Raw genomic sequence first — 56000 nt, 5'->3', positions numbered from 1 at the left:
AGGAATCTGGACCGGAAAGACGTGGATCCGGTAGAAAAGGTCTGCCCGGAAGCGGCCCGCTTGAACATCCTGCTCGAGGCAGCGATTGGTCGCGGCAACGAGGCGGACATCGGCCCGCAGTGTCCGGCTGCCGCCGACCCGCTCAAATTCCCCGCCTTGGAGCACGCGCAGCAGCTTGGCCTGAGTCGAGAGCGGAAGCTCTCCGATCTCGTCCAGGAAGAGCGTCCCTTGGTCCGCGAGTTCGAACCTTCCCTTGCGCTCTTGGACCGCTCCCGTGAAGGCTCCTTTCTCGTGACCGAAGAGCTCGCTCTCGATCAGTGCCGACGGGAGTGCCGCGCAGTTGACGCTCACGAGGATCGACTCGCTCCGGCGACTCCTCTGGTGGATTGCGCGCGCCATGAGCTCCTTTCCGGTTCCGGTCTCCCCTTGGAGGAGGACCGTTGTATCTGTGGGAGCGACCTGTTCGACTTCCCGGAGGAGCTCCCGGACATTGGGGGAGTCGGTGAGGAATTCGCCGAAATCCTCTTCCTGGCGGAGCCGCTCGTGGAGGTAGTCCTTCTCCAGGCGCAGCCGGAGGATCGCGTGCTGGGCCTGGCGAAGGGCGCCGACGTCCCGGATGCTCAAGGTGAAGAGGGGATTCTCGCCGACACGGCTTGCCGTGAGGGTGGCTTCGAGGGGAAACTCCTCCCCCGATTCCCGGAGGCCGTGCAACCCCTCCGGGATCCAGACCGCATCCGCGCCGGGTTCCGGCTGACAGAGCGCGAGGAATCGAGCGAAGAGCCGGCGGCTTTGCGGGGAGAGAAAGGAATCGGCCCGCCGTCCGAGCGCATTGGCTCGATCCACCCCGAAGAGGCGCTCGGCCGCTCGGTTGAAAAGCTCGAGTCGAAGATCTCTTCGGAAGGAGAGGAGGGCATCCATCGAGGAGCCGAGAATGGCGGCTAGGCGTGCCTCGCTCTCCGCCAGCTTTTCCTCGGAGAAGCGAGGGGCGGTCCGGTCGCGGTGGGTCTGAACGGCGGCCAGAATCGTTCCCGAGGGATCGCACAGGAGGGTGGCCTGAGTCGCCAGATAGCGGCGCTCGCCGGAGCGGAACGAGCACCAATGGTCGATCCGAACGTTGTCCGCGGAAAAGCGAGTCGAGACGGCATGGGGATAGAGATCCGGGAGGCGCTCGATCTGGCGGTCGAGAAGGAGGTCGGCCAGCGTGGGAAGCCGCTCGGAAGAGAAGGCTTCTCGGTGGCGATCCGTCTGCGTCACCTCCTCGGCGCTGAGCCCGGTAAGCCGGGCGCACGCCCGGTTCCAGAAAAGGACCTGGTGCTGGGGGTTGAGGACAAAGAGCGCTTCGGGGAGCTGATCCAGAAGGAGACCGGCCCAGGAGAGGGCGGGAAGTCCGGGAGGGAACGGCGGATCGGAGGTGGGCATGCTCATGAAGCCGGCTAGAAGCAGGATAGGATAGTGAGAGATCGGTTGGTTGGTCAAATCTGGCAGCAACCTCTGCCTCGGGAACGGAAGTGGTTTTTGCTTGCCACATCCGACGGGAGAAAGCTTGAAAAAGAAGCGGAGAAGAGGGATGAGAACCGGCTGCGCTGCTTCGGCTGCTGGTGAGAGGAACTGAGAAAGAGGGGATGGAAACGGAACTGACGCCTGAGCTGACCGGGCCGCTCCCGCCGGCTGCCTATCTACGCCGCTGCATTCGGGAACCTTACCGGATTCTCTTCCCGTTGGGCACGGTCTTTGGGTTTTTGGGGGTCGCGGTCTGGCCTCTCGCCGCGTTGGGATGGGCTCCTTGTCCGCCGGCTCAGAGCCATGCGCGACTCATGATCGAGGGTTTTGTCGGGTCGTTTTTGATTGGCTTCCTAGGGACCTCCCTTCCGCGCCTTCTCAAGGTCGAGCCGCTGAGTGGAAACCTGTTGTTCCTCTTGTGTGTGACTCTCTTGACGGGAAGCATCTTCCAGCTGCTGGGGGGAGAGTGGGCGGGCGACCTGCTCTTCTCGTTTTCCGTTCTCCTGCCGCTGGCGCACTTCCTCGGGCTTCTGCGCCGGCGCAAGGGGAATCCGCCTCCAAGCTTTGTCCTGGTGTTGCTGGGAGCCGTGGGAGCGGTGGCAGGAGCCTTCCTGCAAGGGGAGAAGGGTGCCGGCATGCGGATGAGCCCCCTGGTTCAGCAGTTCAGCTCGCTTCTGCTCCTTCAAGGGTTTCCCCTCCTTCCGCTCCTTGGGTTGAGCGCCTTCTTCCTCCCGCGGCTCTATGCCGAAAAGACCGACGAGGCGCATCCAGCGGCAGCCCAACCTTCCCGTGGATGGATCGGGCCTACCCTGCTCGCGACGGGAGCAGGGCTCTTGATCGTTGGCAGCTTCCTTCTCGAAGCAAGCGGCAAGCGGCTCGTGGGAGGGCTTTTGTGCACGGCTACCGCCGCCGGCTATCTTGCCATTACCGTGCCCGCTTCCCCGGAGATTCTGAATCGGGGAACCGTCACGGTCGCTTCCGGGCTGGCTCTTGCGTTATCGGTCCTGGGGCTGCTGCTCGCCTCCTTTCTCGATCCGGTCGGCTCTCTCCACGTCTTCTTCTTGGGCGGAATCGGGTTGATGATCCTTGCGGTGGGGGCTCGCGTCGTCTACGGGCTGAGCGGGAGGGGCTTCCTGCTTCGGTTCCGCTTTATTCCGTTCGAGTTCGCCATCGGCGGAGTGGTGGTGGCACTGCTCGCCAGAATCGCGGCCGATCGGATCCCGGCCTGGCGGTCTCCGCTCCTTTCCACTTCGGCATTGCTCTGGATGGGAGCCCTGGCCCTTTGGGCGGTTGCGGTGCTCCCCTTCGTCCTTTGCCCGGATGCCGAGAAGGTGGGCGATGGAGCGGGAAATCCGGAAGCATAGGCGGGAGTCGGAATGGAGTGCGTTGGCCGGCGGATCGCACAGTCGGTGATCCTCTCTTGGGTTTTGGTCGGCTTCCTTTTCCAGGCTCAGGCGGGGAGCGTGCGCTGGGAAACCGAGAAGGAGCCCTTCTCGGGGCCGGCCTTCACATTGAGCCCTCCGGCCCGGTCCTTCGAAAAGCATGAGGGGGTCTCCTTCTACGGCGCCGCACCTCCCTTCCAGTGGAAGGTTCTCGGGAAGGTCTACTACCGGGGAGCGACCGAGGTCTGGGCATCTCCCCTGGGACGCGGACGGCTCTGTGCGGTCGTCAAGGAGCATGGGTGCGATACCCTGGTGCTCATCAACCGGAACCTCACCTACCTGGGAAATCCCGGCAATCCCAGGGACATCCCTCTCTCCTCCGGGATGCGCGGCTGGCGCCCGATGGAGGAGTTTGGTCCCGCGAAGCCGCACTACCGGGTGGACGCCTTCTTCCTTGCCGGTCGGCGGGAACGCTAACCGCCATTTCTCGTGCGCCGTGAAAAGGGTGCATCGCCCAGTGGGGAGGGAGTGATCTCCACCCGGCAACTATTGCTCCAGCCGGAAGCACCCGGAGCGGCTACTGGTGGTAACGCCAGCGGTCGAAGCCTCTTGGGGGAAAAGGCCCGGGAAGCGGGTCAGCGAGCAAGCAGGCCCTAAGGAAAGTGAACGCTGAACAAAGGCTCGAAACCGGCAATGCGGACGCCGAGCTCGTGAGAAAGAAGCGAAGGCCGTTGTCTCCCTGGGAAGGAGAGCAATACGTGCACTGGGGAGAGCCGCCGGGGTATTGGGCGAGGGCATGCGGGCAAAGGACGATGCATCAACACGGGAGGCCCATCTGGCCGGGAGCTCGGGTTGGCCCCGAGCGGACCGACCGCTGCCCTGCGAGGGGCCGAAGCGGGACCAGGTGGGAGTCGGATAGGTCCATACTGTGCGCTGGGCAGCGCATGAATCAGGAGGGTTTAAGTCCCTCAGGCGCTCGAATGAGGGGCGCCGTATCCAAAAGCGGGGGTATTGCCTCGCTGGCCACCGGCGTAAGTCGGTGGAGGACAGGGTGTCCGGAGCGATCCGGAATCCGAAGGGTTTGAGGAGAAGTATCGGGCTGTAATCAATGAGGGCAACCTCGAGGATGAACAGGTCGGCCCAAGATGGGGCAAGGTCGAGCCCGTAGTATGGGGGCGAAGGCGTTACTCATTCACCCATCGTACCAAGGTGTTTGCTGGCGGCACGATACGGAAGATTCATGTGTGACCCCAGGAGACCTGACTGTGTCCCGGCCAACAAGCGGGTAAGCGACCCTATAAGCGCAAGCGAAGTGGGAAGCGAGGCACAGCCAGGAGTCGGAGAACGTAATAGTACCGGAAGCGCGAGACGAACAACTCGCGTGACCAGCAATGGCGGACTGCGAGTGGTCCGGGGAAGGACGTTCGTGAAAGGATCGAGGCAGGATACATCGAGATAGGTGAGCAAGAAGCGTGAAGATGGAAAGTTCCCTATGTGAAAAACCCGGTAGTGTCCGCTTTTTTGTGTGCGGGTCGATTTTCCGCTTTGTTGTCTAACAGTAAAGAGAGTTGTTCTCGCGCCGTCAACTCGGACCGGCGAGACCGCTTCTCCAAAGCGGTCGGCTCTAGCCGGGCCAGTTGTGAATAACCCGCTTGGGGGTTATTCAAGGCGTGGGAAGCAACTCTCCACTTTTTCATGGCTTTTAGGCCGCTCCCGCCAGGAAGAATCGCTCCCCGAACTGGATCGCAAATTGCCTGGCCGCCTGGTTCCAGATCGGCGATGGATGTTTCCATTTCTTGCTGACGTTCCGTAAGACCAGGAAAATCAATTTGGTCGCCGCTTCATCATTGGGAAAATGTCCTCTGGTCTTGAGGACCTTGCGCAACTGCATGTGCAGGCTCTCGATGGCATTGGTCGTGTAGATCATCTTTCGGATCTCTTGCGGGAAGGCGAAGAACGGAATGACTTCTTCCCAGACTCTTCGCCACATCTGGACGATGGTCGGGAGTTTCTTCCCCCACTCGCCGGCGGCGAACTCTTCGAGTCGCTTGGCGGCGACTTCAGCAGTTTCCGCACTGTAGATGCGCTTGAGTTCCCCTGCCACCGACCGGCGCTCCTTCCAATTGCACAAGGAGAGCGAATTGCGGATCAGATGCACGATACAGGTCTGAATCTGCGCCTGGGGGAAAACGGCTGTGATCGCATCCGGAAACCCCTTGAGCCCGTCGACGACCGCAATCAAGATGTCCTCCATCCCGCGATGCTTGAGTTCGTTCATCACCGCTAACCAGAACTTGGCTCCTTCGGTTTGCTGGATCCAAAGACCCAGCACATCCTTGGTGCCGTCGTGCCGGATTCCCAAGGCCAGATAGACCGCCTTATTTCTGACCGCTCCCTCATCCCGGATCTTGACCCGCAAGGCATCGAAGAAGACGACCGGATACATCCTCTCCAGCGGCCGGCTCTGCCACTCGAGCACATCGTCCATCACCGAATCGGTCACCGTGCTGATCAGATCGGCAGAAACCTCCACCTTGTACTGCTCTTCCAAAAACGCCTGGATCTCCCGCACCGTCATCCCTTGGGCATACATGGCGATGATCTTGGAATCAAAGCCCCCAAACCGCCGTTGCCTCTTGCGGATAAACTGGGGCTCGAAGTCCCCGGCTCGATCACGCGGCACCTCGATTTCCAGGCGCCCGTCCTCGCTCACCAAGGTCTTTCGGCTGGTCCCGTTGCGATGGTTCTCCCGCCTCTGGCCCGCTTCGCCCTTGGGCGCCTGGCCCTTCTCGTAACCCAGATAGTGCGTCATCTCCGCCCCAAGCACCCGCTCATAGAGCCGCTTGGTCAGCTGCTCCATGATTCCTCCCGGACCGACCAGATCTTCCGGCCTCCGGTAGTCCTTCATCAGCTCTTCAATGATCGCCGCACTGATCCCAGGCTTCTTGGCCTCTCGGCCCTGCGCTTCCTGCTCGTTGTTCGTGGTCACTTCCCTTTCCCTTTCCATTTTCATCTCCTTCTACTTCGGTTGTGACCCACACACAAATTGTCGGACAGGCTCAAAAACCCGAACGTCACGCTTCGAGGAGACTATCCGATCATCTGGTTCTCGAAGGTCGGGAGCAGAAGGTCCACTCTCGCTCATACCCTCTCTCCAGATCGCGAAAGCCCTTTCATGAAAGCTGGATGCGGGAAAACCGCACGTCCAGTTTGTGCGGCGGACGGAGGCAACCTCTTCAATGGGCGCCTCCTCCGACCCGACACCTGTGAGCTCGGAGAAAGTCCGAGGGAGGGAAGGGGCCTTAGTTCAAGGGAAACGTCGGAAGGAGCGAGAACGGAGGGTGGCGGTACGCCTATAACCTCCCTTGCGCGTTCGGAAGCTCCAGATGACGTTGCAGGAGAAAGCGAAGGCAAGTTCGACCTCCTCTCCCTCGAGAGCTGTATGAGGAGCTTACCGTGGGCATAATCCTGCGCCAACCTTGTCCGGAAGCCGAATGCGGGAAATCCGCCTGTTCGGTTTGATGAGCGGGGAGTGGAAACGGCCGATAGGGAGAGATACTCAGGCACTGTCATACCGAAAGGGGCAGCTCCCGCTATGGCTCTCCTACGTCGCACCGCGCCACTCCTCGACTCCACACAAGCTTTCTCCTGCGGCTTGCGAAATGGACCTGTCTGCTTCGCTGGGACTTGGGTTTGTGGCCCTCCTCGCCGCATGCGGCCCTACGGCTCCGGGGGAAAACCGGCGCCCCACCTTGCATTCAGGCCCGTTCGCCGCACTTCGGGTACGAACTTTGTGAGACAAGCAGGCCAGGCGCGAGAGATCCCTCAGCGCGGGGACGGGGTCGATCCCGTCTCGGGTGCCAGGAAGAGATAGGTCGCCTGATAGCGGATGCGGACGGTCTCTCCGAGGCTCGAGGGCGGCTTTGCCGGCGCGGCCCCGCCCGCGGTGCCGACCCGAAGGACATGAGTAACTCCGGAGAGCACTCCGGCCGTTCCGGTGCTATGGGCCTCGATCAGCAGCCAGGGGATGTCGGACGGGCTGCGACCAGGGGTTTGGGCCAAAGGAGGGAGCGAGCCCAGGATCCGGCTACCGTCCTCCGCCTCCCAGCAGGGCCCTCGGAAATGGCGGCCAATCGCGGCTCCCGTAGAATCCTGGAGGGTCGCGTCCGGCTCTTGGAAGACCCAACGGAGGGGAGATTGGGCCCCGGCAGGCGCCTGAGCCGTGTAAACCTGGAACCCCGTCGCATGGGCCAACCAGACGAGTCGGGAGTGGGAAGGGAGGGCCAGGCTCGGCCCCCGCGGAAGAGTCTCGGCCAAGAGCGGCAGAGCGAACAGGAAGGAGCAGAGCCAACCGGCGAGAAGCTTGCCCCTCTTCCTTCGTGTCGAAACCTCCTCTTTCGCCCCTCTTCTCACCAAGGAAAGAGAATGCGAAGGGGCGCCGACATGTCAAGCCGTTCGAGAGCGAGTCTCTCCCGTGGGGCGACGTCGGCCATTTTTTCCCTTGAACCCGGCCATGGCGATCCTAGGCTGGAGAGATGAACGAGACTCTTCCTAATCCGCGGTGGCAGGAGCGCGTGGCCTCCGTGGCTCCCGAAACGGTGGAAAGCAAGGCGGAGGAGTTTTTCGCAAAAGGAGGCTTCCACTGCGCCGAGTCGATGCTGCTGGCCTTCAGCGAGGCGCTCGGCGTTCCCGTGGATCTTCGCTACGTGAGGGGTTTCGGCGGAGGGCTCGGGCAAAGCCGGTGCCTTTGTGGCGCCGTCAACGGGGCATCGGTCTTCCTCGGCCTCGTTCTCGCTGAGGAGCGGGGAGGACACCAGGCCCGCGGGGGTGGACGCGATGCGGGGAATCACTCGGAAGTCGACCGAGCCATCCAAAAGCTGGAAGCCCTTTTCAAGGAACGTTACCGGGCCAACTGCTGCAGATGGTTGACCAGGAAGATCGAGTGGGGCACTCCTTCTCACCTGGAACACTGCGTCTCCCTCACCGGGGAAACGGCGAAGATGCTGCTCCAAGTCCTCCAGGAGGAGATGAAAGCGGATCGAGCGCCGACCGCGCAGTCTGTTCCACAAGGTCCGTAGCGTCGTTGGCGCCTCGCGGAGGCGGCTCGTCGGAAAAGCACGGACTCCCCATCCATCCTGCTCTTCGTGTTTCCTCGGCCTCGTTCTGGAGGAGATCCTTCGGAGGCGCCGCGATGGTTGCAACTTTTTCTTCATAAGCTAGAAGTTTATGCTAAGGTTCAAATTAAGTTCTTCCTTTCCAAGCGGAAGGAAGTGACGAAACCATAACAACGGAAGGAGAACAGCGATGAAGAAGATGACTCTTCTCTTGGTGTCGATTGCACTGTTGGGGATCGGAACCGCCGTCCAGCCTCTACATGCCCAAGAGCATCAGGGCTCGATGCAGCTCCACCACATGCATCTGGTGATCAATCATGCGGTGCAGATGGCGGCTGAAGGTTCTAACCTCGTCATGCTCGGCGAGATGAACATGGCTCCTGGCGTCGATGAGCAGGCGGTCGAGCACGGAAAAGGCATGATTCGAGAAGGTAAGGCACTCGTAAAAAGCGTGTTACAGAGCAAGACGATGACCGAGCTCCACCAAAAGGGAGCCGGGGAAAGCTCGGAAATGACCTATACCCACAAGCTGGCGGAGGCGGCCACGGCCTATATCGACCAGCTTGCCGAAATGCACGCGGTGAAGTAACGCCGATTGGCAAGAGAAACCGAACAAGGGGCTTGAGCGCTTCTGGTGGCTAGTGCCGGGCGCTCGAGCCCCTTGCAGTTAACCTGCAGGTCTCCCACGCGTTCTCCTGCGGCTTGCCAAATGGCCTCGTCTGCTTCGCTCTCCCTTGGTTTTCCATCCTTGCCGTATCTCCCCTCATATTGCTCCAGGGGAAAACCGGCGCCGCGCCTCGGCTACGAAATTTGTGAGAAATGGCGGCTAGCTGCCGCCTTCAGGGCCCGGGCGATTTCGCCGTCAAAGTCGAGAGTTGTTGCTCGGCTGCCTGTAAGTTGTCCTGGTCGAGCGCGTCCATCTGATGTCGACAGTAGAGCATACAACGGAGCACGACCACTTGGCGCATCAGGCTCCGTGTCAAGGCGAGCTTCTTCTGCCATGTTCGAAATTCGGGAGCGGATGAGGCTTTTGGGGAGAGCGCCGAGCCATCCATCGGGAAGTGCGCCTGGCCGGGCAGGACTTGGTAGAGGATGATCGACGGAGGATGAAAAAGGGGGTGAAAGTGCTTTCCGTCATCGACGATGTGGGCCTCCCAGTGTGCCGCGACCCTGAATTGCTCCGGCTCCGGGGCGACCGTCAGCCCTTCGATCTTCTCCCCCGCATAGAGATCTTTGGCGATCAGAGCCCGTATCCCGGCTTCCGTGGAAACAGCGCTCGACACGGGAGCGGAAGAGGCGGATGCCGGCGAGGACGGCTGAGGCACGGCGTGGATCCCCGGAGCAAACAGGGCTAACTCCACGAGGAGCAGGAGCCCAATCGCCGCTCCCGGAAACCCTTTCGACCTGTGAACCGCGGACATGCCAGTCATTTTGGTCTCCCTTCTGCGGCCTCATCAACGTTTCCTCCGGGAAAAAGATACTCCCCTTTCGACGCGAAGCAACGCCGGCAGAAGCCTTGCCTGTCCGCACGGGCAGAGCAGCCCAGACCGCTAATGACCGTGGATGTTCACCGTATCGTGGTTGAGGACCGAATAGATGAGATAGAGGAAATAGAGGCCGGCCAGGGTGATAACCCAGTAGAAATTCTTCTCGAATGGCTTCCTCTGCTTCTCGGAAGAGTCACTCTCCTGTTCCTTCGGGGCCTTGCTGGGATCATGAGGGTTCATGGAGCCAATATGGAGCCTCGACCATCCGGTGGCAAATGCTTCCAGTCCGAAAAGCTGGGCAATGGCAACGGTGCGCTATCGCGCCGCCCGAACGAAAAAGATGGGGACGATCGCCCGGGCGCCCTCGGAGCTCTCGGCCTGGCAAACCTCGCCTAGGGATCCCTCTTCCACCGAGGGAAAGCCGGCGGCCCGGAACATCGCCGCCACCTCTGCCGGATGAAAGCCTGGCCAACGGTCGTAATACTCGGTCAGGAAGAAGTCGAAGCCATGCTGTTCAAAGTCGGTGAGCACCGCTCGGCCGCCGGGCTTTAGCACTCGGAAGAATTCCCCGACCAGCTTTGGCGGGTTCTCGACATGGTGGAGGACCATATTGGCAAAGCAGCAGTCGATCGTGCCGGTCTCGATCGGGAGAGCCTCCGTGTCTCCGCCCAGGCCCCGGAAGCCGGGCCGCCGGCCAAACTTCCGCTCCAGCTCGGCGAGCATGGCCGAGGAGCGATCGACGGCCACGACCTCCAGGCCGCGTCCCAGGAGCGCTTCGGTCAGGAAGCCTGTCCCCGCCCCGATGTCGGCCGCCCGTTCCCCCGGCCGAACTCGTGCGAGGTCGAGTGCTTTTTCCCGGACCTCGTCGCGGAAATAGCCCTTTCGAAGCGTATCCCACTCCCCGGCTACCTCGTCAAAGTAGCGCGCCGACGACTCCGTTCCCTTCATGAGCGCCATTGCAGCAAAGGGTGGGGATCGCGTCAATCCATGGTTCCCCCTACTCGCCATTTCTCACCAATTTCGTACCCGAGGCGCGGTGGTCCAGCCGCCGGAGAACTCTGGGGAGAGAGGTAGGCCAGCCATCGGAAAGTCGGAGGACCGGGTCATCCGGACTCAGGCACGACCACTCGGGCATCTAGGGCGGAACGGGGTCGGGGAAGGTCCCGCAGCGGGCGCCCTGGATTGTAGGGCGGATCGGCATGTGAAGATCCGTCGGGGGAAAAGACGAAAGGAGCAAGAATCGGGTAGGGTTCGAGCGCATCGACGGCACGGATGCCAGAGTAAAGGAGCGAGGGAAAGGCCTATCGGAAAGAACAGGAAGGGGATAGGGGAAACGCCTAAAAAAACTTTGCAAATCCTCTTGCCATCGCCATCCGATGCGTTACGGTTGCTCATGGAAGACCGGTTAGCGAAAGGCTGACCGGCTTTCCGCCGGCATCCCGGTAGGGTGACGGTCGCGCTTCGGGTGGTGCATCCGGGGCGCAGAGAAGCAAAGTGGAAGAAACGGAGTAATAAACAATATGGCAGAAACACAAACGGCGACGGCTCTCGCGCGACCGCCGGTCACCGCATTTTCCTGGAGGAGTGCGGGGATCGCCATCGGCGCGCTGGTCGTCTTCGACGTGCTAATCAACGTGTACGAGAGGCTTTTCGCCTTTTCGAAGGGTCTCGACTACGCGTCAGCGGATTACAACAACTACTGGTTGGGCATGCTCTTCGCGGAACTCGTGCTCGAAGCGGTCACGGCGGGTGCGCTGTGGGGCTGGCTTTGGGTCACTCGGGATCAGGCGCTCGAACGCCTGTCTCCGGCGGAGGAGCTCAAGCGTTATTGGGCGTTGGCACTCTTTGTGGTGACATACACCTATGCGGCTTATGCCGGCGCGAGCTACTTCACGGAGCAGGACGGCACCTGGCACCAGACGGTGATCCGGGACACCGACTTCACGCCGAGCCACGTGATCGAGTTCTACCAGAGCTATCCCATCTACATCATCTTCGGAGTGGGCTCGCTGGTCTACGCGATGACCCGACTGCCCCAGTTCGCGAAGGCATTTTCCTTGCCCTTCGTGATCCTGGTGGGCAGCCCGGCGATGATTTTCCCGAACGTCGGACTCAATGAGTTCGGACACACCCGGTGGTTCATGGAGGAGCTCTTCGTGGCTCCGCTTCACTGGGGTTTCGTGACGTTCGGGTGGGGTGCGCTGGCCATCCTCGGAACCTGGTCGCAAATCTGCCCGCGGGTGGTGTCGCTGATCAACCATGTCTACCTCGGCAAGCCGCTTCAGAGCACGGCTGAGGTGATGAAGGATCCGCAGAGCTCGGTCGATCCCGCGGCTTGCGCGGCTTTGGCGGCGTAAAGCGCGGCTTTGATCCGAGAATCGGAAAAAGAAGCAATAACAGAAAAGCGAAGAGAGGGGCGGGAGCCACCCGCCCCTCCTCTTCGAGAGGGGGAAAGTAACTAATGCAATATTCGCAAGTAGACGCGGAAGCCAAGGCGATCTCGCGGAAGTTCGACGTGGTCGTCCTTCTGTCGACCTTCCTGGCGCTGACGGCCGGTTTCCATGTGCATCAGATGCTGGTGGCCGGAGACTGGTCGTTCTGGATTGACTGGAAAGACCGGAACTGGTGGCCGATCGTGGCTCCCATTATGGAGATCACCTTCCCGGCGGCGACGCAGGCGGTCTTATGGACGAAGTTCCGCATGCCGATCGGCGCGACGATCTGCTGCCTGGGGTTGCTCTGGGGTGAGTGGATGAACCGGTACATCAACTTCAATGGATGGACCCATTATCCGCTCAACATGGTCTTCCCGGAGACCTTTCTTCCGGCGGCCGTGGTGCTCGACATCGTGTTGATGCTCACCGGCAACTGGGTTGTGACGGCTCTGGTGGGGGGCGAGCTCTGGGGCTGGCTCTTCTATCCGACCAATTGGGTGATGATCGCGCCCTTCCATGTTCCGGTCGAGTATCAGGGTGCCCTGATGAGCGTCGCGGACGTGATCAACTACATGTATGTCCGTACCTCGACGCCGGAGTATCTCCGGATCGTGGAGACGGGAACGATGCGGAGTTTCGCGGGTGGGGTGACCGGTGTGGCCGCCTTCTTCTCGGCCTTCGTCTCGGTCTGCATGTACGTGCCCTGGTGGCTGATGGGGGCTCACTTCTTCGGCAGCACCAAGTTCTTCAAGACTTACGAGCATGCTGCGGAAGCGAGGAAATACTAAAGAGGAGGAAAGCAGACGATGAAGAAAAGAGGAATGCGGATGATCGGGAGAGTAGGGGCACTGGCTCTGCTGGGGATGATCCTGGCTGGGCCGGCGACTTCCCGGCTCTGGGCCTTGGGCGAGAAGTCGCAGGAGGCCTTCCTCCGGATGCGGACGGTGATCTTTTACGACACCCAGTTTTCCGGGAGGAAGTTCAAGGTCGGGGATGACTTGACGGTGACGGGGAAGTTCATGCTTATGCCGATCTGGCCGAAGGAGATCGCCTTCACGGGGATTAGCTGGCTGAACTTCTTTGTTCCCGGACCCCAGTTCCTGCGGGTGGGCTCATGGATCAATGATCGGTTCATGTCCTGTTCGGAGTTGCTGGAGCTGGGCGGCACCTACGAGTACAAGACAGTGACCAGGGCACGCTATCCGGGTCACTGGCCTGTCGGGGTGATGCTCAGCATGAAGGATGCGGGTCCGCTGATCGGGCCGTCGATCTACGTCGACGTGGACGGAAGCCACGAGGGTTTCACCAATCCGATCAAGACCCTGTTGGGGAATACGATCAACCTGGAGGACTACGGGCAGGCCCGGATGTTGATCTGGACTCTGGTGACGACCCTGATTGGGGTGGCGTGGCTGGGGCTCTGGGTGAGCAGGCCGATGGTGAGCCGGATGGGACTGGTCGCGGCCGGACGAAGCAAGGAATTGATCAGCGACTCGGATAAAAAGGTCGCGGTGATCTTTGCTCTCGGTTCGATCGCTCTGGTCGCACTGGCGAACGCGATGACCTCCTCGCAGTATCCGCATACGATTCCGATCCAGGAGACGATCATCAAGAATCAGGCGCTTCCTCCGGAGCCCTCGCCGGTCAAGGCGAAGGTGCTGGACGCGACCTACGAAGTGCCAACCCGCACGCTTGCCTTCCGGCTCGAGGTGCACAACACCGGTGATCGCCCGATGGTGCTCAAGGAGTTCGCGACGGCCAACGTTCGATTCCTCAATGAGCAGATTCCGGGAAATACCTGGAATCCTGACTTCCCCGAGGTTTACGGCGGGGCGATGAAGATCACTCCGTCCGAGCCGATTGCGCCCGGAGAGACCAAGGTGATCGAGGTGGTGATGGCGAGTGCCGAGTGGGAGAACCAGCGGCTGACGATGTATCATGAGACGACAAACCGCTTTGGCGGATTGCTCTTCTTCAGCGACCCGAGTGGGGCGCGGACCATCATCGCGATCGCCGATCAGTTGGTGATTCCGAAGTTCGGCGTGACGCAGATGTAGGTTTCCTCGGCTTTCGTAAAGAGAGCTGAACCCGGTGCGCCCTTCTTCTCCCCACGGGGAGGGAAGGGCGTAGCTCTTTTTACCCTCGCAAGGGCGGAAGCCAAAGCTGTGCCGCGCACGGCGAGGCAGGCCCCGAAAAGAAGAGCCTCCTTGCATGTAGTGATTGCCACATTGTGTGCAAATGGATTAGGAAGAAGGCGGGGCTAGATAAAGAAGTCCGCCCCTTTTCGATAGCGTCGTCTGACGATGAACGGGTCTGCTACAAAGATGAAAGGAGGAGCAATGGAAAGAGAGAGTCTGAAGGGGGGGAAGAGCAGGAGGAGCCGAAGCAGGGGAGTGACGCCGAGGCCCACCTGGACGGTGTGTTCCCTGCGTTTCTGGTTCGGAATTCTCGCTCTGGCTGTCGGCCCCTCGGCCCTCTTCGCGGCCCAGGTGGAATCGATCGAAGGGATCGGGATCGTGACTTCGAACTACGCGGTTCAGCTCTCCGTAGGGGACAGCCTGGAGGCGGGAAGGAGCATTCGCACCAACAATTTTGCTACCTGCACGCTAGGCTGGCCTGGGAATGCCGCCAAGGTAGTGATCGAGCCGAAAAGCTATGCAGAGCTCGTGGCGGAAAACCCGACCCGTCTTCGGCTCGAGTTCGGCAAGATCCACTTCTCCGGCATGGACGTCGAGGTGGCAACCGCGCAAGCGACCATGATGGCCAAGCAGGATGGAAGCTACTCGGTTTCCCTCAAGGATCGCAAGGAGATCGTGGACGTCCTCGCAGGGGAGGCGGTCGTCGTTGTGGGGGAGAAAAAAGAGGAACATGCACTCCACGGCGGGGAGGAGATCCAGATTGGAGCCGACGGGTCAGTCAAGATGGGAACGACTGGAACCAAGGGGGAAGGCAAGTAATCCTGTGCCTTCCCACGCTTCGGATGGGGCTGGCGGCGGCCTCTTTTTCTCCTTACGGCGGAAGGAGTGTCGATGAGCAGCGAGAGGCTTTGGCGCGTCCTCCTTAGCGGAGCGGCAGGGATTTTGCTCTTTTTTTTGGCCGCATACGGGCTTGAGGCCCTCTACTGCTGGAAACGGGAGCCGGAACGTCTTCGCGCCAATTTGGCGATGATCTTCGGCCTCTGCTTTCTGCTCCTCTTCCTCGCGTTGCTGGCGCGAAGTCATCGCCCCTGAGGAGTTCTTGTCGCATGCTCCAGACGAGTCAAGGAGAAAGGAAATGAAGCCATCGGCCCCCGCCACAAGGCGGAAAAGCTGAGGCACCCGGCCTCCGTCCTCCGTCCATTCTCCTCCACCGAACGCAAGCGATGGAGAAATGGTCTCCGTAACCAATGTCTCCCGCTACCACTGGGGAGGGGAAAAGAATCCCAGCCCGTTGGATAGTTCAAAGGCGAGACGGATCACCGACAAGGCAATGACCAGAAAGAGAATGATCAATAGGTAGCGAAAGTTTGTTTCGCTACCATCCCCTCCCCCGGGAGGCGGCCATTTCGGGTTCGCGACCATATGAACTAACCTAACAAAGTTTCTTGGTTTGCAAATCGAAGAATTGCGGCAGGGGAGAAGAAAGGTTGCTTTGGCGAAGCTTTCGCTGCCTCGGAGATCTTGAGCGCAAGGAAGCTTGGCTTGCGAGGTCTACGGGCTAGGGCTTTCGATTTGCTCCATTCCCTTCGTCGCCGTTCAAGAGAACAAATTGCTTGCGCACCAACTTTCCCTTCGGCAGAGTAGGGTGCGTCAAGCGGGCAGACAAACCGCCCACACGAGTGGGTATGGGTAAAAACTCGCTGAAGATTAAGGGAATAAGGGAAAGGAGAAGGGAACCATGGGTGCAATTTGGCTCATTGTTTGCTGGACGTTGATTTTCGTGGCGGCTTACGCGATTAAGGGTAGCTAACCCTGTCGCAAGTCGCAACGGCTTAACAGGCGGCCTGTCCTCTACATCCTGAGAAGAAGGGTGAGAGGGGACAGGTCGCTTTGTTTGCTTTTGTTGACCTGCTCAGGCCAAAGATCTCGTCCAGAATATTGGGAGTGACACTTCCTACGGTACGCGTCCGTCCGGCCAGATCGTCGCGCAAAGAAGCCTGACGAACTGCCTGCCGCCGCCGCCTAGAAGGTTTCGGTCACATCGCCGCACAGTAGCATCGCCGAGCCGTAAAAGGGATTCTTGATCTCTTTGTCGGTCTGAATCCAACTCGCCTGGGCCATTGGGCAGGTGCAGACGAAGTAGTGGCCGGTCTGGACATGATGGTCCCGGAAGAGGGCAATCAGGCGATCGCTGACGTCCTTATAAGCGAGCCTCGCGGTATCGAGGTCCGTTGCCTTCGCCAGCCGATCCAGGTCGGCGGGAAGCTCCTTGGGAAAGAAGCCGCTTTTCTCGCGCTCGACCAAGCTTTTCATGGTCGCTGCCAGCGAGGCTACTCCCTTGAGCGAATCGTCCGCGAGGGCTTTTCCCATCGCAAGGTAGGGGGGCATCACGGAATCGAGAGCAGGAGGAAGGGATTCTGCCCTGGTCAGACCTGTCCAGGCCGCGACGATCCAAAATACGGCCAACAGCTGGTATCTTCTTTTCATTCGTCCCTCCTCCTGCATGCTTTCTGCCGATCGACCGACGAACGAAAGCGTATTTAGTCGTCCCGTCCCCGTAAAGACGAAAAGAGTGGGTTTGCTCTGCGTCGAGACTAGGGCTTGACGGAGAAGCTGAACATCATCCCGCTGTGCAGATGTTCGAGAATATGGCAGTGGGCCATCCAGATTCCGGGGTTGCTCATCTCGACCAGGAGGTCGACAGTGTCGCCGGCGCCGACGAGAACCGTGTCCTTCCAAGCCTTGTTCGGGTTGTCCTCCCCGTTGGTGTTGAGCACCAGAAACCTCTGTCCGTGCAGGTGAAAGGGATGTTGCATCGGATGAAGCGAATGGATGTCATTGACAATTCGGATTTTAGCGAAGCTTCCTTGCTTGAAGAACCAATCGACGTTCCCGCCCATGTCGCCCATGCCCTTTTCCATCTTCTTGCCAAGGACCTTGCCGGTGTCGAGATCGACGATCTCCCAATGGACCTCGCGGGAGGTCGACGCCTTGTTCTGGTTGTACATGTGGTCTTCCCATTCGACTTTCGCCCCGGTCTTAGCGAGGATTGTCAAAAGTCCGGGAAAGGCAGCGCCCGCCTTGGGCCCAACCGGGGCGCTGCCGGGTTCCGCCAGTTGCTTGGCGGCCTGACTGGAGACCGAGACGAGGAACCGGATCGTCTTGTCTGGAGGGGTATCGCGAAAGCGGGCGGCCAGCGGCTCCATCTCCGCGATGGTCGCCTTGTTTTCCCGCAGAAGCCCAAACTCTTTGGCGTAAGAGGGAGTGGCTTCCTCCGAGCCGACGCGGAAGGTCACGAGCTCATAGGTCCGTGCGCCAACCAGGGGGTCGACGGCATGGTGGATGAGCTTGTACTCGCCCTGCTGAGGAAAGTAACACTCGACGATCTGCCGCTCCGAAGGGCTCACGACGACCGCGTCACTCCACTGCTCCCGTTCGTAGCGTCCGCCATCGGTTCCCACGAGCTTCATCTGGACGCCGGGAAACTGGACGCGGAACGGACGGGCCGACGCGCTGTCGATAAGGTAGAGGCGAAGCACCTCCCCCTTCTTGACGTCGATCGAAAGATGGGTCTTGCCATTGACCAGCGGAATATTCCCGTACCTCCCCATGAAGGCGAAATCGATGTAGTCGGCGTGGTACTCCGGGACGACGCCGTCCTTGATCAGGATGTCGGAAAGGACCAGCGGAATTTCCCGGTTGGCCGGGCCCCAGTATTCCTTGTCGGAAGGCTCGACCATGTAGACCCCGTAGAGGCCGAGCTCTTGCTCGAAATCATCGCGGAAGTGGGGATGATACCAGTAGACTCCGGGATCGGGGAAGCGGAAATGGTAGACATAGCGGGCACCCGGAGCGATCGCCGGCTGGGTGACATCGGGAACGCCGTCCTCCGAGTTGTCCTGGCGTACCCCGTGGGAATGGATCGTGGTCGGTACGCCGGTCTGGTTGGTGAAGGTGACCGTGACATGCCCCCCTTGCGGAATCCAGAGAAACGGTCCAGGGACCGAACCGTTGTAGGCCAGAAGCTTGACCTTCGTCCCCGCGATCGTGTCCTGTACCTTGACTGCGGAAAGGGAGTAGCTCCCGCCGTCCTTGAGATGCACGGCCTCGAAGGGTTTCACCTTTGGGAAGGCATCGGGATCGACGGAATAGTCGTAGTGCTTCCCTGGGCCTTTCTTATGGAGGAGAGCGAAGCTCCCCATCGCGACAGCGGCCAGGATGAGGAGAAGCCTCCATCTTGGAGCGTGCTTCCCTGCCACGGGTTGTAAAAACATGTCTTTTCCTCTTCCGCCGTCAGAGGAAACGGCCGTAACGCGCTTCTTTTCCCTTACTGATTTCCATCCACGGTGGAGCGCGGTGCCAAGCAACCCTTAAGGAGCGCTCGCCTTGATCTCTCGTGGACCGGCGGTCGGCCGCTGACCACGCGCGATTCGCTGGTAGGCGTATGCTCCCGCCCCCCCGACGACGAGAAGTCCTGCCGCCGCAACCACCATCCAGATCATACCCATCCCGATGGTGATCGGAAATCGGAAGACGAGCGGTTTCCCATCCGCACCGGTCTTGCCCACCAGCGCCAACTCGACCAAGTATCGGCCTCGATCGGGCAGGTTGAGGTCCAAGGATGCTACTCCGCTCGAATAGACCTGTGGTTGGAAGTGGGAGACCAAGTTACCACTGGAAGAGAAGACCTTGCACTCGATCGGGATCTTCCGCAACTGCGGGGTGACGAGATCGAGGACCAAGCTCATCTTCCCCGTCGTCGGAACGTTCTGGCAATAACTCTTGAAACCCCCGGTGCCGCCGTAGCTGTAGACATAAACATCCATATGGATGGCATATCCACCCTGTTGCAGCATGCCGCATCCGAGGTCGCCGAGTCCACCACCCCCGTGCGCCCAAGAAATGCGCGGTTGCAGGCCCCACGTCAGCCCTAACAAAACTCCGAGGATGCGTCCCCAGCCTAGCCACTTTTTCTGCACGCCTTTTCTCCTTTTGCCACACCCTGCCCCGCATGAGACGGGAAAGGGATCGCTCCTATCCTATAACTGTATTTAATTGCAATTAACCGCGACGTCGTCGTGGCAGCAAGCAAAAAGTCCCCACGTCTTCCACGGGATCTTGTCTAGGAAATATGCCGATATGGGCTGGCCTCCTTCCGATTCCGCGTCCGGGCCGGGCATGGGTCGGACGTTTTCCGATTCCCTCTCCGGATTCTTCTCTTTTTTTCTTTTGCTCCATCCTGCTCGTCCGAGTAGGCTTAGCGAAGCAAAGTGAGTAACGGGTGCATCGACAACGGGGGGCTCGCGGGCCAATGGTCTGGGAGGAGTGGGTGGAAGCGCGCAGTGGGGGTAGCCCCTCTTTCTCTGTGGATATGCCTGGCTTCGCTGCTGCTCCTCCCGAACTCCTCCTTTGCCCATCGCCATCGTCCAAAGGGACCCATCGACTGCGGCATCGTCACCCGGGATGGCTACTCCGCGCATCTCGACATCTGCAAGTACGAGCCATTCAAAATGTACGAGAGCTACTGCGAGAATGTTCCGAACACCGGGGAGGCGACGCTCGTGATCGACTTGCTGAGCCATCCACTCTGGAAGATGCCGATCGCGCTCACCGTTTTTCGCGAGGGGAGCACAGCGATCGTGGCACAAGCCCCGCCGCATATCTACCGGGAAGGGATCGCCTCACTACGCGTCTACTTTTCCACTCCGGGTCGCTATGATCTGGAGATCAAGGGTCCGGAGCTCCTGGATGGAGCGAAGCGGCCGGTCGTGCTCAAGTTTCCTATGATCGTAGGCTTTCCTTCCCCGAAGAAATTTCCCTCGCTCGGCGTGGGGGAGCTTGCCGCGATCGGAATCCTCGGCTTCCTGCTCTATCGCTTCTGGCGCAAGCGTCAGGAAAGTCCCAAAGGGCCGCGTCGCTTCTGAACCGAAGCGACAAGCCTATATTGAGCCGCGATCGTCTCCTTGCCAGGTCAAATGCCTCGAGGAGAAGAGGACATGGCGATTCGGAGCGAAGAATCCCTTTTCCCTTGGGGGAATCAACGTTTCAACGTTATAATCAAAAACCGCCAATCACGGGACTGGCCGGGGAAGCCGATGTACAGCAAGATCCTTGTCGCGTACGACCGCTCGGAGGGAGGACGGGTCGCCCTCAACGAGGGGCTCTGCCTTGCCAAATCCCTTGGGAGCGAGTGCGGGGTGCTCTGGGTCGTTCCTCCAGTGCCCTACTTCTTCTTCGATATCGGCCGGGAAATCGAAATGCAGCAGGAGCGGGAGGAGGCTTTCCTTGCCGAGATCCAGAAAGATGTCGAATCGGCCTGCCGGAGGTGGGGACATCCCGCTACCGTCGCCCGGAAGACAGGAAGCCCAGCGTTCGAAATCGTGCAATTTGCCGAGGAGAAGGGGTTTGAGTTGATCGTCCTCGGCCACAGCGGCCATTACGGGGCCTGGGGGAGGGCGCTGGGAAGTGTTGCCGCCCGGGTCAGTGAGGGGGCATCTTGCGCCGTGTTGATTGCACGACTCCCGAAGCCGCGGCACGATGGGGCGGACGCTCGACCCGCGGCGGATTCCAGCCACAAATCCCATCCGACCTTGGCAAAATGACCGGTAGCTCTCGCGCAAACACGCGAGGGGAGGTTACAACTCGCGACGTCCCGCCAGGGCATAGCTAAGCGTCACGCTGTCGGCGAATTCGAGACCGCCTCCGGCGGGGAGTCCCGTTGCGAGGCTCGAAATTCGGGGTCCGGTCTTCTTCAGCAGTTGCCCCAGATAAAGCGCGGTCGCTTCTCCTTCGGCGTCGGTGCCGAGGGCGAGGATGATTTCCCGGGGGAGCTCCCGTTCGATGCGCGTTAGGAGGGAGCTCGTGGGGAGTTGCTCGGGACCGACCCCTTCGAGAGGGGATAGTTTGCGGCCGAGAACATGGTAGACACCCCGAAACGCGGAGGCCCGCTCGATGCGGAGAACGTCCCCGGGGGAGGCTACGAGGCACCAGAGGAGCGGATCCCGGGTGGGATCGCGGCAGAGTTCGCAGATCTCCTCTTCGGCATAAAAGCCGCATCTCGTGCAGGGGTGAACGCGAGTCCCCACCGCTTGGAGAGTTCGCGCGAGCCGGTCCTTGGTTCCGTCCGCCTCTTCCAGCAGGTAGAGGACGAGCCGCTCCGCGCTGCGCGGTCCGATCGAGGGAAGCTCGCGCAGGGCTGCGAGCAGGTCACGAACCGTCGGTGGATAATCCGCCATGGGAGACCACTCCGTTTCCGCTTAGAGTGCTCCCGGCAAGCTCAAACCCGCGCCGAGCTTTTGCATCTCCGCTTCGCTCGCACGGCGGGCTCGATCGAGCGCTTCCCGGACGCTAGCAAGGATAAGCTCGGCGAGCATCTGGGCATCTCCTTCGGCGACGAGCTCGGGCGCAATCCAGAGATCGAGGAGTTGGCCTCCGCCGCTGGCCACTGCGCGGAGCTTCCCTCCCGCGCCCTCAACCTCAAATCGCTGGGAGGCGAGAGATTCTTGTAATTTATGGGCCTGCTCCTGCAGTTGGCGGGCCTGTTTGAGCATCTTGTTCAGGTTCATGTCGTCTTTGGTTGTGGGGGGGTTACTGAAAGGATACGCCCCTCGAAGAGGCGCAGCGCTTCCTGGATGAGCGGGTCGTTGCGAAACTCCTCTTCGATCCTCTGCTCCTCTGGGCCGGGTGCCCTCTTTGCCGTAGCCTCCGGCTGCTCCTTCCGAGTCGGCGCGATCGGTGGATCAATGAGAAGAAAATCGACCCTGACCGCCTGGCCCAGCGCCTCCCGGAAGGAGTCTTCCAAAATGGCCCGGTTTTGGGGGTCGGTGAAGTAGGCGGCCTTTTGACCGAAGTCCTTGGGTAGGGCGATCTCCAGAGTGTCTCCCCGTCTTTCGAGGAAGCGGCTCTTTTGGATCGACTCGGCTTCCAAAGGCCGTTTCTGCGCAAAACGGCTCACGGCAAGCCTCCAAGCCTCCTCCGGAGTCGCCTTGGCCGCCGCAGGCGGTATGAGCGATGCCGCGGCTTCCCTCGGCATGGGCGGGCCCACAAGAATCGGTGGCTGTGCTGGCTTCCGGGCAGCGCGGATCGGCTCCTTCGGGGTGTTTTGGACAGGGGCTGGGGTGCCGAGGGAAAGAGGAGGGGAGAGCGGAGTGGCGGAGGAGAGTTCTTGGAGAAGCCGTTCGAGGGAAACCTTCTCTTTATGATGGGTAAGCTCGAGGATGCCAACTTCGAGCAAGAGGTTGCGATTGGCCGCCACGCGCAGGCGCCCCTCCCACTGGGCCAAGTCTTCCAGAAGGGAGAGGGTCGCTTCCGGAGGGAGCGTTCCAGAGATCGCTTCTACTTCGGAGAGCTCCGAATCCGGAAGCTCTTCCCGGATGAGGGCGGGAGCGGTCTGATAGACGGCAATGTTGCGGAAGAGGTGGACGAGCTCCCGGGAAAGCACCATGGCTTCCTTGCCCGACTCGAGCAACTCGTGCAAGAGGCGGAGGGCCTCGGCGGTGTTCCCTTCGGCGATTTGTCGGGCGAGGGCGGCGATTGGCCCGGTGCCCGCCATTCCGAACATCTCCAGTACGACCTTCTCGGAAAGCTCTCCTCCGTAAAAGCCGACGAGCTGATCGAGGGCACCCTCCGCATCGCGCAGAGAGCCCTCTGCGTTTCGCGCGAGCAACGCGAGTGCTTTCGGATCCGCGGCGAGACCCTCGGTTGCGCAAAGCGAAGCGAGATGGGAGCTGATTTCCTTTTCGGAAATCCGCCGAAAATCGAACCGTTGGCATCGAGAGTGAACGGTGCCCGGCACCTTCTGCGGCTCGGTCGTGGCAAAGATGAACTTCACATGGGCCGGAGGCTCCTCGAGAGTCTTGAGGAGCGCGTTAAACGCAGCCTGCGTCAGCATGTGGACTTCGTCGATGACGTAGATCTTGAAGCGACATTGAGCCGGAGCGAAGCGAGCACTCTCCCGGAGTTCGCGCACCTGCTCTACCCCGTTGTTGGAGGCTCCGTCGATCTCCAGGACGTCCAGGCAGCGACCGGAATCGATCTCCGTGCAGATGGGATCGGAGGGATCGAAATCGACGCTCGGCCCACCCGTGCATTGGAGCGCCTTCGCTAGGATGCGGGCGGTGGAGGTTTTTCCGGTCCCGCGCGGGCCGGCGAAGAGGTAGGCCTGGGCAACGCGCCCTTGTCGGATGGCCCCCGCCAAGGTCCGCACGATGTGCGGCTGGCCGGCGATCTGCGCGAAGGTGCGCGGACGATACTTCCTGGCGAAGACTTCGTAAGCCATGGGTCTTGTCGCCGCGACGGGAAAGGCACCAGGAGCAGCGACAACCGCGGTCAAGTTACCGGTGCTTCCTTTCGGACCTGGCGGGGTTACCCTGCCGGCAGCTCCGCCGCTCCTGGCAGCTTTGATCTTATTCCGCTAAGTACCGGATGCAACCTATTCTCTAGCGCATTCGCCGACGAAGCGGAGCAATCCCCCGTTTTTCTTTCCAAGATGAAAGGCTTACGGATTTTCTGGAGCCGATTTCGGGGGAGTAGCGCCCGAACCGGAACTCTCGTTCGGAGGGGTGGATTCGTTGGCGGAGGGTGGGGGGACTTCCGCAGGAGGGGTCTGGCCGCCGGGGGAAGAGGCGTTCGGATTGGGTGGGGTCGCCTCACCGGAAGGGGCTGTCGCCGACGGCGCGCCACCGGAGGGCGGTTCCTGGGTGGGCGGGGCTCCCTCCTCCAGGCTGGCCTCCGCATCCGACGCCTCGGGCGCTTGCTTCTTCACGTCCGATTGGGACTGGCCATCCTTCTTCTTCTGGGGGGCGTAGAAATCGCAGCCGATGAGGGCTAGCGCAGTCAATAGACTGAGGCTCAATAGGCTAAGACGAGAGAGCACGGATGTTCTGATGAAGTCCATAAGGGTTTGTTAACCAATTTTCCCGATTAAGCCCCTCCGGTCTCGTCTTGTCAATCGACTCTCGACAAGAGCGGAAAGTTTCGATCGAGGAACCGGCTGAAACTCCCCATGGTTAAAGCCAGGGGGTTCTAGAGAATAGAGATCCGGCTCTCCGGGGCTCTCGCTTGCGCTACAGCATCCCCGGCCTCGCCGGAACGGCTGCGAGGGCAGCCGCTTCCCATTTTCCCCTTCGACGGACGACCAGCTCTGACGTTCTTGACGTGCGGTCGGGACAAGCCCTCCCGGCTCGCTGGTTCCTTCACCCTCGACATCGCCCGTCGCAGGAGCGGTTCCGCACCCGGCCAGGACTTTCCAACCCGGCTGATGTCGAGCAAATCCTTCTCGGAGCATTTCGCGAGAAACGCGCTGTAGAGATCCCGCTGCACCGGCTCGGTGCGGCCATCGCCGAAGACGTGCGTCCGCAAAGAGAGCGGCTTCTTCGCGTACTGCCCGGTCGTATGGTCGAACTGGCTCAAGCGGGTCTTCCGGGGGTCGATCTCGATCAATCCTCCGCCGGCGCTTTCAGCCTTGCGGCGAATCCTCTCCACCCACATCCCCGGAGCGCGCACCTTCACGCTCCGTCCGAAATTCTTTTGAAAACTGCTATAGCATAGCTTCTCCCCCTTGATGGTCTTTCCCTGCGCCAATATCCGATTCGCGAGATTGCCGTGCGCGGTCTTCCTTGCGACGGCAAGCTTCCGCTCAGTTTCGGAGAGATCCCGTCGCCTGCGCTTGTAGCGTTCCGACCGGACCCAGCGCTTGGGTCCACGCTTGACGCATCCCTTCGCGTCGTAGTTTGCGGGATTGGTCGCCCGGCGGGACCGGTCCAGGGACCGCAGGATCCGCCGCGTCTCCCTCCAGGGCTGCTCGACTTCCGGACAGAGCTTTTCCAGGCTTGCATCCGTTTCGGAGACGAAGGCCACTGTCGATGGCCCCAGATCGTACCCGACGACATCCTCTCCCGCGGGCCGAACCTGCGGGGCGAGTCCTTCCTGGAGGAGCTGCGCGTACCAGCGAATCCGGCACCGGATCGTCCTGCGAAGGATGCGGACGTATTTGGTCCGGGCTTCCAGCGCGATGCGCTGACAGCCGCGCTTGTCCTTCGGATCGAGCCGAAGCGGCAAGACCAAGCCCGCCCAATGAATCGCCGGAACCGGTTCTTTCCGGAACCGGATCAGGGCATCGCCCTTGCCTTCGACCGAGTGGAACCGGCTGGCTGGCTTGAATCTTGGCCGACCCCGAACGCCGAAGGCATAGCCCTGGACGGCCTGAAATGCCCGCAGACTCGCGGTCCGCGTGTCGTGCGATCCGAGATGATCACCGATGGAGCAGGCATCCCGGCATGCCTCCGCGAACTTCTGGATGGAGTCGCGAGTAAAACCGAATCGTTCCTGTGTTTTTCGGAAGCGGCTGGATCGCTCCTTGTTGGCGATCCGCTTCCCGCTTTGTTCATCCATGACCGTTTTCGGCATCCGGCAAGCGTGCTGCCAGTCCTTGGATTGCCGCATCAAGGCCAGCCGGCGAAGGGCCTCGCCCAAGGAGGCATTGTAGATCTGGCGTGCTGCTGCGAGGCGCTTGGAGAGGGCAACCTCGTCCGCCGCGGTCGTTCGCAACGGAAACTCGGCGATGAAAGATGGAGTCTTGGCTCGCATCAGATACGCTTCTGGTTCTCAATGTGCTGCTTAACCATCGCCAGCGGAGCTCCGCCGACGGTCGCAACGAAGTAGCTGTTGGTCCACAAAGCTGGCATCCTGCGGCGCAACTCCGGGAACTCGTGGCGGAGAAGGGCTGACGTCCGTCCCTTGATCAGGCGCACGAGCCGATGAATACCATACTGAGGATCGCAGCCGACAAGCAGGTGAACGTGATCGGGCATGACCTCCATCTCAATCTGATCGGCATTCTTCTCGACAATAAGATCGAGGATCACCTGCTTTAGCCGCCGTCCGATTGGCTCCACCAACACCTTCCTCCCGTACTTCGGACACCATCCAACATGATATTTACAGGAAAATACGACGTTCCTATTGCTGCAATACCGCACCACCACTCTTATACACTTGTTTTCCTGCCTTGCAACCCTACGCCGCTCACCCCATAGCTAAAGCCAGGGGCTTGCGCGGCGCTTTTCGGTCAACTGGGGAGCGGAAACTCGATCGTGACGGACTGGATCTCCTCGCGGATCTTCTCGAGGGCGAGCGCATCCTTTCGATGGGTGAGCGCGCGGTGAATCCAATCGGCGATGTCGAGCATCTCATTTTCCCGCATCCCTCGGGTGGTGACCGCCGGCGTCCCGAGACGGATGCCGCCCGCCTGGTAGGGCGGGAGCGTATCGAAGGGGATGGCGTTCTTGTTGACCGTGATCCCCACGCGGTCGAGGAGCTCTTGGGCATCCCTCCCGGAGATTCCCCAAGGGCGGAGGTCGACCAGGAGCAGGTGGTTTTCCGTGGTTCCCGTGACCAGGCGATAGCCATGGTGCTTGAGGGCTTCGGCGAGTGCGCGGGCGTTGCGCAACACCTGGTTCTGGTACGACTGGAATTCGGGCTGGAGGGCTTCCTTGAGGCAGACCGCCTTCGCCGCAATCACATGCATAAGCGGTCCGCCCTGAATCCCCGGAAAGATTTGCGAATCGATCTCCTTGGCGTAGAGCGCGCGGCAGAGGATCATGCCACCTCGAGGGCCGCGGAGCGTCTTGTGGGTGGTCGTGGTGACGAAGTCGGCGTGGGGTACCGGGGAGGGGTGCAGACCCGCTGCCACGAGGCCCGCCACATGGGCCATATCGACGAACAGAAAGGCACCCACGGCATTCGCGATCCGGCGCAGCGCCTCGAAGTCGAGGATGGCCGGGTAGGAGGAGGCTCCTGCGACGATCATTCGTGGACGATGGACTTCCGCCAATTTGGCGAGCCCATCGTAGTCAATCCGCTCGTCTTCCGGACGGACCCCGTAGTGGGTGACTTGGAAGAAGCGGCCCGAAAAATTCATCTTGAATCCATGGGTGAGGTGTCCGCCGTGGGCTAAGTCCATGCTCAGGATCTTGTCCCCGGGCTGGAGACAGGCGAAGTAGACGGCCATGTTCGCTTGCGAACCCGAGTGAGGTTGCACGTTGGCATGTTCTGCGCCGAAGAGCTGCTTGGCCCTGTCGATCGCAAGGCGCTCGATCTCGTCCATGTTTTCGCAGCCGCCATACCACCTTCTTCCCGGATAGCCTTCGGCATATTTGTTGGTGAGGCAGCTTCCCTGGGCCTCCATTACGGCGCCGCTCGCGAAGTTTTCCGACGCGATCAATTCGAGATTTGCGCTCTGTCTTCGATTCTCGCGTTCGATCAGGGCTCCAATCTCGGGATCAGCGGCGGGAAGAGCGGAGATGCGTAGAGGTGGGGAGGAACGGGCAGGGACCTTGCTCAATAGCTCGAGCTTTCGGAGGGCGCGGTCGTGCGCCACCGGGTCCGGCTGGGAGAAGAGCCAGGCATGGACAATGGCGGGAAGCTCGGTGACATGGACAGCCTCGGATCCGATACAAAGGACGTTCGCCTGGTAGCGGACGCGAGCTGCCGCCGCCTCCTCGGGGTTGGAGACATGCACGGCCCGAATGCCGGGAACCCGGTTGGCCGCGATCTCCATGCCCATCCCATCCTGACAAAAGAGAAGACCCAGGGAGGATTTTCCTTGAAGGATCGCTCGCGCGACGCGCTCCGCATAGTCGGGGTAGTCGACCGGTAGCTCGTTCATCGTCCCATAGTCTTCGAAGGCCGTCTGGCTCCCTTTGAGCCAATCGCGGGCGGCCTGCTTCAGCGCCAATCCGAAGTGGTCGGAGCCTAGGGCGATCCGCATCCCCTCGCTTCCCTCCGACACTCCTGCCCGTCCCGATTCCAGCACGAAGGAGAGGATCTTCGGCATGGCCTGCCGCATCTGCTCCCGGCAGACGCGGTAGATCTCGATGGGGCTGCCGATCGGGTCGGGGATCTCCCGGCTGGTGAGAGGGAGTTCGGAATCGAACTCGAGGAGCAGGTAGGTCTTTTCGGAGGCCGAGGGATAGAGAAGCAGAATGGAATCCAGATGCGCGTAGCTCATGCAGAAGATGAAATCGGCCCGGCGGACGAGTTCGGCTGAGACCGGCTTGCTGCGGATCGAAGAGATCTCGATGCCGATCTCCTGCATGACCTCAATTGCCTGCTCGCTCGGCATGACTCCACTAACCGCGCCGATGCCGGCAGAATCGACCCGGATGTCGTCGCGGCCCCGCACCAGATCTTGGAAGAGGCCCTGCGCCATAGGACTCCGGCAAACATTTCCCGTGCAGACAAATAGAACGTTCTTCATGCGTTAGACGACAACAGGATCACGAGCCTGGACCGCGCCGACCGCTCGGATGGGGATGTATGGGTTGCTGGATCAATTCGATGAGCAGCCAAGCTTACTCAACCTGCTCGAGAGGAGAAAGGTTTTTTTCTCCTCGCGTAGAATCCGAGGCCAACCCGGCCGGGAGGTTGACCTGCCTATCTCCCAAGCGCTTCTCCTTCGGCTTGCGGAATGGACCCTGCCTGCTTCGTTCGGACTTGGGTTTTCGGCCCTCCTCGCCGTAGGTCGTCAGACCACTCCGCGAAAAAACCTGCGCTCCGCCCTGTATCCAGGCCCATTCGCCGCGCCTCGGGTACGAACTTTGTGAGACAGACAGGTTTTAGAACGGTACCGGTCCGTGGCTTCTGACGCTGCGCGGGGGATAGGGAGGAAGGAGAAAGGCTTCGGAGAGGGCGGGACGATCCTCAACTCGACAGGAGCCAACCCCTCGGAGAGGATGCCAAGACGCGAAGCCGCGGCCCGGGAGAGGTCAATGATCCGTCCGCCCTTGTGAGGACCCCGGTCATTGATCCGGACGAGCACGACTCTCCCGTTTTTGAGGTTGCGGACCGCAACCATGGTGCCGAATGGGAGGCTCGGATGGGCCGCGGTGAACTCGCGGGCCCGATAGCGTTCTCCGGTCGAAGTGAACCGAGATTCATCGTACCAAGAGGCGATTCCTTTCGCACGAAAAGCGGGCATCGCAGGAGTCCGGCGTGCTTTGGCTTTCGCCTGTATGACGAGCGATCCAAAGAGGAGCGCGACGGAAACAAGGCGGAAACCTCTCGTGCAATAGAGCGAGCTTGCTGCTCGGTATGTAAGGTTAGCAAACATAGCCATGTGCTTTGCATGCTAAATGTAGGGTTTTGATAGCGTCAACAAGAAAGTGTTCAGACCGCTGATCGGAATCTGCACGATTCTCCTCCTTTGGAAGTCCTGTCGGGCGGGCCGCAGGAGAAAGCTTGTGAGAAATGGCGGCTAGCATCCAGGCCCATTCGCCGCGCCTCGGCTACGAACTTCGTGAGACAGGGAGGCTCTAGTTCTGTGGAGGGAAGCTCAACCAGCATCTCGATCCTCGGAGAGGTAACGGCTGACCGATTCCGCGAGCCTGCGTCCGATGCCCTTCACGTCCGCAATTTCTTCGATCGACGCCTTTCGAAGACGGTCGACCGAGCCGAACGTCTGGAGCAGGAGTCGCTTGCGGTTGCGGCTGATCCCGGGGCAGTCGTCGAGCCGGCTCTCGCGCACCCGCTGCCGGAGCAGGAGCTGGTGATAGGCGTTGGCGAAGCGGTGCGCTTCATCGCGCAGCCGTTGGAGGAGGCGAATCGCGCCGGAATCCTTCGGAAGTTGGAGCGGGAGCGAATGGTTTGGCCGGTAGATCTCCTCGTTTTCCTTGGCGAGGCCGATCACGGGGATGTCGGTCAAACCGAGGGCGTGAAGTTCACGGAGGGCGAAAGAGAGTTGGCCGGCTCCTCCGTCGATGACGATCAGGTCGGGGCGGCGGATCCCCTCGTCCAAAACCCGCCGATAACGCCGGCGCACCGCTTCGGCGATGCTTGCAAAGTCGTCTTGGCCGGCCACGGTGCGGATCCGGTAGCGCCGATAGCTCCCCCGCGCCGGCTTCCCCTGCTCGAAGACGACCATCGAGGCGACCTTGTGGAGGGTCGAAATGTTCGAGATGTCGAAGCACTCCATGACTTGCGGGGGAGCGGCAAGACCCAGCGCCTTCGCAAGTTCCTGCAAATCCCGGCTCGGGGAGATCGCGGATTCGTAGGCGCGCAGGAAGCGCTTGACGGGCTTGGTCGTCTTCCGAAGGTCTTCCCAGAGATTCCGGAGCTCGGCCGCCCGCTCGAACTCCCACCGGGCAGCCGCCTCTTCCATCTTTTTTCGGATCTCCTCGGCCATCTCCCGAGACTTTCCCTCCAGGAAGTTGCAGGCGGATTCCACCCGGGCGCGATACTCCTCCCGGGTCACCGCGCCGAGGCAGGGAGCGGAGCAGTTTTTAATGATCCGGTCCAGGCAATGCTTGTAGTCCCTCTCACCCGGGACCAGAGGAGCGCAGGAGCGCAAGCCGAAGATCTTCTTCATCCAGTTGATCGTGGTCCGCAGGGCGCCGGAGGAAGCAAAAGGGCCGAAATAGCGGCAGCCATCCTCCTTGCGCAGCCGGGTGATCTGGAAGCGGGGAAAGGGTTCCCGAAGGTTCGTCTTCACGAGGAGGAAGCGCTTGTCGTCCCGGAAGCTGACGTTGTAGCGTGGGCGATACTCCTTGATGAGCTTGCCTTCGAGAAGGATCGCCTCGGCTTCCGAGCGGACCGTGTGATACTCGATCCGTCGAGCGACATCGACCATTGCGCGAATCTTGCGGTTGGCCGCCGTGCCCCGGGATGGATGGAAATACTGGGCGACACGCTTGTGAAGATTGCGTGCCTTGCCGACGTAGATGACGCGGTCGAGACGATCCCGAAAGAGGTAGACGCCAGGTGCCTGAGGAAAGTCTCGCACCGCTTTTTCCAGCTCTGGCCGCGCGACGCTCATGGGAGTCGCCGATAGAATGGCATGTTTTTGGGCTCCCGCCTATGGTAGTATAATTCTGTAGATGAAGAGAGGACGTTGGCTTTGGGCATTGGCGATCGTCGTGGCGTTTGGGGTCGTCTTTCCTCGCGTTTTGCGCGCCGCCGAATCCCTCCCGGGCCGCAGCAGGAATGTCGAAGCGACGCTTCTCTCGGAGACGGACTCCATTGCTCCGGGACTCCCTTTCTGGGTGGCCGTTCGCCTGCGGATGGACAAGGGTTGGCATGTCTACTGGCGGAATCCGGGGGATGCCGGGGCGCCGCCGGGGATCGAATGGAAGCTTCCGGAGGGCTTTCAAGCCGGACACATCGAGTGGCCGGTTCCCGAGGTCATTTCGGTTCCTCCCTTGACGAGCTACGGCTATGAAGGAGAGGCATGGCTCCTGGTCTCCGTTACTCCCCCTGCGTCGCTGGCGTTTGGTCAGACCGTGGCACTCTCGGCCAAGGTGAGTTGGGTGGCGTGTGCGCAGAGCTGCATCCCCGGGAGCGCCGATCTCCAGCTCATCCTCCCGGTGACGTCGGCTCCGGCGAAAGTCGATTCGTCGTTGCGTTCCGGCTTTGCGCAAGCCCGGTTGGCTTTGCCTGGGCCTCCTCCAAAGTCGGTGAAGGCCAGCGCCTGGGTTGAGCGTGGGAAGCTCCACCTGGAGGTCAAGGCCACGGAAAAGAAGGCGGTGGTGTTGGAGGAGCCCCGCTTCCTGCCTGCGGAGGGAGGCCTGATCAAGGACAGCGCTCCGCAAATGTTTCGGCTGCGGCAGTTCGGCATCGTACTCGAGATTCCGCAGCCGCCAAAGCCCGCGGCGCTACCGAAAAAGCTGGATGGGCTCCTTCTTGCTCAGTCGACGGAATGGAAGGGGACGCGGAAGATCGCCTGGGCATTAGAGGTGGAGAAGGTCCCCGTACCGGTCAGCCTCCATTCTCTTCCCGTCTCGAAGGATCTCTGGTTGGCCCTGAGCTTCGCTTTTCTCGGTGGCCTGATCCTCAATTTGATGCCCTGCGTCTTCCCGGTGCTTTCCCTGAAGGTTCTTCATCTCGTGGAACGGGGCCAAGAGGAGGATGGGGGCTCCTTCCGGCATGGGCTTGCCTTTCTGGGCGGGGTGCTCTCGTCCTTTCTCGCCTTGGCCGCGACCTTGCTTGTCCTGCGGGCACGCGGGGCAGCTTTGGGATGGGGGTTTCAACTCCAGTCGGCTCCCTTCGTCGCATTTCTGGCCGTCCTCTTTTTCCTGGTCTCCTTGAGCCTCTTTGGCGTCTTCGAGTTTGGAGCCTCCTTGGGGAGCATGGGAGAAGTGGCCGATCGGGCGCGTGGACTTTTGGGGAGCTTTGCGAGCGGGGTCCTGGCTACCGTAGTGGCGAGCCCGTGCACCGCCCCGTTCATGGGGGTGGCCCTTGGTTTTGCCCTGGCCCAGCCGATGTGGGTCGCCTTTCTGGTCTTCAGTGCCTTGGGACTCGGGGTTGCCGCGCCGGTCTTCCTCCTCACCGCCTTTCCCGTTCTGCTGCAGTTCCTGCCGAGGCCGGGACAGTGGATGGAGGATTTCAAACAGCTCTTGGGGTTCCCCATGATGGCGGCCGTGGTCTGGCTGCTCTGGGTTTATGGGAAGCTGCGCGGGATCGACGGCATCGGCTCTCTCCTCCTGGCCCTTGTCGCGGTGGGTTTCGGCGCCTGGCTCTTCGGAAGATACGCGAATCCGAGCCGAATGCTGCCGGTTCGGCTGCTTGCGGGACTGATCGGGATGCTCGTGGTTGGCGCGACGGTCGGGTACCTCCTGCGGGACGCGAGCTCTCGGAAGGAGGAGGTTCCTTGGATTCCCTACTCGGCGGCGCGATTGAGCGAGTTGCGAGTCGAAGGGGTTCCGGTCTTCCTGGATTTCACTGCGTCCTGGTGCTTGACGTGCAAGGTCAACGAGCGGGTGGCTCTCGACAATCCGGAGGTCCGTAAGCGGCTTTCCGACCGAGGAGTGGTTTGGATGGTGGCGGATTGGACGAACCGGGACCCGACGATCACGCAGGCGCTGACCGAGCTGGGCCGGAGTGGGGTTCCGACCTACGTTCTCTACGGACCCGATCCCCAAGCGCAACCAAAGCTTCTTCCGGAACTGCTGACCCCACGCCTTATCCTGGACGAACTCGACAAGCTCCCAAACCCCAGTGGTCGATCGCCCGCATTATCGACTTCGTCGCCATCCGGGCCGTGAGGGGCAGGGATCGTCAGGGGATGCCCGAGAAGGGGAGGGCCTTTTTCCCGGGATTCGGCGTCTTCGAAACGCTCCGCGTCGAACAGGGGCTTCCGCAATTCGTAGAGGAGCACTGGCGTGCGCTCGGAGAGGCGGCGGATGCCCTGGGGCTCTGTCGCAAAGTCGACTTTCGGATACGGGCTCCCGGTCTGCCGCTGGGAGAAACAGGCCGCTGGCGCTGGGTGGTGACATGGGAGGACCAGTGGGAGAGCTTTACCAAGGAGAAGCCCCCGGCGCGGCGCGCCTTTTCTCTGGAACCGGCTCCCCAACGCGTCGGTTCCGAGAACTGGGATGCGCGCTTCAAAACGCTCAGCTACTTGACGCGATGGCAGGCCCGGAAGTCGGTGACGGCAGACGAGGCCCTTCTCTGCAACGAGAGAGGCGAGATCGCTTCGGGCGCTTGCAGCAATCTCTTCTGGGTCTGCGGAAAGTCGATCTACACCCCGGCTCGGGAGGTGGGTTGCCGCGCCGGGGTCGTTCGAGACTGGATCCTGGGTCGGGCCAGGGTGGTCGAGGGGCGCTTCCCGCTGACCGCGCTCGAGGAGGCCGAGGAGATCTTTTTGACCAACAGCTGGATCGGGGTCATGCCGGTTCATCGCTATCTTGAGCGGTCCTTCCCAATCGGCCCGGTCTCCCGCAGGCTCCGAAAGGAGCTCCAAAGAGCGAGGCGGGGCGGAATCGCCCGAGGATAGACCGGCTACGGAGCCGGCTTGTCCGCTTTCCGGTCGGAGGTAAGCGCGGGCGAAGGCAGGGAAGGAGCGAGCTGCTGGTTCCTCCTGCGCTCGATCCCGGCCGCAATCCAGACGGAGAGCTCGTAGAGGAGGTACATGGGAGCGGTCAGGAGAAAGAGGGTGAAGGGATCGGAGGTGGGGGTGATGCAGGCGGCGGCGACGAGGATGACCACGATGGCATGCCGGCGATAGCGCCGCATGAGCTCGACGCGGAGGATGCCGAAGTAGGTCAATAGGACAACGACCAAAGGAAGCTCGAAGGCGAGGCCGAAGCCCACCACCATCTGGATGACGAAGTCGAGGTAGTTGGGCAGGGTCCACTGGGTTTCGACCCCGAGGTTGCGGCTGTAAAGGACGAAGAAGCGGAGGGTTTGCGGCAAGAGGCCAGCATAGGAAAAGAAGCCGCCGACGAGGAAGAGGAGGGCGCCGGCGGAAAAGATCGGAAGAACCGCCCGTTTTTCCGTCGCCGTAAGCGCGGGGAGGAGAAATTCGCCGACAAAGTAGAGGACGGCGGGCAGGGAGAGCACGATTCCGGTCAAAAGGCCGATTTGGAGCTGGACCGAGAAGGGGTCGACGACGCCCAGGAAGCGGAGGATCTTGGTCGGATCTTCTCCCGCCTTCCTGAGGGGGTCGAGGAGAAGACCGAGAATGGGCTTGGTTTCCACGAAGCCGACGACGGCTGCCACCGCCACGGCGGCCACCGCCTTGAAGATCATCCAGCGCAGATCTTCCAGATGGTCGAGGAAGGGCTTCTCGTCGCTAGCCTGCATCGTCTCACGCGGGAGGGCTTGAGGGAGCAGGACGAGCCGTGTCGACCTTCTCCGGGGCGGGCATCCCGTAAAACTTCTTGCCCGGATCGATCCTGGGTCGGCCGCGGGCGGTTCGCCAGCGGTTGGTGTCCCGTAGCGAGTAGAGGCAGCCGCAATACTCCTGCTGGTAGAACCGCTCTTCGCGGGAGAGGGTGATCATCCGCTGCGAGCCGCCGAGCTTCCGCCAGTTGTAGGTCCAGTAGGTGAGGCCGGGATGGCGGGAAGCGGCCCGCATCCCGGCCCCCGTAACCTGTTCAAAGTCCTTCCACCGCGAGATGCCGAGGCTACTCGTGAAGACGGCGAAACCATGCTCAGCCGCGTAGAGGGCGGTCCGCTCGAAGCGCAGGTCGAAGCAGGCCGTGCAGCGCACGCCGCGCTCGGGCTCCCATTCGAGCCCGCGTACGCGGGAAAACCAGTTGTCGGTGTCGTAATCCGCATCGACGAAGGGCACGGAGAGCTTTTGGGCAAAGGCGATGTTCTCGCGCTTGCGCAGTTCGTACTCGGGACGCGGATGGATGTTCGGGTTGTAGAAAAAGACCGTGAGCTCGGCCCCATTGGCCAGGATCCTCTCCATGACGGCACCCGCGCAGGGGGCGCAGCAGGAGTGGAGGAGAACCTTCGTCTCTCCCGCGGGCAGCTCGAACTTGGGTGCGGTCGGCCGACGGCGCATTACCCAGAACCAAGCTCGGAACGGGTCGTCTTGGCAAGAGGAAGTTGATCGCGACCGGTCTCCTCTCGCCGCCATTTCTGATCAAGTTCGTAGCCGCTGGAGAACGTTGGTGAGAAATGGCGGCAAGGGCCTGGGATCAGGCGAAGGCCCGATCGAGGCTGCGGCGCAACTCTTCGAGCTGGGCCGAGAATCGTACGGGGTAGGGGGACGCTACGGGAATGAGGCTGCGCAACCCCTCGGGAAGGGAGGCAAGCCCTCGTGCGCTCCTCTCTCGGGCGGCGAGCAGCGTCTCGGGAGGGGAAAGGCGCGCTCCCCCCTTCATCACGGGGAGTAAAAGGGGTTCCCCGGGATGGTCCTCCCCGTCGAGAGCCACCAGGTCGGAGGCGACCATGCCGGCGGAATCGTGCTGCCGGAAAACCTGCTTGCGCCCAGGCCACGTTGCCTTGCCCTCGGAGCGCTTCCTCCGAGCCTTCCCCGCATACTCCTCGAGCTTGTAGACGCAATCGAGGTAGGGCGCATCGGAGGAGGTGTCGAGGGAGGTGCCGATTCCGAAGCCGTCAATCGGAGCATCCGCCGCAACGAGCTCTTGAAGCCTTGCTTCGGAGAGGTTTCCGCTCGCGAAGATGCCGACGCCCGTCAAGCCCGCATCGTCGAGGATCCGGCGGACGTGGCGGGCATGGGCGCCGAGATCCCCGCTGTCGAGCCGGACGGCCAGTGGGCGGATGTCTCGTTCCTTCAGGCGTGGGGCGAGGGCGACGAGCTTCCGGACAGCTTCCTCCGTATCGTAGGTGTCGACGAGGAAGACGGCGCGATCGGGATTCGCCTCGGCGAAGCGAAGAAAGGCCTCTTCCTCGGAATCATGCGCTTGGATAAAGGAGTGGGCCATCGTCCCGGAGACCGGAATGCCAAAGAGCCTGCCCGCGAGAACCGTGGAGGTTGCCGAGAAGCCGGCCAGAAAGGCGGCGCGGGCCGCGTAGAGGGCCGCTTCGGCACCATGCGCCCGGCGAAGTCCAAAATCGACGAGATCCTTGCCAGGAGCGGCCAGTACCGACCGCGCCGCCTTGGACGCGATCATGGTTTGGAAGTGGAGCAAGTTCATGATCCGGCTCTCGAAAAGCTGGGCTTGGGGGATGGGTGCCGTAACGCGCAGGATCGGTTCTTCGGGAAAGAAGAGCGTTCCCTCGGGCATGGCATGGACGTCACCCTGGAAGCGAAAGAGGCGAAGCCAATCGAGGAATTCCCGGCGGAATCCATGGCTCGCGAGCCAGTTGATCTCCTCCGTCTCGAAGCGAGCGGATTCGAGGAAAGAGAGGACCTGCTCGAGGCCGGCGGCGATGAGGAAGTTTCGATTCTTGGGCAGCTTGCGGACGAAGAACTCGAAAACGGCCGTTTCGTTCATGCCCTCGTAAAAGTAACCCTGAAGCATGGTCAGTTCGTAGAGGTCGATGAGGAGGAGGGTCGATTCGAGGTTCATGGATCGGTTTGCGAATAGATGGCCGAGAAGCCGCTCGACGGCAAGGACGGGATGCGGCCGGGGCCTGAAGAATCCCTACGAGGTTGCGCGTCTCCTCGGCATCGTGATAGGCTCGGTCTATTCCATGGAAGCCAACTCAGGCTCGTCTCCTTCGCCAGCGGTCGCCGGTCAGATCGTGGAAGTCCACGGGCCGGTGGTCGACATCGAATGCGAGCGACTCCCGCCGATTCACTGGTGTCTTCGGACCTGCTTTGATCACGAATGCTATACCTTCGAGGTCCACCAGCATCTCGACGAGCATCATGTTCGCGCGATCACCCTCCATTCGACGGCGGGCCTGCGGCGGGGGATGGCTGTCCATGACGGGGGCGGCTTCCTCCGGGTTCCCACTTCTCGGGAGTGCCTGGGACGCTTGGTCAATGTCTTCGGGGAGCCGCTCGACGGGAAGGCACCGATCGCGACGACCGAATACCGGAACATCGTCCAGGAGCCTCCGCCGCTTTCGGAGATGATCGAGTCGAAGGAGATCCTCCGGACGGGCCTCAAGGTGATCGACCTCCTCTGCCCCTTCGTGAAGGGGGGGAAGACGGGGCTCTTCGGCGGAGCGGGCGTGGGCAAGACGGTGCTCATGATGGAATTCATGCATGCCGTCGCGGCCATCTACCATGGCGTATCGGTCTTCGCGGGGGTGGGCGAGCGGATCCGGGAGGGCCACGAGCTCTGGCATTCGATGCAAGAGGCTGGGGTCATGGAGCAGACCCTGATGGTCTTCGGGCAGATGAACGAGTCGCCAGGAGTGCGCTTCCGGGTCGGGCTCACGGCGCTCTCCTACGCCGAGTATCTCCGCGACACCCTCCAGAAGGAAGTGCTCTTCCTCATGGACAATCTCTTTCGCTTCGTTCAGGCCGGCAGCGAGGTTTCCGGGCTGCTGGGCCGTATGCCGGCGATGGTGGGCTATCAGCCGACCCTTCTCACCGAAGTGGCCGAGCTCGAGGATCGGATCGTCTCGACCCAGCGGGGCAATATCACGGCCGTCCAGGCGGTCTACGTGCCGGCCGACGACATGACCGATCCGGCGGTCATGTCGATCCTGAGCCACCTCGACACGGTGGTGATCCTCTCCCGGGGACAGGCCGCCAAGGGGTTCTACCCGGCGGTCGATCCTCTTCTCTCCACTAGTCACATGATGGATCGAGCCTTCCTGGGCGAGCGCCATTATCGAATCGCCGTCGAGGTCCGGAAGGTCCTCGCCCGGTACAAGGAGCTCGAGGACATCATCAACCTCCTGGGCATGGAGGAGTTGTCCGAGGACGATCGGAAGACCGTCCTGCGGGCCCGCAAGCTCCAGCGGTACCTCACCCAGCCGTTCTTCACGACCGCGACGCATACCGGGATCGCCGGACAGACCGTCCCTCTCGAGCAGGTGCTCGACGATTGCGAGGCTTTCCTTCGGGGGGATTGGGACGGCTTGACCGAGGAGCAGTGCTACATGCGCGGGAGCATGAAGGAGCAGAAGAAGGGCGCATGAGAGCGTTTTCGCTGGTCCTGCGCGATCCGACGCAGGTGGTCCGACGGGACGATGTCGTCTCCTTTGTGGGGGCGGACGCATCGGGAAGCTTCGGAATCCTGGCCGGCCACGAGCGCTTTCTCACCTCCCTTCGGCTCGGATTGGCCCGTTTCCGTTCGGAGGCCGACGACGGCGTCACCTATCTTGCGCTGGCCGGCGGACTCCTCTCCTTCGAGGGCAACACGGCGACGATCTGCACCCGGCACTTTTTTCTCGACCGGGATCGGGATCGGATCGCGCAGTCTCTCGAGGGGAAGATCCAGCGGGAGGAAGCGGATCTCCGGGAGATGCACACCCTCGCGCGCAATCTCGAGCGGGAGATGCTCCGCCGGCTCTGGGAACTCGGCCGGACCCGCCCCAGAGAAGTGTTGTAAAACATTAGACCCAGAAAGGGATGCGAATCTTGGAAGATCCCGAGAAAAATGGAGCGGCGCTGAAAAAGGGGCGATCCGTGCCGGAGCAAGACGGAAGGCGGCTGGCCAGCCAGGTAAGCCAGGACGTGGAGCGGATGAAGAAGGCCGAAAAAGAGAAGCACGACGTTCTTTCCTCGTGGCTCTCCCTCGGAACGATCGGTCTCCTGTTCATCCTCCCGGTCGTCCTCGGCGCCTTCCTGGGGCGATGGCTCGACCAGCACCTGGAGGGCTATGCCGTCCACTGGACGATCACGGGGATTCTCCTGGGGGTCTTCCTGGGCGCCATCAGCGTCTACAACCATCTCCGCCAGAACTTATGAGTGGCGCGGAACTGGTTCTGGGCGCAGCGGGACTTCTGGGTCAGCCCACGCTCCACCTCGGTTCTTTTGCCGTGAGCGAGTCGGCGGTGACCGCCACGGCCCTGACGGTAGCCCTCGCATCGGCGGCCGCCTGGACAAAGAGCCGGCTACGCCTCCGGGATCCCGCCGGCTGGCAAGTTGTCGTCGAGATGGCGGTCCAAGCGATGGACTCAACGGTCCGGGAGTCGATTCCCAAGGCGCCGGAGCGCGTCCTGCCGCTCATTGCGGCCCTCTGGATCTACATTCTTTTTGCCAACCTGATTGGGCTAATCCCTGGGCTCCATTCCCCGACGGGGGATCTTTCGGTGACGGGAGCCTTGGCGGCGATCGTCTTTATGGCGGTGCCCTACTACGGGGTGCGCGCCGAGGGATCGTCCGCCTACCTGCGGGAATATTTCGCCCCGATGTTCTGGATGTTCCCTTTTCATGTCATGAGCGAGCTGACCCGAACCTTGACTCTGGCCGTCCGTCTCTTCGGCAATATGACGGGAATGGAGGTCGCGATCGGCATCCTTCTGCTGCTGGCCGGATTTCTGGTTCCGGTCGCCTTTCTCTTTCTCCATTTCATCGAGGCCCTTTTGCAGGCCTACATTTTCGGGATGCTGGCCCTGGTATACATCGCCGGAGGCATGCAGGCGCTGACGGAGAAGGAACAACGAAAGGGAGAAATCACACGATGAACGATTTGGGCTTTTTCACGACACTGGTGACCGCGCTGGCGGTCTTGGCGATGGGATTAGGCGTCGTGGGACCAGGGATCGGCATGGGGATGGCGGTGGCCAAAGCGCTCGAGGCGCTGGCCCGTCAGCCGGAGGCCGAAAAGTCGATCATGCGCTGGCTCTTGATCGGCTTGGCGATGATCGAATCGCTGGCAATTTACGTCCTGGTCGTCGTGCTCATCGTTCTCTTCCGAAGCCCGATGCTCGATTACCTGCTCCATAAGTAGGTCCCGGGTGGAATCGAACGAGAGGCGATCGCCGTGAGCTTCGACTGGACGACCTTCATCCTCCAGGTCCTCAACTTCCTGGTCCTGGTCTGGCTCCTGCACCGGCTCCTCTTCCGTCCGGTCTTGCGGCTGATCGCGGAGCGGAAGGCGGCGACGGCGAAGGCGTGGGAGGAAGCGCAGCGGGTCAAGAAGGAGGGCGGGGATCTGCAGAGCGCCTACGAGAACCGCATGGCCCTCTGGGAGGCGGAAAAGGAAAAGGCGCGCGCCAAGCTCCTCGAGGAGATGCAGGCGGAACGGAGCAGACTCCAGGCCGAAAATGATCGCCTCATGCAGGAAGAGCGGGAGAGGGCGCGAGCGGTGGAGGCCCACCGGCTGGCCATGCTTTCCCAGGAAGCCGAAACGCGCGCCCTGCGGATCGCCAGCCAGTTTGCCAGCCGCTTTCTTCGGGACTTGGTTACACCCGATCTCGAGGTCAAGCTGGTCGACCGCGCGATCGAGGAGATCGAGGGGCTTCCGCCGGAGAAGGTCGCGGAGATCCGAGACTCGGTAGAGCGGGGAGGAGTCCGACAGATCGAGGTGCGAACCGCATTTCTCCTGGAGGAAGCCCGACGCGACCGCTTGGCGAAGGCCTTGCAAAAGGCGTGCGGAAAGGAGTTGCCCTGCGAATCCCTCGTTGACGGTTCGCTCGGGGCGGGCGTTCGCGCCGTTATCGGCGGCTGGATGGTCCGCGCAAACGTGAAGGACGAGCTTTTGTTCTTTGCTTCGAAAGGAGAGAGCTAAATCATGCCGGAAAAAAAGGAACTTTCCCCGCTCGAGCAGAAGGCGAACTGGGTCGAGCAGTACCGGTTTGCGCCAGAGGTTGCCGAGTTCGGCCGGGTCACTTCCGTCGGCGACGGGATCGCCTGGATCGACGGCCTCTCGTCGGCCGCCATCGACGATCTTCTTGAACTAGAGGACGGGAGCCAGGCGCTGGTCTACAGCCTGAGCCAGGAATCGGTCGGGGTGATGCTGCTGGTAGAGACCAGCGGGCTGACGGCGGGTACGCTCGCCCATCGAACCGGAAGACGTCTGAGCATTCCCGTCGGGGACTCCCTGCTGGGAAGAGTGGTCGATCCGGTGGGAAACCCGCTGGACGGGAAGCCCGCGCCCGCTACCGATCGAGTGGGACTTTTGGAGGCTCCCGCGCCGGCGATCATCGACCGCGAGTATGTCGATCAGCCCCTCTATACGGGAAACAAGATCGTTGACGCGATGATCCCCATCGGCAAGGGGCAGCGGGAGCTGGTGATCGGCGACAACGGGCTGGGAAAGACGAGCTTTTGCCTCGACATGGTCGTGAGCCAAAAAGGGCGGGACGTGCTCTGCGTCTATGTCCTGATCGGGCAAAAGCGTTCGAGCATCGTCCAGGTCGTGGAGACGCTTCGGGCGCAGGGCGCCCTGGAATATACGGCGGTCGTGGTGGCCGAGGCGACCGCGCTTCCCGGGCTTCAGTACTTGGCGCCCTTTGCCGGCTGCGCCTTGGCCGAAGAGTGGATGCGTTCGGGGAGAGAGACGCTGGTGATCTACGACGATCTTTCGCAGCATGCGCAGACCTACCGGGAACTTTCTCTTCTGCTTCGCCGGCCGCCGGGCCGGGAAGCCTATCCGGGAGATATCTTCTACCTTCATAGCCGGCTATTGGAGCGGTCGACCCGGCTGGCCGCCGCCCAAGGGGGAGGAAGCTTGACGGCGATTCCGATCGTGGAGACCCAGCAGGGGGAGCTTGCTGCCTACATTCCCACCAACCTGATCTCCATCACCGACGGACAGGTCTTTTTCGAGCAGAGCCTCTTTGCGGCCGGCATGCTTCCCGCGATCGACGTGACCCGCTCGGTCTCCCGGATCGGGGGGGCGGCACAACATCCCGCTCTGCGGAAGGAGGCTGGACGGATGAAGCTCGATTACCTCCAGTTTCTCGAGCTCGAAGTCTTTACCCGGTTCGGAACCAAGCTGGAGGCATCGCTCGAGAAGAGAATCCATCGAGGCAGGCTTCTTCGCGATCTCCTCAAGCAGGAAAAGCTTGCGCCGGTAAGTCCCGAGCAGGAGCTCGGCTGGCTGGTGGCATTCAACGAGAACCTTTTTGACCCCATTCCGGGCGACCGGGTGCGTTCCGCCCAGGAGGCTCTTTTCGTCCGGATCCGCCAATCCGGCCTCACCCTCGAGGAGCCCCGAGAGCGTTGGCTGGCCCTCGCCAAGGAGGTGTTGGGCCCGCTGGCGCCGTCCGCCGCCCCTGGCCCATCCGAACGCCAACCCGCCTCTGCCGCCGCATGAGCCGTCGCCGCGAAATCCTCCACTACCGCCACTCCCTGCAGGAGATCGGCGAGATCATGAAGGCGATGAAAAACATGGCCCTGGTCGAGGTGCGCAAGCTCGCCAAATTTTCGGGCGTCCAGCGCGATCTGATCACGGCTCTCGAAGGGATAGCCAAAGGCTTCTACGGGGCGCATCCTGAGTTGCTGCCCCCGGTTCGTCCCGGTGAGCGTCCCACCTATCTCCTCTTGGGTTCGGAACGGGGCTTTTGCGCCGATTTCAACTCCTCGCTCGTCCGCTTTTGGGAGGAGCGGCTCAAGGCGGTCGCGGCAAAGGGCGACTACGAGCTGATCCTCGTGGGCGGGCGGCTGGAGGGGCGGGCGACGGGCTTCCCGAAGGTCTCCCGATCGTTGGTGGGGCCGAGCGTCTGGGAGGAGGTCGCCGACTTCCTCCCGCGGCTCATGGCCGCGATCCGGGAGCTGGTCGAGGCGGGTTCGACCGGGTTGATCGTCATCTTTCACGAGCCCGATCAGGAGTCGATCGAAGAGCGGAGGCTTTTGCCCCTTCCGATCGCCGCCGAAACGCTTCGGAAGGGGGCTGCGGAGGTTTCGCCTCTCCTGCAGATCTCGGCCCGGCACTTCTCGGAGGATCTGGTCGAAACCTATCTGCTGGCCGCGCTCCACGAGGCGATCTACTCGTCGCTTGCCGCCGAAAACCGCAAGCGGATGGAGCATATGCAGAACGCGCTCGACCGGTTGGACAAGCGGGTCGCCGAGTTGACGGGCGCGGCCAACCGCCTGCGTCAGGAGGAGATCACCGAGGAGATCGAGGTGATCCTGCTCTCGGCCGAAGCGCTTCAGCGACGGAAAGCGAGGAGAACGCTTGTGAGACAGGTAGGATAGGATGATGCCGACCCTGTGCCGGTGGAGGAATTTCCTTCGCGTGCGTCTTCCCCGGTGGCCGTTGGGATTGCACTGACTCCCTGAAACTCCCCATGGCTAAAACCAGGGGGTTCTAGAGAATAGAGATCCGGCTCTCCGGGGCTCTCGCTTGCGCTACAGCATCCCCGGCCTCGCCGGAACGGCTGCGAGGGCAGCCGCTTCCCATTTTCCCCTTCGACGGGCGACCCGCTCTGACGTTCCTGACGTGCGGTCGGGACAAGCCCTCCCGGCTCGCTGGTTTCTTCACTCTCGACATCGCCCGTCGCGGGAGCGGTTCCGCACCCGGCCAGGACTTTCCAACCCGGCTGATGTCGAGGAAATCCTTCTCGGAGCATTTCGCGAGAAAGGCGCTGTAGAGATCCCGCTGCACCGGGCTCGGTGCGGCCATCGCCGAAGACGTGCGTCCGCAAGAACGAGGAGCGGCTTCTTCACGTAGTGCCCGGTCGTATGGCGTCGAACTGCTCAAAGCGGGTCTTCCGGGGGTCGATCTCGATGAATCCGCCGCCAGCGCTCTTCAGCCTTTGGCGGCGAATCCTCTCCACCCCACCATCCCCGGAGCGCGCACCTCTTGACGCTCCGTCCGAAATATTCTTTTGAAAACTGCATATAGCATAGAGCTTCTCCCCCCCTTGATGGGTCTTTCCCTGCGCCAAATATCCGACTTCGCGAGATTGCCGTGCGCGGTCTTCCGTGCGGCGGCCAGCCGCCGCTCGGTTTCCGCGAGATCCCGTCGCCTGCGCTTGTAGCGTTCCGACCGGACCCAGCGCTTGGGTCCACGCTTGACGCATCCCTTCGCGTCGTAGTTTTCGGGATTGGTCGCCCGGCGGGACCGGTCCAAGGACCGCAAGATCCGCCGCGTCTCCCTCCAGGGCTGCTCGACTTCCGGGCAGAGCTTTTCCAGGCTTGCATCCGTTTCGGAGACGAAGGCCACTGTCGATGGCCCCAGATCGTACCCGACGACATCCTCTCCCGCGGGCCGAACCTGCGGGACGAGTCCTTCCTGGACGAGCTGCGCGTACCAGCGAATCCGGCCCCGGATCGTCCTGCGAAGGATGCGGACGTATTTGGTCCGGGCTTCCAGCGTGATGCGTTGACAGCCGCGCTTGTCCTTCGGATCGAGCCGAAGCGGCAAGACCAAGCCCGCCCAATGAATCGCCGGAACCGGTTCTTTCCGGAACCGGATCAGGGCATCGCCCTTGCCTTCGACACCGAGGTGGAACCGGCTGGCTGGCCTTGAATCTTGGCGGCCCCGAACGCCGAAGGCATAGCCCTGGACCGGCCTGAAAATGCCCGCAGACTCGCGGTCTGCGTGTTCGTGCGATCCGAGATGATCGCCGATGGAGCAGGCATCCCGGCATGCCTCCGCGAACTTCTGGATGGAGTCGCGAGTAAAACCGAATCGTTCCTGTGTTTTTCGGAAGCGGCTGGATCGCTCCTTGTTGGAGATCCGATTCCCGCTTTGTTCATCCATGACCGTTTTCGGCATCCGGCAAGCGTGCTGCCAGTCCTTGGATTGCCGCATCAAGGCCAGCCGGCGAAGGGCCTCGCCCAAGGAGGCATTGTAGATCTGGCGTGCTGCTGCGAGGCGCTTGGAGAGGGCAAGCTCGTCCGCCGCGGTCGTTCGCAACGGAAACTCGGCGATGAAAGATGGAGTCTTGGCTCGCATCGAATGCTCTCCAGCATCTTATACAGACGCGTAAATATCCATCAAGCTTTGCCTCGCCGCTCACCCCATGGCTAAAGCCAGGGGCTTGCGCGGCGATTTTCGGTCAGGCTTGCTCTGTCCTGGAGCGAGGCGATCAGCGGACACGAGACATTCCCCTGCCGCGAGTGGCAAGCGAACACCAGTTCGGACAGTGCGGCTTCTATGCGCACCAGGTCGGCGATCTTTTCGCGCACGTCCTTGAGCTTCTGCTCGGCCAGGCCGCCGGCTTCCTCGCAATGGGCGCCGTCGTCGAGTCGCAGCAGGTCCGCAATCTCGTTCAGGCTGAATCCCAGCCGCTGGGCCGACTTTACGAATTTCAGCCGAACCACGTCCGCGCCGCCATAGCGTCGGACACTGCCGTAAGGCTTGGCCGGTTCCGGCAACAGGCCCTTGCGCTGATAGAACCGAATCGTCTCGACGTTGACCCCGACCGCCTTGGCAAAACCGCCAATCGTCAGGTTCTCCCAAATGCTTTTCCTGTCGTCTGATCCGTACACTGATACGGAACTATAGTAACGCTATCCAATCGAAATTCAATCCTCCTCGCGATTGTAAGTCGGTAAGAGGGAAAAGCCCGAGAATCGCCGGCAATCCTTCCGTGCGCCTGTCTATCCGGCTGCCGGATGGGGCGCGCTCCACGTCCAGTTTTGAATCTCGGGCAGGTCGTCGAGATGGCTCTTCACGTAGATGCGGTGCTCGGCCAGCTTCTGTTCGAAGAGATCAATGACCGGCTGGACGCGGGAGGCCAGGCGGGGGACGCGGCGAAGCGCCTCGATGGCTAAGTGATAACGGCTCATCCCGTTGAGGACGACCATGTCGAAGGAAGTGGTGGTCGTTCCCTCCTCGAGATAGCCCCGCACGTGGAAGCGAGCCGGGTTGGGTCGACCATGCACGAGGTCGTGGACCATCCGCGGATAGCCGTGAAAGGCGAAGATCACCTCTTTATCCTCGGTGAAGAGGTTGACGAAATCCTGGTTGTCCACCCCGTGCGGATGGTAGGCGGGAGGGGACATGGTCATCAGATCGACCACGTTCACGACACGCACCCGCAGATCCGGGATGTGGGTCTGGAGCAGCCAGGCAGCAGCGATCGCTTCCAGGGTCGGGACGTCACCGGCGCATCCGAGGACGATATCGGGGTCTCCGCCGTCGTTCCCCGCCCACGCCCAGACGGAGGCGCCGCGGCCGCAGTGCTCCCGGGCCTCCTCCAGACTCAACCATTGAAGAGCAGGCTGCTTCTCGGCAATGATCAGGTTGACGTAGTGGCGGCTGCGCAGGCAGTGGTCGAGGGTCGAGAGGAGCGTATTCGTGTCGGGCGGAAGATAGATCCGGACGACGCCTCCCTTCTTGTTGATCAGTGTGTCGATAAATCCCGGCCCCTGGTGGGTATATCCGTCGTACTCCTGCCGCCAGACATGGGAGGTGAGCAGGTAGTTGAGGGAAGCCACGGGGTGGCGCCAAGGAATCTCCTTGTAGAGCTTGAGCCATTTGGCGTGCTGACTCGCCATCGAGTCAAGGACGGTGGCGAAGGCCTCATAGGAGACCAAGAGTCCGTGCCGCCCGGTCCAGAGGTAGCCTTCGAGCCAGCCCTCGCAGGCATGCTCGCTCAGGATTTCCATGACCCTTCCGTCCGGAGAGATGTGGTCGTCCCCCGGCAGGAGCTTGGAAACCAAGCAGCGATCGGTCACCTCGAAGACCGCGCCCAGCCGGTTCGAATCGGTCTCATCCGGGCAGAAGACCCGGAAGTTGTTGGGATTGCGTCGAAGGACGTCGCGGACGAAGCTGCCCGCTACCCGCGTGGCTTCCGAGTCCACCGCCCCGCGCGGCTTGATCGCGACCGCGTAGTTGGCGAAGTCGGGCAAGTCGAGCTCGACCAGGAGCTTCCCGCCGTTGGCGTAGGGGCTCGCTCCCATGCGGAGATCCCCTTTCGGGGCCAGTGCTTCGAGGTCCGCGCGAAGGCAGCCATTCTCCTCGAAGAGCTCTTCAGGCTTGTAGCTGCGTAGCCAGCTTTCCAGGAGCCGGAGATGTTCGGGGTTCTCGCCGGCGTCCATCAAGGGCGAGCGATGGGAACGGTAGGTGCCCTCCAGGGCTACGCCGTCCACAGCCTTGGGGCCGGTCCAACCGTCCGGAGTGCGGAGCAGGATCAAGGGCCACCGGGGACGTCCCTTGCCGCCGTTTTCCCGAGCCTCCTTTTGAAAGGAGCGGATCTGCTCGTAGGCCTGGTCGAGGGCCTTTGCCAATTCGGGATGAACCTTGGCGGGGTCGGAGCCGGCAACTGTTAGCACCTGGTAGCCGAAGCCCGAGAAGAGCAGGCGGAGTTCCTCGTCCTCCATCCGGCCGAAGACCGTGGGGCCGGAAAGCTTGCCGTCGTTGATGTGGAGGATCGGCAGCACCGCCCCGTCTCGCTTCGGGTTGAGGAAGTTGATCGACTGCCAGCTTCCGGAGAGAGGGCCGGTCTCCGCCTCGCCGTCGCTAACGACGGCGGCCGCGATCAACTCAGGGTGGTCGAAGACCGCTCCGAACGCATGGAGCAGGGAGTAGCCGAGCTCTCCCCCTTCGTGGATCGAACCCGGGGTCATCGCCGATACGTGGCTCGGCACGCCTCCCGGCGAGGAGAACTGCCGGCAAAACCGGGTGAGCCCGTCGAGGCTTCGGGGAATCTCAGGGAAAAATTCGGAATAGGTCCCCTCCAAGTAGACGTTGGCCAAAATGGCCGAGGCGCAGTGGCCCGGGCCGGTGAGGAAGAGGAGCCGGGCGCCGGTATCCTGGATCAGCCGATTGAGATGGACGTAGATCAAATTGAGTCCCGGAGCGGAGCCCCAATGGCCGCGAATCCGCGGCTTGAGATGCTCGGGGCGGAGCGGTGCCCGCAGAAGAGGGTTTTCCTTGAGGTAGAATTGCGCCGCGGCCAGATAGTTGGTCGCGCGCCAATAGGCGTCGAGCTTTTGCAGTCTTTCAGCGGAGAGCGGGTTCATGTGCGGATGAATTCTCCTGAGCGAGGGTTACGGTGGATGCGCCGAGCATCGACGCTATACACAGCTTGGCAAAAGGCCCGCCTCGATGGCAAGCGAGATTCGCCTTCCCAGGGAGTCCCCGCGCAAGCCGCGGGAGAACGCTTGGGCAATACGCAGGCTAACCGTTTTTCTTGCGCACCCGGGCGGAGGATTGCTTCCCGGAGCTTTTCCTGGCTTTGACGGAGGTTTCGCCGGTTCTCTTGGGCGGACGGCGGGAGCCCGTCTTCGAAGATGGGGCCGCGGGGATGCGCTTCTCGAAGGCAAAGCCGATCTTCCCGCCTTCCTTGAGTTCCAGGAAGGCCGAGAATCGGCGCTTGGTCTTTCGAGAGAGGAAGCCCGGGAGGAGCCCGGTCTTTCGCTCCCGGAGCAGCTGGGCAATCTCCTCGCGGGAAATCTCACGGCTGAGGATCTGTTTGCCGATGCGGAAGGAGCAGCTTGGGCTCTCTTTCAGGGCATGCTCGCAGGCATAGGCGGTCGCCGTCTCGTAGACCGCGGCGCCGTCCACCGGGCAGGAGCCGAGAGACTCTTCGTTCACGATCTGGTGGGACTCGCCTTCGGAGCCACTTTCGGGAAAGACAAAGGTGATCTTCCCTTCGGGTCCGAGCTTGAGCCGGGCCGAGAAGGGCTGGCCGGATCGGCTTCGGAAGCCCGAAAGAGGTCCGATCTCGCCTTGCTGGACGAGCGCCGACAGCTCTTCGCGGGTCAGAGGCCGGCCGGCCAGGAACTTGCTGATTCGAAAGCCGCCGGCGGAGCGGTAATCATAGAGGGTCTCCACAAGGGGAGAGCCGTCGACGGGGCTCTTGACCTCCATGGGTTTGGCATAGGCCTCGGCCGAGCCGAAGCGGCGCGCATCGTCTACAATCTGGTGGGTCAAGCGACAGATCTCCTCCATGAAGCGGGGCCGGGTGAACGAGCCGCGCTCGATCTGCTGGAGCTTCCACTCCCAGTCGCCGGTCATCTCGGGAGAAGAGAGGACGGGAATCCCCGCGGCCTGCAGGAGATCGAAGAGAGCAAAGGCCTTCGGGGTGGCCAGGAGCTCCCGCGCCTGCCGGCGAAGATATTCCTCCTGGACGAGCCCTTCGATGATGGCCGCCCGGGTCGCGGGTGTCCCCAAGCCTTTCTTGGCCATGGCTTCGCGGAGCTGTTCCTCCTCGACGAGCTTTCCCGCATTTTCCATGGCCGAGAGAAGAGTCGCCTCCGTGAAATGGGGAGGAGGCTTGGTCGAGAGCCCTACAACCTCCAGGGCTTCTGCTCGGGCCGTCGTCCCGTCCGGCAGCGGAGCAAGGTGCGTCTCTCCCACTCCGCCCGCCTCCGCGGCAGCTTCTCTCCCATAGACGGAAAGCCATCCTGGCTCGCGGAGGATCTTCCCCTCGGTGCGAAATTTCTCTTCTTCGATCGTCGTAATTCGGGTGACCGCCTCGAAGCGGGCCGGAGGGTAGAAGGCGGCGAGGAAACGCTTGCAGACCAATTCGTAAATGCGCTGCTCCGCCGGGTCGAGGCTGCCCGGCAAGGTCCCCGTCGGGATGATCGCGAAGTGGTCGGAGACCTGGGTATTGTCGAAGATCCGCTTGTTGGGGCGGATCCAGCCTTTCTCGAGAATCGCTCGGGCCACCCCATTCCACAGGGAGGCGAGCTTTTCCACGATGCCGCGAACGGTCGGCTGGTAGTCTTCGGGAAGATGGCGGGAGTCGGTTCTCGGGTAGGTGAGGGCCTTGTGGGTCTCGTAGAGAGCTTGGCCGATCTGCAGAGTCCGCTTGGCGCTGAAGCCGAACCGTCCGTTGGCCTCCCGCTGGAGAGAGGTAAGGTCGAACAGGGGCGGAGGAGCTTGGAGAACGGCCTTCCGCTCTTCGGTGACGGAGCCGCTCTTTCCGAGACATTTCTCGCGGATCGCGTGGGCCCTGGCCTCCTCCCAGATCCGCTCCGGACGCCCTTCTGCGGCTTCGGTCCTCCTTCCGGAGTTGACCAAGGGATCGAACCAGCGGCCGGGATAGGAGTTCGAGGATGCCTGGAAGGTCCCGTGGACCTCCCAATAGTTCCGGGGACGGAAGTCCTGGATCTCCCGATCGCGCTGGACGACGACCGCCAGGGTGGGCGTCTGCACCCTTCCTACGGGCGTGAGCGCAAAGCCGCCGGGTCTGGAGTGGAGTGCGGTCATCGCTCGGGTGCCGTTGATTCCAATGAGCCAATCGCTCTCGGAGCGGCAAAGAGCCGCCTGCGCCAGTGGCTCCATTTCCGCCTGTGGCCGAAGGTGATTCAAGGCCTGGCGGATCGCCTCCGGGGTCATCGATTGGAGCCAGAGGCGGTCGACCGGCTTTTTTACGTCGGCGTAGTCGATGAGATAGCGGAAGATGAGCTCGCCTTCTCTTCCCGCGTCGCAGGCGTTGATCACGCGTTCGACGTCGGCTCTCCGGAGCAGCCGGAGCAGCAGGTCGAGCCGCTGCTTGGTCTGGGGGATCGGTCGCAGCCGAAAGGAGGAAGGGAGGATGGGGAGATGGTCGAGGGACCACCCCTTGTGCTTCTGGTCCATCTCGCCCGGTGGGCAGAGTTCGACCAGATGACCGATCGCCGACGAGATGACATAGCGATCGTTTTCATAGGTCTCGTGGCGACCGTGGGGTAAGCCGCCGATCGCCGAGGCGAGATCGGCGGCAACGCTTGGCTTTTCCGCGATGATGAGAGTCTTGGCCATGAATTTCCGAACGAAGCGCTCTTCTTTCGCGGCCATTTTCCCAAGCGTCTCCCAAGTCACGGGTTTCCGCCGCCTTGTGCTAGGCGACGCGCACGAAGGCGTTTCCTGGAAGCCGACGAACAAGCTGCTTCATTTCGAGTCGCAGCAACGTAGAAGAGACGGTGGGCGATGGCAACCCCGTTCTCGCGACGATCGCGTCGAAGGGGCTCTCCTCCAGGCCGAGTGCAGCAAAGACTGTGCGCTCTTCCTTGGTCAGGGAGGAGGGAAGGGGCCTCTCCTGGGCTACGGGAGCCGTCGGAAGCCAGAGCGCAAGCTCCGAGGTGATGTCGCCGGCTTCCATGACCAGCTTGGCTCCTTGCTGGATCAGCCGGTTGGAGCCGACGGCCAGAGGATTGTCGATCCGTCCGGGAACCGCGAAAAGCTGTCGGCCCTGCTCGAGGGCGCACCGGGCGGTCAAGAGCGCGCCGCTGGCCCCCGGCGCCTCGATCACGAGCACTCCCGAGGAGAGGCCGCTGATGAGGCGGTTGCGCTGCGGGAAGGTGTGGCGCGCGGGAGCCGTGCCGAGAGGGAACTCGCTCAAGAGGCAGCCCGCGCCGGCAATCCGCCGGGCGAGTTCCTCGTTTTCCGGCGGGTAGACATGATCGATCCCACAGCCGAGGATCGCCCAGGTGGAGCCTTGGGCGGCGAGAGCGCCCATGTGAGCAGCGGTGTCGATGCCGCGCGCCAGCCCCGAGATTACCGGGATGCCGGCATAGGCGAGCTGGAAGGAGAGGCGGCGGGCTGTCTCGATTCCATAGACGCTCGTTCGGCGCGATCCGACGATTGCGATTCCGCGCAGCCAGGGATCAGGACGCTTGCCGCGGAGATAGAGCAGAAGCGGGGGATCGGGAATTTCGCCCAGGGCTTCCGGGTAGCCCGGCCCTCCAAGGAAAAGGAGATCGATCCCCAGTTCTTGGCAGCGGGCGATCTCGATTTGGGCGCGAACGGGATCGGCGCAGCGAATTTCCGCGGCCAGCCTCGGTCCGATCCCGGGGAGCTGTGAGAGGGTTGACTCTCTCGCGGCAAAGACCGCTTCCGCCGAACCGAATGCCTCGCGCAGCCGGCGCGCCCGCGCCGAGCCGATTCCCGGAAGCAGATGGAGAAGGACCGTGGCTTCTTGAACGCTGATCCTCCCCATGGCTAAAGCGAGGGGGTTCTAGGGAATAGGGATCCAGCTCTCCGGGGCTCTCGCTTGCGCTACAGCCTCTCCGGCCTCGCTGGAACGGCTGCGAGGGCAGCCGCTTCCCATTTTCCCCTTCGACGGTCGACCGGCTCTGACGCCCAGGACGTGCGGTCGGGACAGGCCCTCCCGTCTCGCCGGTTCCTTCCCCCTCGACATCGCCCGCCGCAGGAGCGGTTCCGCACCCGGCCAAGCCTTTCGGACTTGGCGGATATCGAGGAAATCTTTCTCGGAGCATTTTGCGAGAAACGCGCTGTAGAGATCCCGCTGCACCGGCTCGGTACGGCCACCGCCGAAGACGTGCATCCGCTGCGAGAGCGGCTTCTTCACGTACTGCCCGGTCGTATGGTCGAACTGGCTCAAGCGGGTCTTCCGGGGATCAATCTCAATGAGTCCGCCGCCGGCGCTCTCAGCCTTGCGGCGAATCCTCTCCACCCATATCCCCGGAGCGCGCACCTTCACGCTCCGTCCGAAATTCTTTTGCAAGCTCCTATAGCATAGCTTTTCCCCCTGGATGATTTTCCCCTGCGCTAAGATGCGGTTCGCGAGATTCCCATGCGCGGTCTTCGGCGCAGCGGTCAGCCGTCGCTCGGTTTCGGCGAGATCCCGTAGCCTCCGCTTGTGGCGTTCCGAACGGATCCACCGCTTTGTCCCGCGATTCACCCGACCCTCGGTGTCGTAATTTCCGGGATTGGTCGCCCGGCGGGACCGGTCCAGGGACAGCAAGATTCGCCGCGCCTCCTTCCAGGGCTGCTCGACTTCCGGGCAGAGCCTTTCCAGGCTGGCATCGGTGTCCGAGACGAAGGCCACCGTGGAAGGCGCCGGGTCATAGCCGACGACACCTTCTCTCATGGGCCTGACTTGCGGAGACAGTCCCTCCTGGATGATCTGGCAGTACCAGCGAGCCCTGCCTCGAATGGTTCGGCGAACGACGCGCACGTACTTGGTCCGGGCCTCCAGCGCGATCCCTTGCCAGCCGCGCTTGTCCTTGGGATCGAGCCGAAGCGGCAAGACCAACCCCGCACAGTGAATCGCCGGAACCGGTTCTTTCCGGAAGCGGATCACGGAATCGCCCTTGCCTTCGACCGAGTGGAACCGCCTGGCCGACTTGAATCTCGGCCGGCCCCGGATACCGAAGGCATACTGCTGGACGGCCTGGAATGCCCGCAGACTCGTCGTTTGCGTGTCGTGCGAACCGAGATGATCGCCGATCAAGCAAGCGTCCCGGCAGGATTCCGCGAACTTCTGGATGGAATCACGAGTAAAACCGAATCGTTCCTGGGTTTCTCGAAAGAGACGCGATCGCGCCTTGTTACCGATTCTCTTTCCGCTCCGTTCCTCCATGACCGTTTTCGGCATCTTGCTGGCACGCTGCCAGTCCTTGGATTGCCGCATCAAGGCCAAGCGGCGCATGGCCTCGCCCAAGGAGGCGTTGTAGATCTGACGAGCAGCGTCCAGCCGCTTAGAGAGAATCGCCTCGTCCTCTGCGGTCGTTCGCAACGGAAACTCGGCGATGAAGGATGGAGTCTTGGCTCGCATCAGATACGCTTCTGATTCTCGATGTACTGTTTAACCATCGCCAGCGGAGCTCCGCCGACGGTCGCAACGAAATCGCTGTTGGCCCATAAAGCTGGCATGCCGCAGCGCAACTCCGGGAACTCGTGGCGAAGAGGGGCTGACGTCCGTCCCTGGATCCGGCGCACGAGACGATCAATACCATACTGAGGATCGCAGCCGACAAGCAGGGGAACAGGATCGGGCATGACCTCCCTCTCGATCGGATCGGCATTCTTCTCGACAAGAAGATCGAGGATCACCTCTTTCCGCCGTCGGTCGATTGGCTTCCCCAACACCTTCCTCCGGTACTTCGGACACCATGCGACAGGATACTGGCAAGAAAATACGCCGTTCCTGTTGCGGCAATACGGCACCACCACTCTTATACACTTGTTTTCCTGTATTGCAATCCTACGCCGCTCACCCCATGGCTAAAGCCCAGGGTCTTTTTTTATGAACGGCCAAGTCATTCTGCGCCAGGGAGGGAAAGAAAGGCTAGACATGAGGCGACTTTTTCGATGCCATAGGCTCGATGAAACAGCTTTTCCATTTAAGAGCCTATGGGGCAAGGGATTGCGGACTGGAAGTTTCGATTGCCAGTTCACCGGAAGAAATCGAATGGTTCGATGGGCAGTTGAAGGAGCGCCACTATCTGGGGGCGGGGCGATCGGTGGGCGACGATTTACGCCAGGTCATTGCCCAAGGTGGGCAGGCGGTGGCGCTGCTGGTTTGGGGGCCGGCCTGCTACGCGCTCAAGGATCGGGATCGGTGGATTGGATGGAGCGCCGTACAGCGGGTGGAGCGGCTCAAGTTGATCGTACAAAATCGGCGCTTTTTGCTGCTCACCTCCAAAGGGCAGGCGCCCAATCTGGCCTCTCAAGCTTTGGGAGCGGCCTTGCGGGCGTTGCCGGGACAGTGGCGGGATCGCTTTGGCTACACTCCGCTTTTGGCCGAGAGTTTCACCGATCCGGAGGCCTATGCGGGGACCTGCTACAAGGCGAGCAACTGGGAGGCGGTAGGCTACAGCGCGGGCTACAGCCGCCATCGGGCCGATTTTTACCTGCCCAACGACCGGCCCAAGCGGCTCTGGCTGCGTCCTCTTTCGGCGCAAGCGCGGCAAACCTTACGGGCGGCCCAATTACCCGAAGAGTGCCGCGCCGGTTTGAGCGCGCGGCCCTCGGGCACGCTGCCGGTCAACGCCCAGCAGCTCGACTCATTGCTGGAGGTCTTTTGGAAAGCGCCCGATCCGCGCAAGAAGAACGTCCACTACCCTGTCGGGTCGGTGTTGACCTTGATCGCGATGGCGCTTTTGGCCGGGCGGCGGGAGATCGCCGAGATCGCCCATTTTGCCACCAGTCTGACCCAGCCCCAACGCCGTCGGCTGGGCTTGCCGCTCAAGAAGGGCACCGGAGGCTTTCATCCGGTTCCCGGCCACAGTGTCTTCTACCAGGTGCTCACCCGCATGGATCCCGAAGCCTTCGCTTCCAGGCTCACCGACTGGTTGCAAGCACAGGGCGGCACGCTGCCGCAGGCGCTGGCCTTGGACGGCAAAATGATTCGTCATCATATTGGCCTCCTGACCTTGGCCCAACAGGAGGACGGCGCCCCGCAAGCGGTGGCGGTCCACGACCAAAAGCAGGACACGCCCCGTTGCGAACAAAGCGCGGCGGTGGCGCTGCTGGAAAAGCTGCCGGCCCTGGATGGCAAAATCATCACCGCCGACCCATTGCATTGTCAGCGGCGCCAAGCCCGTCTCATCGTCGAAAAAGGGGGCGATTACCTGTTCGGGATCAAGGGAAATCAGCCTCGTTTGCTCCAAGAGGCTCAAGCCTTGGATGCTTTGCCCGACACACCCCCTTTTTACCGACAACCGATCCGGTCATGGCCGAGTCGAAACCCGCGAGCTTTATGCCTTCCCCATCGAGCCCCTGGCTGTCGACTTCCCCTTTGCCCGCGCCCTGATCGTGGTGCGCAGCCAACGCATGCAGAAAAAGAGCGGCCTCACCACCACCGAGTCCCGTTACTACCTCTCCAGCGCGCCACCGGATCAGTATTCGCCCCAAAAATGGTTGGACTTGATCCGAGGACATTGGGGCGGGGCCGAAATCCGCAATCATTGGCGACGCGATGTCCTGATGGGCGAAGACCGTTCCCGTTCCCATCAGCCCAACCTGCTGGCCAACTTGGCGCTCATCCGTAACGCCCTCCTCTCGCTCCTCTCCGAACGCCTCGGCGAACAATCCCTCGCGCAGTTCGGCGAACGATTCTGCTCCAGCCCCAAAGAATGTCTGGCCATCCTTGCCGCCGCAGGAACGCCAAAACAAATAACCCTGGCTTGCCACCAGGACGAAGGCGTGCACGCCACTCCCTCTCTCCCGGCCCATGTTTGGGGGAAGGTCTCGTAAGTCGTTGCGAGGCAGTACCCGTCATTTCAAATTGGCACTACAGGACCCATTTTTGCCCTTTGGGGCGGCGGCTCCCGGGCAGA

The 56000-nt window shown here is 61.8% G+C and carries 52 protein-coding genes, 1 other RNA gene and 1 pseudogene (1 of these 54 cut by a window edge); 23 read left to right on the top strand and 31 right to left on the bottom strand.

The genetic code is table 11. From position 1 onward, the window contains the following. Positions 1-1476: the 5' portion of a sigma 54-interacting transcriptional regulator gene (locus A37A_RS17960; RefSeq protein WP_018289937.1), read on the bottom strand. Its footprint begins 432 nt before the window's first position; 1476 of the gene's 1908 nt are visible here — the first part of the coding sequence; its start codon is at positions 1474-1476; the stop codon falls past the left edge of the window. A 146-nt stretch (positions 1477-1622) separates the two neighbouring features. Between A37A_RS17960 and A37A_RS0102330 the strand changes: the two genes are divergently transcribed. Both A37A_RS0102330 and A37A_RS0102325 read left to right on the top strand, forming a co-directional pair. Further along, complete coding sequence (locus A37A_RS0102330) at positions 1623-2864, top strand: NnrS family protein (protein WP_018289936.1); 1242 nt, start codon at positions 1623-1625, stop codon at positions 2862-2864. Between the two features lie 12 nt (positions 2865-2876). Further along, positions 2877-3359, top strand: coding sequence for a hypothetical protein (locus tag A37A_RS0102325; protein WP_018289935.1), 483 nt, complete (start codon positions 2877-2879; stop codon positions 3357-3359). Between the two features lie 1225 nt (positions 3360-4584). Here the strand turns inward: A37A_RS0102325 and A37A_RS0102320 are convergent. Together A37A_RS0102320 and A37A_RS15270 are read right to left on the bottom strand one after the other, a co-directional pair. Beyond that, entirely contained in the window at positions 4585-5889 is a 1305-nt protein-coding gene (locus tag A37A_RS0102320; RefSeq protein WP_155996584.1) for an IS256 family transposase, read from the bottom strand. An 818-nt stretch (positions 5890-6707) separates the two neighbouring features. After that, entirely contained in the window at positions 6708-7295 is a 588-nt protein-coding gene (locus tag A37A_RS15270; RefSeq protein WP_018289933.1) for a DUF3455 domain-containing protein, read from the bottom strand. A gap of 122 nt (positions 7296-7417) precedes the next feature. Here A37A_RS15270 and A37A_RS0102305 point away from each other — a divergent pair, with 122 nt between their 5' ends. Continuing rightward, positions 7418-7960 (top strand): C-GCAxxG-C-C family protein, encoded by a 543-nt coding sequence (locus A37A_RS0102305; protein WP_018289932.1) that lies wholly within the window; start codon positions 7418-7420, stop codon positions 7958-7960. A gap of 226 nt (positions 7961-8186) precedes the next feature. Continuing rightward, a complete protein-coding gene (locus tag A37A_RS0102295; protein WP_020493891.1) occupies positions 8187-8585 on the top strand; it encodes a hypothetical protein in 399 nt (132 codons plus the stop codon). A 250-nt stretch (positions 8586-8835) separates the two neighbouring features. Here the strand turns inward: A37A_RS0102295 and A37A_RS17955 are convergent, their stop codons facing one another. The 3 genes from A37A_RS17955 to A37A_RS0102280 form a co-directional block, all read right to left on the bottom strand. Next, entirely contained in the window at positions 8836-9426 is a 591-nt protein-coding gene (locus A37A_RS17955) for a hypothetical protein (RefSeq protein ID WP_155996428.1), read from the bottom strand. Positions 9427-9546: 120 nt separating this feature from the next. Next, on the bottom strand, positions 9547-9723 hold the full coding sequence (locus A37A_RS19865; protein ID WP_018289927.1) for a hypothetical protein: 177 nt from the start codon (positions 9721-9723) through the stop codon (positions 9547-9549). Between the two features lie 75 nt (positions 9724-9798). Further along, complete coding sequence (locus A37A_RS0102280) at positions 9799-10431, bottom strand: class I SAM-dependent methyltransferase (protein ID WP_026195597.1); 633 nt, start codon at positions 10429-10431, stop codon at positions 9799-9801. A gap of 572 nt (positions 10432-11003) precedes the next feature. On the opposite strand from A37A_RS0102280, the gene A37A_RS0102275 reads away from it, so the two are divergent. The 5 genes from A37A_RS0102275 (at position 11004) to A37A_RS0102250 (ending at position 15148) form a co-directional block, all read left to right on the top strand. Beyond that, positions 11004-11840, top strand: coding sequence for a methane monooxygenase/ammonia monooxygenase subunit C (locus A37A_RS0102275; protein WP_018289925.1), 837 nt, complete (start codon positions 11004-11006; stop codon positions 11838-11840). A gap of 104 nt (positions 11841-11944) precedes the next feature. After that, entirely contained in the window at positions 11945-12706 is a 762-nt protein-coding gene (gene amoA / locus A37A_RS0102270) for a bacterial ammonia monooxygenase, subunit AmoA (protein ID WP_018289924.1), read from the top strand. A gap of 18 nt (positions 12707-12724) precedes the next feature. Further along, on the top strand, positions 12725-13975 hold the full coding sequence (amoB, locus tag A37A_RS0102265; RefSeq protein WP_020493890.1) for a bacterial ammonia monooxygenase, subunit AmoB: 1251 nt from the start codon (positions 12725-12727) through the stop codon (positions 13973-13975). A 336-nt stretch (positions 13976-14311) separates the two neighbouring features. Beyond that, positions 14312-14875: a hypothetical protein gene (locus tag A37A_RS0102255; protein WP_020493888.1), complete on the top strand. Its 564-nt coding sequence runs from the start codon at positions 14312-14314 to the stop codon at positions 14873-14875. A gap of 72 nt (positions 14876-14947) precedes the next feature. After that, positions 14948-15148 carry a hypothetical protein gene (locus tag A37A_RS0102250; RefSeq protein WP_018289921.1) on the top strand — a complete coding sequence of 67 codons (201 nt, stop codon included), beginning with the start codon at positions 14948-14950 and terminating at the stop codon, positions 15146-15148. Between the two features lie 165 nt (positions 15149-15313). On the opposite strand, the gene A37A_RS19860 is transcribed toward A37A_RS0102250, so the two are convergent. The 4 genes from A37A_RS19860 to A37A_RS15255 all read right to left on the bottom strand — a co-directional run bounded on the left by A37A_RS19860 (position 15314) and on the right by A37A_RS15255 (position 19035). After that, positions 15314-15478, bottom strand: a complete 165-nt coding sequence (locus A37A_RS19860) for a hypothetical protein (RefSeq protein ID WP_018289920.1) — start codon at positions 15476-15478, stop codon at positions 15314-15316. A gap of 600 nt (positions 15479-16078) precedes the next feature. Further along, positions 16079-16543 carry a DUF3347 domain-containing protein gene (locus A37A_RS0102240; RefSeq protein WP_155996426.1) on the bottom strand — a complete coding sequence of 155 codons (465 nt, stop codon included), beginning with the start codon at positions 16541-16543 and terminating at the stop codon, positions 16079-16081. Positions 16544-16650: 107 nt separating this feature from the next. Then, a complete protein-coding gene (locus A37A_RS15260; RefSeq protein WP_018289918.1) occupies positions 16651-18330 on the bottom strand; it encodes a multicopper oxidase family protein in 1680 nt (559 codons plus the stop codon). 96 nt (positions 18331-18426) lie between these two features. Then, on the bottom strand, positions 18427-19035 hold the full coding sequence (locus A37A_RS15255; RefSeq protein WP_020493887.1) for a hypothetical protein: 609 nt from the start codon (positions 19033-19035) through the stop codon (positions 18427-18429). Between the two features lie 291 nt (positions 19036-19326). On the opposite strand from A37A_RS15255, the gene A37A_RS0102210 reads away from it, so the two are divergent. Both A37A_RS0102210 and A37A_RS15250 read left to right on the top strand, forming a co-directional pair. Next, entirely contained in the window at positions 19327-19980 is a 654-nt protein-coding gene (locus tag A37A_RS0102210; protein ID WP_155996424.1) for a hypothetical protein, read from the top strand. A 171-nt stretch (positions 19981-20151) separates the two neighbouring features. Next, positions 20152-20658 carry a universal stress protein gene (locus A37A_RS15250; RefSeq protein WP_155996422.1) on the top strand — a complete coding sequence of 169 codons (507 nt, stop codon included), beginning with the start codon at positions 20152-20154 and terminating at the stop codon, positions 20656-20658. Between the two features lie 33 nt (positions 20659-20691). On the opposite strand, the gene recR is transcribed toward A37A_RS15250, so the two are convergent. The 10 genes from recR to A37A_RS0102155 all read right to left on the bottom strand — a co-directional run bounded on the left by recR (position 20692) and on the right by A37A_RS0102155 (position 30866). After that, entirely contained in the window at positions 20692-21291 is a 600-nt protein-coding gene (recR, locus tag A37A_RS0102200; RefSeq protein ID WP_018289913.1) for a recombination mediator RecR, read from the bottom strand. Positions 21292-21312: 21 nt separating this feature from the next. Continuing rightward, positions 21313-21621, bottom strand: a complete 309-nt coding sequence (locus tag A37A_RS0102195) for a YbaB/EbfC family nucleoid-associated protein (protein ID WP_018289912.1) — start codon at positions 21619-21621, stop codon at positions 21313-21315. After that, positions 21618-23333: a DNA polymerase III subunit gamma/tau gene (gene dnaX / locus A37A_RS0102190; RefSeq protein ID WP_018289911.1), complete on the bottom strand. Its 1716-nt coding sequence runs from the start codon at positions 23331-23333 to the stop codon at positions 21618-21620. Before dnaX ends, A37A_RS0102195 begins: the two co-directional genes overlap by 4 nt. A 23-nt stretch (positions 23334-23356) precedes the next feature. Continuing rightward, positions 23357-23451: signal recognition particle sRNA small type (gene ffs / locus A37A_RS18810), an RNA gene on the bottom strand. Between the two features lie 101 nt (positions 23452-23552). After that, on the bottom strand, positions 23553-23951 hold the full coding sequence (locus tag A37A_RS19855; protein WP_155996420.1) for a hypothetical protein: 399 nt from the start codon (positions 23949-23951) through the stop codon (positions 23553-23555). 128 nt (positions 23952-24079) lie between these two features. After that, positions 24080-25642, bottom strand: coding sequence for a hypothetical protein (locus A37A_RS0102180; protein WP_018289909.1), 1563 nt, complete (start codon positions 25640-25642; stop codon positions 24080-24082). Further along, a complete protein-coding gene (gene tnpA / locus A37A_RS0102175; protein ID WP_020493885.1) occupies positions 25642-26040 on the bottom strand; it encodes an IS200/IS605 family transposase in 399 nt (132 codons plus the stop codon). The genes A37A_RS0102180 and tnpA (A37A_RS0102175) overlap by 1 nt, the downstream gene beginning before the upstream one ends. An 83-nt stretch (positions 26041-26123) precedes the next feature. Then, a complete protein-coding gene (locus A37A_RS21885; protein ID WP_026195594.1) occupies positions 26124-28313 on the bottom strand; it encodes a serine hydroxymethyltransferase in 2190 nt (729 codons plus the stop codon). A gap of 267 nt (positions 28314-28580) precedes the next feature. Next, positions 28581-29033: a septal ring lytic transglycosylase RlpA family protein gene (locus A37A_RS18805; RefSeq protein ID WP_196799463.1), complete on the bottom strand. Its 453-nt coding sequence runs from the start codon at positions 29031-29033 to the stop codon at positions 28581-28583. Positions 29034-29387: 354 nt separating this feature from the next. After that, entirely contained in the window at positions 29388-30866 is a 1479-nt protein-coding gene (locus A37A_RS0102155) for an excinuclease ABC subunit UvrC (protein WP_018289905.1), read from the bottom strand. 61 nt (positions 30867-30927) lie between these two features. Here A37A_RS0102155 and A37A_RS0102150 point away from each other — a divergent pair, with 61 nt between their 5' ends. Together A37A_RS0102150 and A37A_RS17950 are read left to right on the top strand one after the other, a co-directional pair. Next, positions 30928-33090: a protein-disulfide reductase DsbD gene (locus A37A_RS0102150; protein WP_018289904.1), complete on the top strand. Its 2163-nt coding sequence runs from the start codon at positions 30928-30930 to the stop codon at positions 33088-33090. Beyond that, positions 33087-33821, top strand: coding sequence for an aminotransferase class IV (locus A37A_RS17950; protein WP_155996418.1), 735 nt, complete (start codon positions 33087-33089; stop codon positions 33819-33821). Before A37A_RS0102150 ends, A37A_RS17950 begins: the two co-directional genes overlap by 4 nt. A gap of 5 nt (positions 33822-33826) precedes the next feature. Here A37A_RS17950 and tatC read toward each other — a convergent pair whose 3' ends face one another. From tatC to A37A_RS0102130, 3 genes are all read right to left on the bottom strand, one after another. Continuing rightward, the gene (gene tatC, locus A37A_RS15235) at positions 33827-34630 is read right to left on the bottom strand and encodes a twin-arginine translocase subunit TatC (RefSeq protein ID WP_018289902.1); all 804 of its coding nucleotides are present in this window, start codon (positions 34628-34630) and stop codon (positions 33827-33829) included. Between the two features lie 4 nt (positions 34631-34634). Continuing rightward, entirely contained in the window at positions 34635-35339 is a 705-nt protein-coding gene (locus A37A_RS0102135; protein WP_018289901.1) for an epoxyqueuosine reductase QueH, read from the bottom strand. A gap of 136 nt (positions 35340-35475) precedes the next feature. Then, positions 35476-36813, bottom strand: a complete 1338-nt coding sequence (locus tag A37A_RS0102130; RefSeq protein ID WP_018289900.1) for a nicotinate phosphoribosyltransferase — start codon at positions 36811-36813, stop codon at positions 35476-35478. 124 nt (positions 36814-36937) lie between these two features. Here A37A_RS0102130 and atpD point away from each other — a divergent pair, with 124 nt between their 5' ends. Genes atpD through A37A_RS0102090 form a run of 8 tightly spaced genes read left to right on the top strand, consistent with a single transcriptional unit; the run spans position 36938 to position 43289 of the window. Beyond that, positions 36938-38341, top strand: coding sequence for a F0F1 ATP synthase subunit beta (gene atpD, locus A37A_RS0102125; RefSeq protein ID WP_040887943.1), 1404 nt, complete (start codon positions 36938-36940; stop codon positions 38339-38341). Then, positions 38338-38754 carry a F0F1 ATP synthase subunit epsilon gene (locus A37A_RS0102120; RefSeq protein WP_020493882.1) on the top strand — a complete coding sequence of 139 codons (417 nt, stop codon included), beginning with the start codon at positions 38338-38340 and terminating at the stop codon, positions 38752-38754. Before atpD ends, A37A_RS0102120 begins: the two co-directional genes overlap by 4 nt. Before the next feature lie 20 nt (positions 38755-38774). Then, a complete protein-coding gene (locus A37A_RS0102115) occupies positions 38775-39113 on the top strand; it encodes an AtpZ/AtpI family protein (protein WP_018289897.1) in 339 nt (112 codons plus the stop codon). Beyond that, complete coding sequence (locus tag A37A_RS0102110; protein ID WP_018289896.1) at positions 39110-39832, top strand: F0F1 ATP synthase subunit A; 723 nt, start codon at positions 39110-39112, stop codon at positions 39830-39832. The genes A37A_RS0102115 and A37A_RS0102110 overlap by 4 nt, the downstream gene beginning before the upstream one ends. Then, positions 39829-40098, top strand: coding sequence for an ATP synthase F0 subunit C (atpE, locus tag A37A_RS0102105; protein ID WP_020493881.1), 270 nt, complete (start codon positions 39829-39831; stop codon positions 40096-40098). Before A37A_RS0102110 ends, atpE begins: the two co-directional genes overlap by 4 nt. Before the next feature lie 33 nt (positions 40099-40131). Beyond that, a complete protein-coding gene (locus A37A_RS0102100; RefSeq protein WP_018289894.1) occupies positions 40132-40878 on the top strand; it encodes a F0F1 ATP synthase subunit delta in 747 nt (248 codons plus the stop codon). A 3-nt stretch (positions 40879-40881) separates the two neighbouring features. Then, positions 40882-42408: a F0F1 ATP synthase subunit alpha gene (locus A37A_RS0102095; RefSeq protein ID WP_018289893.1), complete on the top strand. Its 1527-nt coding sequence runs from the start codon at positions 40882-40884 to the stop codon at positions 42406-42408. Further along, a complete protein-coding gene (locus A37A_RS0102090; RefSeq protein WP_018289892.1) occupies positions 42405-43289 on the top strand; it encodes a FoF1 ATP synthase subunit gamma in 885 nt (294 codons plus the stop codon). The genes A37A_RS0102095 and A37A_RS0102090 overlap by 4 nt, the downstream gene beginning before the upstream one ends. Positions 43290-43401: 112 nt before the next feature. Here the strand turns inward: A37A_RS0102090 and A37A_RS21105 are convergent, their stop codons facing one another. The 8 genes from A37A_RS21105 to tnpA (A37A_RS0102050) form a co-directional block, all read right to left on the bottom strand. Then, positions 43402-43716 (bottom strand): hypothetical protein, encoded by a 315-nt coding sequence (locus A37A_RS21105; RefSeq protein WP_018289891.1) that lies wholly within the window; start codon positions 43714-43716, stop codon positions 43402-43404. A 126-nt stretch (positions 43717-43842) separates the two neighbouring features. Further along, positions 43843-44994 (bottom strand): hypothetical protein, encoded by a 1152-nt coding sequence (locus tag A37A_RS0102080; protein WP_018289890.1) that lies wholly within the window; start codon positions 44992-44994, stop codon positions 43843-43845. 71 nt (positions 44995-45065) lie between these two features. Beyond that, positions 45066-45503 carry an Hg(II)-responsive transcriptional regulator gene (gene merR, locus A37A_RS0102075; RefSeq protein ID WP_155996583.1) on the bottom strand — a complete coding sequence of 146 codons (438 nt, stop codon included), beginning with the start codon at positions 45501-45503 and terminating at the stop codon, positions 45066-45068. A gap of 138 nt (positions 45504-45641) precedes the next feature. Beyond that, entirely contained in the window at positions 45642-48008 is a 2367-nt protein-coding gene (locus A37A_RS0102070) for a phosphoketolase (protein ID WP_018289888.1), read from the bottom strand. 157 nt (positions 48009-48165) lie between these two features. After that, positions 48166-50736 (bottom strand): DNA topoisomerase III, encoded by a 2571-nt coding sequence (locus tag A37A_RS0102065; protein ID WP_026195590.1) that lies wholly within the window; start codon positions 50734-50736, stop codon positions 48166-48168. A 79-nt stretch (positions 50737-50815) separates the two neighbouring features. Beyond that, positions 50816-51913 (bottom strand): DNA-processing protein DprA, encoded by a 1098-nt coding sequence (gene dprA, locus A37A_RS0102060; protein ID WP_018289886.1) that lies wholly within the window; start codon positions 51911-51913, stop codon positions 50816-50818. An 18-nt stretch (positions 51914-51931) separates the two neighbouring features. After that, entirely contained in the window at positions 51932-53494 is a 1563-nt protein-coding gene (locus A37A_RS0102055) for a hypothetical protein (protein ID WP_018289885.1), read from the bottom strand. Further along, positions 53494-53892: an IS200/IS605 family transposase gene (tnpA, locus tag A37A_RS0102050; RefSeq protein ID WP_020493879.1), complete on the bottom strand. Its 399-nt coding sequence runs from the start codon at positions 53890-53892 to the stop codon at positions 53494-53496. Before tnpA (A37A_RS0102050) ends, A37A_RS0102055 begins: the two co-directional genes overlap by 1 nt. Positions 53893-54044: 152 nt before the next feature. Between tnpA (A37A_RS0102050) and A37A_RS17945 the strand changes: the two are divergent. Continuing rightward, positions 54045-55283 (top strand): annotated as a pseudogene (locus A37A_RS17945) (Druantia anti-phage system protein DruA); the annotation flags it as partial. Further along, positions 55213-55917 (top strand): ISAs1 family transposase, encoded by a 705-nt coding sequence (locus A37A_RS21100; RefSeq protein ID WP_343122728.1) that lies wholly within the window; start codon positions 55213-55215, stop codon positions 55915-55917. The pseudogene A37A_RS17945 and the gene A37A_RS21100, both read left to right, overlap by 71 nt. The last annotated feature ends 83 nt before the right edge of the window (positions 55918-56000 follow it).

The sequence above is a fragment of the Verrucomicrobium sp. 3C genome, from assembly GCF_000379365.1.
Lineage (GTDB): Bacteria > Verrucomicrobiota > Verrucomicrobiia > Methylacidiphilales > Methylacidiphilaceae > Methylacidimicrobium.
This window is presented reverse-complemented; position numbering and strand designations above follow the sequence as displayed.

What these genes read in the sequence shown, in the direction of transcription:
- A37A_RS0102110 (WP_018289896.1), top strand. Translation starts at nt 39,110, where the DNA reads ATGAGTGGCGCGGAACTGGTTCTGGGCGCAGCGGGACTTCTGGGTCAG.
- A37A_RS0102280 (WP_026195597.1), bottom strand. Translation starts at nt 10,431, where the DNA reads ATGAAGGGAACGGAGTCGTCGGCGCGCTACTTTGACGAGGTAGCCGGG.
- A37A_RS19860 (WP_018289920.1), bottom strand. Translation starts at nt 15,478, where the DNA reads ATGGTCGCGAACCCGAAATGGCCGCCTCCCGGGGGAGGGGATGGTAGC.
- tatC (WP_018289902.1), bottom strand. Translation starts at nt 34,630, where the DNA reads ATGCAGGCTAGCGACGAGAAGCCCTTCCTCGACCATCTGGAAGATCTG.
- A37A_RS0102090 (WP_018289892.1), top strand. Translation starts at nt 42,405, where the DNA reads ATGAGCCGTCGCCGCGAAATCCTCCACTACCGCCACTCCCTGCAGGAG.
- A37A_RS0102115 (WP_018289897.1), top strand. Translation starts at nt 38,775, where the DNA reads ATGCGAATCTTGGAAGATCCCGAGAAAAATGGAGCGGCGCTGAAAAAG.
- A37A_RS0102135 (WP_018289901.1), bottom strand. Translation starts at nt 35,339, where the DNA reads ATGCGCCGTCGGCCGACCGCACCCAAGTTCGAGCTGCCCGCGGGAGAG.
- A37A_RS19865 (WP_018289927.1), bottom strand. Translation starts at nt 9,723, where the DNA reads ATGAACCCTCATGATCCCAGCAAGGCCCCGAAGGAACAGGAGAGTGAC.
- A37A_RS0102070 (WP_018289888.1), bottom strand. Translation starts at nt 48,008, where the DNA reads ATGAACCCGCTCTCCGCTGAAAGACTGCAAAAGCTCGACGCCTATTGG.
- A37A_RS0102330 (WP_018289936.1), top strand. Translation starts at nt 1,623, where the DNA reads ATGGAAACGGAACTGACGCCTGAGCTGACCGGGCCGCTCCCGCCGGCT.
- A37A_RS17955 (WP_155996428.1), bottom strand. Translation starts at nt 9,426, where the DNA reads ATGACTGGCATGTCCGCGGTTCACAGGTCGAAAGGGTTTCCGGGAGCG.
- A37A_RS21105 (WP_018289891.1), bottom strand. Translation starts at nt 43,716, where the DNA reads ATGGCCGCACCGAGCCCGGTGCAGCGGGATCTCTACAGCGCCTTTCTC.
- A37A_RS21885 (WP_026195594.1), bottom strand. Translation starts at nt 28,313, where the DNA reads ATGAAGAACGTTCTATTTGTCTGCACGGGAAATGTTTGCCGGAGTCCT.
- amoB (WP_020493890.1), top strand. Translation starts at nt 12,725, where the DNA reads ATGAAGAAAAGAGGAATGCGGATGATCGGGAGAGTAGGGGCACTGGCT.
- A37A_RS0102250 (WP_018289921.1), top strand. Translation starts at nt 14,948, where the DNA reads ATGAGCAGCGAGAGGCTTTGGCGCGTCCTCCTTAGCGGAGCGGCAGGG.
- A37A_RS0102150 (WP_018289904.1), top strand. Translation starts at nt 30,928, where the DNA reads ATGAAGAGAGGACGTTGGCTTTGGGCATTGGCGATCGTCGTGGCGTTT.
- A37A_RS0102325 (WP_018289935.1), top strand. Translation starts at nt 2,877, where the DNA reads ATGGAGTGCGTTGGCCGGCGGATCGCACAGTCGGTGATCCTCTCTTGG.
- A37A_RS0102130 (WP_018289900.1), bottom strand. Translation starts at nt 36,813, where the DNA reads ATGAACCTCGAATCGACCCTCCTCCTCATCGACCTCTACGAACTGACC.
- A37A_RS0102240 (WP_155996426.1), bottom strand. Translation starts at nt 16,543, where the DNA reads ATGAAAAGAAGATACCAGCTGTTGGCCGTATTTTGGATCGTCGCGGCC.
- A37A_RS0102275 (WP_018289925.1), top strand. Translation starts at nt 11,004, where the DNA reads ATGGCAGAAACACAAACGGCGACGGCTCTCGCGCGACCGCCGGTCACC.
- A37A_RS18805 (WP_196799463.1), bottom strand. Translation starts at nt 29,033, where the DNA reads ATGCCCGCTTTTCGTGCGAAAGGAATCGCCTCTTGGTACGATGAATCT.
- A37A_RS0102120 (WP_020493882.1), top strand. Translation starts at nt 38,338, where the DNA reads ATGAGAGCGTTTTCGCTGGTCCTGCGCGATCCGACGCAGGTGGTCCGA.
- A37A_RS0102295 (WP_020493891.1), top strand. Translation starts at nt 8,187, where the DNA reads ATGAAGAAGATGACTCTTCTCTTGGTGTCGATTGCACTGTTGGGGATC.
- amoA (WP_018289924.1), top strand. Translation starts at nt 11,945, where the DNA reads ATGCAATATTCGCAAGTAGACGCGGAAGCCAAGGCGATCTCGCGGAAG.
- A37A_RS0102180 (WP_018289909.1), bottom strand. Translation starts at nt 25,642, where the DNA reads ATGCGAGCCAAGACTCCATCTTTCATCGCCGAGTTTCCGTTGCGAACG.
- A37A_RS0102195 (WP_018289912.1), bottom strand. Translation starts at nt 21,621, where the DNA reads ATGAACCTGAACAAGATGCTCAAACAGGCCCGCCAACTGCAGGAGCAG.
- A37A_RS0102055 (WP_018289885.1), bottom strand. Translation starts at nt 53,494, where the DNA reads ATGCGAGCCAAGACTCCATCCTTCATCGCCGAGTTTCCGTTGCGAACG.
- A37A_RS0102065 (WP_026195590.1), bottom strand. Translation starts at nt 50,736, where the DNA reads ATGGCCAAGACTCTCATCATCGCGGAAAAGCCAAGCGTTGCCGCCGAT.
- A37A_RS0102155 (WP_018289905.1), bottom strand. Translation starts at nt 30,866, where the DNA reads ATGAGCGTCGCGCGGCCAGAGCTGGAAAAAGCGGTGCGAGACTTTCCT.
- dprA (WP_018289886.1), bottom strand. Translation starts at nt 51,913, where the DNA reads ATGGGGAGGATCAGCGTTCAAGAAGCCACGGTCCTTCTCCATCTGCTT.
- A37A_RS0102320 (WP_155996584.1), bottom strand. Translation starts at nt 5,889, where the DNA reads ATGGAAAGGGAAAGGGAAGTGACCACGAACAACGAGCAGGAAGCGCAG.
- dnaX (WP_018289911.1), bottom strand. Translation starts at nt 23,333, where the DNA reads ATGGCTTACGAAGTCTTCGCCAGGAAGTATCGTCCGCGCACCTTCGCG.
- A37A_RS0102080 (WP_018289890.1), bottom strand. Translation starts at nt 44,994, where the DNA reads ATGCGAGCCAAGACTCCATCTTTCATCGCCGAGTTTCCGTTGCGAACG.
- A37A_RS15250 (WP_155996422.1), top strand. Translation starts at nt 20,152, where the DNA reads ATGTACAGCAAGATCCTTGTCGCGTACGACCGCTCGGAGGGAGGACGG.
- A37A_RS15260 (WP_018289918.1), bottom strand. Translation starts at nt 18,330, where the DNA reads ATGTTTTTACAACCCGTGGCAGGGAAGCACGCTCCAAGATGGAGGCTT.
- A37A_RS0102305 (WP_018289932.1), top strand. Translation starts at nt 7,418, where the DNA reads ATGAACGAGACTCTTCCTAATCCGCGGTGGCAGGAGCGCGTGGCCTCC.
- atpD (WP_040887943.1), top strand. Translation starts at nt 36,938, where the DNA reads ATGGAAGCCAACTCAGGCTCGTCTCCTTCGCCAGCGGTCGCCGGTCAG.
- A37A_RS19855 (WP_155996420.1), bottom strand. Translation starts at nt 23,951, where the DNA reads ATGGACTTCATCAGAACATCCGTGCTCTCTCGTCTTAGCCTATTGAGC.
- recR (WP_018289913.1), bottom strand. Translation starts at nt 21,291, where the DNA reads ATGGCGGATTATCCACCGACGGTTCGTGACCTGCTCGCAGCCCTGCGC.
- A37A_RS0102095 (WP_018289893.1), top strand. Translation starts at nt 40,882, where the DNA reads ATGCCGGAAAAAAAGGAACTTTCCCCGCTCGAGCAGAAGGCGAACTGG.
- atpE (WP_020493881.1), top strand. Translation starts at nt 39,829, where the DNA reads ATGAACGATTTGGGCTTTTTCACGACACTGGTGACCGCGCTGGCGGTC.
- A37A_RS21100 (WP_343122728.1), top strand. Translation starts at nt 55,213, where the DNA reads ATGGCAAAATCATCACCGCCGACCCATTGCATTGTCAGCGGCGCCAAG.